The organism is Rhodococcus sp. DMU1, assembly GCF_012272955.1.
Lineage (GTDB): Bacteria > Actinomycetota > Actinomycetes > Mycobacteriales > Mycobacteriaceae > Rhodococcus > Rhodococcus aetherivorans.
Window position 1 is genome coordinate 5477548 of the sequence record NZ_CP050952.1, and the last position, 55556, is coordinate 5533103.

The window sequence follows — 55556 nt, forward strand, 5'->3', positions numbered from 1 at the left end:
CCCTGTGGGCCGAGCGAATGTATCGCTCATCTCGACAGCGGTAGCGACCGATACATTCGCTCCGAGCCACGGCGGGCAGGCGAGTACATTCCCGCTGTGTACGGAACAGTCGGGCGACCGCGGAGTGTGCGATGAGCGAGGACGACCCGGGCGGGCGACCGGCGCAGCGTGAGAACGCCGGCCGGCGTGCTCCCCGCTGGCTGCGGCCGGCGATCTTGTACGTGCTGTTCGCCGTCGCCGCCTACCAGCTCTCGGGTTGGCTGTTCCACAACCTGCGCGGGTTCCTGGGCCTGCTGTTCCTGGCGTGGTTGCTGAGCATCACCCTCGAGCCGGTCGTCGACTGGCTCGAACGCGTCGGCATGCGGCGCGGCGCCGCCACCGGCCTGGTGCTCTTCTCTCTGCTGGCCTTCGCGATCGGGTTCGTCGCGCTGTTCGGCACCCTGCTCGTCGAGCAGCTGGGCCAGCTGTTGAAGGCCCTGCCGGACGCCCTCACCGCGGTCACCGAATGGGCCAACCGCGTCTTCGACACGAATTTCGCCACCGGTCCGGAGCTCCTCCGCCTGACCCCGGAGACCGTCCGGGAACTGGTCCAGCGGTTCACCCCCGGGGTCGTGGGGGTGGTGTCGTCTGTGGTGGGAGTGGTCTTCCAGGCCATGACGATGCTGCTGTTCGTGTTCTACATGTCGGCCGAGGGACCGGCGATGCGCCGCACGATCTCGAGCTGGTTCCCGGCCCGGCAGCAGCAGGTGATCTCGACGGTGTGGGAGACCTCCGTCGAGAAGGCCGGCGGATACGTCGTCTCGCGGCTCATCCTGGGTGCGGTCAGCGCCGTGGGCACCGGCATCTTCCTGATGGCGATCGGTGTGCCGTACTGGCTGCCGCTCGCGCTGTGGACCGGGGTCGTGTCGCAGTTCGTGCCCACCCTCGGGACGTATCTCGCGATCGCGCTGCCGGCGATCATCGCCGCGGCCAACCAGCCGATCGACGGGCTGTGGGTGGTGTTGTTCGGCACTGCCTATCAGCAGGTCGAGAACTACGTGCTGCACCCGCGGATCACGTCGAAGACCGTGTCGATCCACCCGGCCGTCGCATTCGGTTCGGTGATCGTCGGCGCGTCGCTGTTCGGTGCGATCGGGGCGCTGGTGTCGGTCCCCGTCGTCGCCGTGCTGCAGGCGTTGGTCGAAACATACGGACGCCGCTACGAACTCGTCGTCGACCCCACCGGCAGGACGAAGCCCGAGCCGGAACCCCGCGACGACGAGGACGGCTGAACGTTACTGCCGCGGCACCCGGCCCATGAGATAGAACTCGGGATTGGGCATCATCCCGGTCACGCTGGCCATCTTGTTGCTCAGGCCGAAGAACGCGGTGATCGCGGCGATGTCCCAGGCGTCCTCGTCGGTGAAGCCGTGGGCGTGCAGGGCCGCGAAGTCGGCGTCGTCGACGTCGTAGGCACGCTCGTTGACCTTGGTGGCGAAGTCGAGCATCGCGCGCTGCCGCGGTTCGATGTCGGCGGTGCGGTAGTTGACCGCCACCTGGTCGGCCACCGTCGGCTTCTTCTCGTAGATCCGCAGGATCGCGCCGTGCGCCACGACGCAGTACAGGCAGTTGTTGGCGGCGGAGATCGTGGTGACGATCATCTCCCGGTCGCCCTTGGTCAGGCCGGAGTCCTCCCGCAACATGATCGCGTCGTGGTACGCGAAGAAGGCCCGCCACTCGGCGGGACGTCGCGCGAAGGTGAGGAACACGTTGGGCACGAACCCCGACTTCTCCTGCACTTCGAGGACGCGCTCTGCGATGTCCCCGGGCAGATCCTTCAGTTCCATGGCGGGAAAGCGCGTGCTCACAAGGTCTCCTGGGCCGGTCGGGACAACGGACCCTGAAGTTAACCGGAATTAACCGAGTTGTCCAGATCTCCGCGCCACGGCGGTCACCGGTCGAACCACGCCTGCGCATCGAGACGGAAGCCCTCGGCGCCGGCGACCGTGCGCAGATCGGCTTCGAGCTGCCGCAGGCGCTCGGAGCCCAACGTCCGGCCCCACCGGCCACGGAGTTCGTCGAAGATCGCCGCGGAGCGCCGGAGGCAGTCGAGGCCTCGGTCGGTGAGGACGACGGTCTTCGCGCGCGCATCGGACGGATCCGTCTCCCGCCGCACGTACCCGAGTTGCTCGAGCCGATCCACCGTCTTGCCCGCCGCCTGTTTGGACACGCCGAGACGGCGGCCGATCTCGCTGGCCGAGGCGCCGGCGGTTCCGATGGCCTGCATCGCGAAGCCGTGCGCGGGGCGCACGTCCGGATGCCCCTCCTCGGCGAGCTGCCGATGCAGAGCGTCGACCAGGGCACGGAATCCCGCGAACAGCAGGAGTGGCAGCTCGTAGCCGGGGCCTTGCGCGGATTCGACAACTTGGTTTACCGTTCCGTCAACCATGTTGTCTATCTTAACGGAGGACGGTTCGATGCCCACCACCTTCACCCGCCACAGCCCCGAGACCGCGCCGCCCGCAGCCCGGCCGATCATGTCGGCGATCGGACGAGAGTTCGGATTCGTGCCCGACCCCGTCGCGCTCATGGCCGAATCCCCCGAACTGCTGTCGGCCTTCACCCGCTCCAACGCACTGTTCGAGCGCAGCATCCTCGGCGAGATCGAACGGGAGGTGCTGGTGCTGACGATCGCCACCCGCAACGAATGCCACGTGTGTGTCGCCCTGCACAGCGCGAAGCTCACCAGGATGGGCGCACCCGGGGACCTCGTCGACGCACTGCGCACCGGCCGGGCCCTCGCCGACGAACGACTCGAGGTCCTGCGGAGGTTCACCCTGGCGGTACTCGATTCGGCCGGTGCGGTGCCCGACGACCGGTGGGCCGAGTTCACCGCGGCGGGGTTCACGGCGCGCAACGCCCTCGAGGTGGTCCTCGGCGTCGGCACCTTCACCCTCTCGACGCTCGCCAACCGCCTCACCGCCGCCGAGCTGGACCCGCCGCTCGCGCCGTTCGCGTGGCGACGCGAGGAGGTCGCCCCGTAAACGCAGACGGCCGAATGTCACACGGGTTCAGTCAGATCGAACCCGTGTGACATTCGGCCCGTCAGGGGAGGAAGGGTTAGACGATGAGCGTCGCGGCGGTCGCGGCCAGAACGTCGTCGACACTCACGCCGGGCGCGGTCTCGACGAGCTTCAGGCCCTCGTCGGTGACGTCGATGACCGCCATGTCGGTGATGATCCGCTGGACGCAGTGCTTGCCGGTGAGCGGCAGGGTGCACTCCTCGAAGATCTTGGGCTCGCCCTTCTTGGTGACGTGCTCCATCATCACGATGACGCGCTTGGCGCCGTGGACGAGGTCCATCGCGCCGCCCATGCCCTTGACCATCGCGCCGGGGATCATCCAGTTGGCGATGTCGCCCTTGGCGGAGACCTGCATCGCGCCGAGGACGGCGACGTCGATCTGTCCGCCGCGGATCATGCCGAAGGACTCCGCCGAGTCGAAGAACGAGGCCCCGGGGATGACCGTGATGGTCTCCTTGCCGGCGTTGATGAGCTCGGGGTCGAGCTCGTCCTCGGTCGGATACGGCCCGACACCGAGCACGCCGTTCTCCGAGTGCAGGATCACCTCGACGTCCGGGTCGAGGTAGTTGGGCACCAGGGTCGGCATGCCGATGCCGAGGTTGACGTACTGGCCGTCCGAGAGTTCCGCGGCCACGCGCGCGGCCATCTGCTCACGGGTGAGCTTCTGGATGGTGGTGGCTGCCTGGGTCATGAACGGACCGTCCGATTCTCGATGCCGACAGTGACGGGGCCGACGTGCACGACGCGCTGGACGTGGATGCCGGAAGTATGGATCTCGTTGGGGTCGAGCTCGCCGGGTTCGACGAGGTGCTCGACCTGCGCGATGGTGATGCGGCCCGACGTGGCGGCGGGCGGGTTGAAGTTGCGGGCGCTCGTGCGGTAGACGAGGTTGCCGTGCCGGTCGCCCTTCCAGGCGTGGACCAGGGCGTAGTCGGCGACGATTCCGCGTTCCATGACGTAGGTCTCGCCGTCGAACTCGCGGGTCTCCTTCGGCGGGGACGCGACGGCGATACCGCCCTTGCCGTCGTAGCGCAGCGGCAGGCCCCCCTCCTCGACCTGGGTGCCGACACCCGCGGGGGTGAAGAACGCGGGGATGCCGGCGCCGCCGGCGCGCAGCCGCTCCGCGAGGGTGCCCTGCGGGGTCAGCTCCACCTCGAGCTCGCCGGAGAGGTACTGCCGCGCGAACTCCTTGTTGGAGCCGACGTAGGAGGAGATGGTGCGGCGGATGCGGCCCTTCTCCAGCAGCACCCCGAGGCCGAAGCCGTCGGTGCCGCAGTTGTTGCTGACCGTCTCGAGGTCGGTGGCGCCCTGCTCGAGCAGCGCGTTGATCAGGATTTCCGGAACGCCGACCAGACCGAATCCGCCCACGGCGATGGTGACGCCGTTCGGGATGTCGGCTACGGCCTCGGCGGCGGTGGCAACGACTTTGTCCATGCCTCTACGATAGCGGCAGTTGTGCGTAATGTGAACCCCCGTCCGTGATACGAACCATTTCGAAACTGTTTCATTTTGGAATATTGATTCGGCCAGGACGACCCACTAGCCTCGTACGCATAGCGTCCTTCCGTCCATATCGCGAACACGCATCGAACACCGAGGTCCCATGCTTCACCTGCCACCCCGCTTCGCCCGCCCCGACGGCGTGCACCCGCCGCTCGACTTCCCCGACTACCGGACCACCGCGCTGCGCCGCCCGGCGCAGCCGCTCACGCTCGTCCCACAGCGGCTCGGCGAGCTCACCGGGCCGGTCTTCGACGAGGACCGCGTGCAGGAGGGGGACGCCGACCTGAGCATCGCCAACGGCGGCGAGGCCGCCGGCCAGCGCATCATCGTGCACGGCCGCGTCCTCGACGGCGACGGCAAGCCCGTGCCCCACGCGCTGCTCGAGGTGTGGCAGGCCAACGCCGCCGGCCGCTACCGGCACGTCGACGACAACTGGCCCGCCCCGCTGGACCCGTTCTTCAACGGCGTCGGCCGCTGCGTCACCGACGCGGCGGGCCGATACCGGTTCACCACCGTCAAGCCCGGGGCCTACCCGTGGCGCAACCACCACAACGCCTGGCGTCCCGCCCACATCCACTTCTCGTTGTTCGGCACGGCGTTCACGCAGCGGCTCGTCACCCAGATGTACTTCCCCGACGACCCGATGTTCTTCCAGGACCCCATCTACAACGCGGTGCCCGCCGAGGCGCGGCACCGGATGGTCAGCGTCTTCGACTACGACGCCACCGTCGACAACTGGGCCCTCGGCTTCCGCTTCGACATCGTCCTGCGCGGACGCGAGGCCACCCCCTTCGAGAACGAGGAGGACGACGATGAGTGAGTTCGCTCCTCGTTACCCCGTCACCCCGGGCGACCAGAGCACCGCCGCCTTCGGTCCCACACCGTCGCAGACCGTCGGTCCGTACTGGAAGATCGGCCTCGAGTGGGCCGACGGCGCGGACGTCGCCCCCGCCGACACCCCCGGCCGGATCACCGTGCGCATCACCGTGATCGACGGGAACCGCGAGCCGATCGCCGACGCCATGGTCGAGACCTGGCAGGCCGACGCCGAGGGCCGGTTCGGCGCCGAGGGCTTCCGCGGCTTCGCCCGCAGCGCCGCCGACGGCACCGGCACCGCCGCGATCCACACGATCAAGCCCGGCGCCCACGAGTCCGACACCGAGGCCGACGAGGCGCCGCACCTGAACGTCGGGATCTTCGCGCGCGGCATGCTCGACCGCCTCTGCACCCGCATGTACTTCCCGGAGGACCTCGCCGCGCACGCCTCCGACCCGGTGCTCACCGCACTACCGGAGTCGCAGCGGCACAAGCTGATCGCCGACAAGTCCGACGACGGCTACGCCTGGACCGTGTACGTTCAGGACCTCGATCCGAACGGTGTGGAGACGCCGTTCTTCGCGATCTAGACGGGAGCGTGCCTTGACCGTGCCGGCGCAGTCCGACAACACCCGCGGCGCCCTCTTCGACCCTGTGTTCGGGGCCGGCGACCTCGCAACGCTGCTGTCCGACCGGGCGTGGATCGCCGCCCTGCTCGACGTCGAGGTGGCGATCACGCGCGCCGCCGAGAAGCACGGTCGCGCCACCGCCGCCGACGTCACGGCCGTCGCCGCGGCGGCCGGGGAACTCACCCGCGAACTGGACCCGGCCGAACTGGGCCGGCTCTCCGCGGCCGGGGGCAATCCGGTGATCCCCCTGGTGAAGATCCTGCGGGAGCGCGCGCAGGCCCCTGCCGCCGCGGTGCACGTCGGGGCCACGAGCCAGGACGTCCTCGACACCGCGCTGATGTTGCTGGCGCACAAGGCCGGCCGGCTCGTTGTCGCCGAGTTGCGCGGCGCCGCCGAGGCGACGGCACGCCTGGCCCGCCGGCACCGTGACACCCCGATGGTCGCGCGCACCCTCGGGCAGCAGGCGCTGCCCACCACGTTCGGGGCCCTCGCCGCGACGTGGCTCGTCGCGCTCGACGACGCCACCGCCTCGCTCGACCGCGCCCTCGTCTCGCTGCCCGCCCAATACGGCGGCGCAGCAGGCACTCTCGCCGCAGTGCACCCGGACGGCCTCGCGTTCGCGGACACCCTGGCGGACCTGCTCGGGCTGGCCAGGCCCCTCGTGCCGTGGCACACCGCGCGTACCCCCGTGACCGGGCTCGCGGCCGCCCTGGGGATCGCCGCGGGCGCGGTCGCCAAGCCCGCCACCGACGTCGTCCTCATGGCCGCAACCGAACTCGGCGAGGTCAGCGAGGACGCGCCGGGCGGATCGTCGGCGATGCCGCACAAGCGCAATCCGGTCGCGGCGATCACCGCCCGGGCGGCCGCGCGGCGCGTGCCCGGCCTCGTCGCGACCGCCCTCGCGTCGACGGACCACGAGTTCGCCCGCGCCGCGGGCGCCTGGCATGCCGAGTGGGAGACGCTCACCGACCTGCTCCGGCTGACCGGCGGTGCGGCCCATCAGCTTTCGGTCAGCCTGACCGGGCTGCACGTCCACGCCGACGCGTTGACCCGCAACCTCGAACTCACCGGCGGGGCGATCCTTGCGGAGAAGGTCGCTGCGGCGCTGTCCGAGCACACCGGCTCGGCGCGCGAGATCGTCACCGCGGCGGCCCGCGCCGGCACTCCGCTCGACCGCGATCCCGGCATCGTCGAGCACCTCGGCGCCGACCGGGTCCGCGCCCTGCTCGACCCCACCCGCTACCTCGGCCACGCCGGCGACCTCGTCGACCGCGCCCTGGCCCACCACGACACCACCGCCGACCGGCCCCTTGGAGGACAGGCATGACCGTCACGCTCAACTACGAACAGCACGGCGACCCCACCGCTCCCCCGGTGGTGCTGCTCGGGTCGCTCGGCTCCGACCTGTCGATGTGGGCGCCGCAGATCACCGCGCTGTCCCCGATCGCCAACGTCGTCGCCGTCGACCACCGCGGACACGGCAAGTCCCCCGTCGTCGCCGGTCCCTACACGATGGCCGATCTCGGCGGTGACGTCGTCGCGCTGCTCGACTCGCTCGGCCTCGGCTCGGTGCACTTCGTGGGCCTGTCGCTCGGCGGCGCCGTCGGCCAGTGGCTCGCCGCGCACCACCCCGAACGCGTCCGCACCCTGACCCTGCTGTGCACGTCCGCCGCCTTCGCCCCGGCCCAGCCGTGGCTCGACCGCGCCGCCACGGTCCGCGCCGGCGGGCTGGCGTCCATCGCCGAGTCCATCGTCGGCCGCTGGTTCACCCCGGGCCTCGCCGAACGCGACCCCGACCTGGTCGCGCGGCACGTCGAGATGGTGGCGGGCACCAGCGACGAGGGCTACGCCGCGTGCTGTGAGGCGCTGGCCACGTGGGACGGGCGCCCCGACCTCGCCCGCATCGTCGCGCCGACCCTCGTCGTCGCCGGTGCCCAGGACCCGGCCACCCCGCCGGCCGTCATGCGGCAGATCGCCGACGGCATCGCCGGCGCCGCCTTCCACGTCGTCGACCCGGGCGCGCACCTGGCCAACGTCGAACAGGCGGGCCGGATCACCGCCCTGATCCGCGAGCACATCGCCCGCGCCACGCCGGCCGGGGCGCAGCGCACCGCTGCCTTCGAACAGGGCATGCGGGTCCGGCGCTCGGTGCTCGGCGACGCGCACGTCGACCGGGCGATGTCGGCGGCCACCGCGTTCACCGAGCCGTTCCAGGACTTCATCACCCGCACCGCGTGGGGCGACGTCTGGTCCCGGCCCGGACTGGACCATCACACCCGCCGGCTGCTGACACTGGCGATCCTCACCGCCGTCGGCAACGAGCACGAACTCGACATGCACATCCGGGCGGCCCTGCGCGCCGGTCTCGACCCCGACGAGCTCGTGGAAGTATTCCTGCACACCGCGATCTACGCGGGAGTGCCGAACAGCAACCGGGCGTTCGCGCTCGGCAGGCAGGCGCTCGCAGACGGCGAGGGGAGCACCACACCATGACGATCACCGACGGCGACCCGATCGCGGCGACCGCAGCGTCGCCGGACTACGTGCAGTCGCTCGCGCGCGGACTGTCCGTCATCAAGGCGTTCGACGCCGAGCACCCCCGGCGCACCCTCAGCGAGGTGGCCAGGGCCACCGACCTGACCCGGGCCACCGCGCGACGGTTCCTGCTCACGCTGGTCGAGCTCGGATACGTACGTACGGACGGCTCCCAGTTCTGGCTGACCCCGCGCGTGCTCGAGCTCGGCTACAGCTATCTGTCGAGCCTGACGCTGCCGGAGGTGGCACGCCCGCACCTCGAGGCGCTGGCGAAGAACGTCCACGAGTCGACGTCGGTGTCGGTGCTCGACGGTGGCGACGTCGTCTACGTCGCGCGGGTTCCGGTCAGCCGCATCATGACCGTCTCCATCACCATCGGCACCCGCTTTCCCGCGCACGCCACCTCGATGGGGCGCGTCCTGCTCGCCGGGCTCTCCCCCGCCGAACTCGACGCCTACCTCGCCACCGCGACGCTCGAGCCGCTCACCTCCCGCACCCTGATCACGGCCGACGGGTTGCGCGCCGAGCTCGACCGGATCCGGCGCGACGGCTACTGCATCGTCGACCAGGAACTCGAGGAAGGGCTCCGCTCGCTGGCCGCGCCCATCCGCGACGCCTCCGGCGGCGTCGTCGCCGCCGTGAACATCTCCACCCAGGCCGCCCGCTACAGCCTCGACGCCGTGCGGAGCGAACTCGTGCCCGCCGTGATCGAGACGGCAGCGGCGATCTCGGCCGATCTCGCCCGGACCCAGAAGCACTGACCCCGAATATCGACAAGGAAACTGCCATGCGCGACGTAGTGATCTGCGAACCCCTCCGTACCCCCGTCGGCCGCTTCGGTGGCGTCCTGAAGGACGTCGCACCGGAAGACCTCGCCGCCACCGTGATTCGCGAGCTCGTCGCCCGCACCGGTATCTCCGGCTCCGACGTCGACGACGTGATCCTCGGCCAGGCCTCGCCCAACGGGGAAGCTCCCGCCCTCGGCCGCGTCGCCGCCCTCAACGCCGGTCTCGGCGTGGAGGTTCCGGGCCAGCAGGTCGACCGGCGCTGCGGCTCGGGGCTGCAGGCCGTCCTGCAGGCCGTCATGCAGGTCCAGTCCGGCGGCAGCGACCTGATCCTCGCGGGTGGTGCCGAGTCCATGAGCCAGGCCGAGTTCTACGCCACCGGCATGCGCTGGGGTGTCAAGGGTGAGGCCGTGGCCCTGTCCGATCGTCTGGCCCGCGCCCGGGTCACCGCCGGCGGCCGCGACTTCCCCGTGCCGGGCGGCATGATCGAAACGGCCGAGAACCTGCGCGCCGAGTTCGCCATCAGCCGCGCCGACCAGGACGCCCTGGCGGTCCAGTCGCACCAGCGCGCCGTGGCCGCGCAGAAGGACGGCGTGTTCGCGCAGGAGATCGTCCCGGTGGCCGTGCCCCAGCGCAAGGGTGATCCGCTCGTCGTCGACACCGACGAGCATCCGCGCGCCGACACCAGCGTCGAATCCCTCGCCAAGCTGCGCCCGATCCGCGGCAGGATCGACCCGGAATCGACCGTCACCGCCGGCAACGCCAGCGGTCAGAACGACGGTGCCGCGCTGGCGATCGTCACCACCGCCGAGAAGGCCGAGCAGCTGGGCCTGCGCCCGCTGGCCCGGCTGGCGAGCTGGGCGGTGGCCGGGGTGCCGCCGCGCACCATGGGCATCGGCCCGGTCCCGGCCACGGAGAAGGCCCTCGGCCGCCTCGGCCTGAGCCTGGCGGACTTGGACGTGATCGAGCTCAACGAGGCGTTCGCCGCGCAGACCCTCGCCGTGACCCGCAGCTGGGGCCTCGAGCCCGACGATGCGCGCCTGAACCCCCACGGGTCGGGCATCTCGCTCGGCCACCCCGTCGGCGCGACCGGCGGCCGCATCCTCGCCACCCTGCTGCGCGAGCTCGACCGCCGCGAGGGCCGCTACGGCCTCGAGACGATGTGCATCGGCGGCGGCCAGGGCCTGGCCGCGGTGTTCGAGAGGGCGTAAACGCCCGTGTGTCCTTCGGGCTGTTCCAGCAGCCCGAAGGACACACCGGCCGCGTCAGCGGCCTGCGGGCACGGCCGGCGGTGCCGACTTCGAGAGGGTCTTCGGAGCGGTGATCCAGCCGAGCACCGCGATGAGGACCAGGGCGGCCAGGACCGGAACGCACGCCACCAGCACGATGGTGCCGGTCGGGACGCCGAGGCCGATGAGCGCGCCGCCCACCACCGGGCCGACGACCGAGCCGAGCCGTCCCATGGACGCGGACCAGCCGACCGCGGTCGTCGCAGTCCCCTGCGGGTACATCGACACCGACAGCGCGGTCTGACCGATCATGCCGGCCTGGATGCCGAGACCCACGCCGCCGAACACGATCAGCAAGAGCACCTTGTCGGGACCGAGGAACGCGGACACGACGAGGAAGACGATCGCCAGCGACGTGGTGACCAGGAGCACCGACGACATCCGGAACCGCAGCGCACCGATCATGAGGACCGCCGCACCGACGATGCTGCCGACCCCGAGCGCGGCCGAGCCCAACGGTGCCAGCCCAGCCGAGAACCCGTAGCTCGTCAGCAGCGTCGGCAACCACGACGAGAAGACGTAGTACACGGTGAACATCAGGAACGAGAAGCCCCACAGCAGCAGCGTGCGGCTCCGCAGCCCCGGATCGAACAGGCGCGCGACGGACGCCTCGCGCACCGCCGACGCGGTCGCGGCGGCGGCCGGCGCGGGCTCGCCGACGGCGGCGCGTCCGTCGGGGAGGCCGATCCACAGCAGCGGCAACAGGACGGCCGAGGCCGCGGCGCCGACGAGGAACACCGATTCCCAGCCGAACGCGCCGATCAGGCGCGTGCCCAGCACCCCGGCGATCAGCGCACCGAGGGAGATGCCCATGGTGACGAACACGGCGATCGACTGCCGCAGCCGGGCGGGATTGAGGGCCGTCGCGTGGGAGACGGCCGCCGGCAGGACCGCACCGAGGCCGAGGCCGGTCAGCACGCGCAGGGCGGTGAGTTCGGTGATCGTCGACGCGAACGCGGTCAGCAGCGAGCCGACGGTGAACACCACCACCGCGGCCAGCACGACGCGCCGGGCGCCGAACCGTGCGACGATCCGGCCGCAGGCGAGGTAACCGAGTGCCACGCCGACGCTGGTCAGGGACAGTGCGGGGGTGAAGTGGGACGGGGCGACGTCCCAGTCCTTCGCGAGCGCCGGGACCGACAGGCCCAGGGCGATCGTGTCGTAACCGTCGAGGACGACGGCGACGAAGGTCAGGACGAGGACGGGCCAGTTCGGCGCTGCCTCGTCGGTTCGGGAAGTGGACGATGTGGTGTTGGGTCCGCGCATGGTGGCGTCCTCGGGTCGGTCGATGCCCTGCCAGGGGCGTCGAATCAGAAGGTTACGCGTCCGCCGTCGCGGCCGCCGAGATGATTCCCTGTGCTTCGACCTCGACGCTGAGGCCGTCCTCGACCAGGGCCGACACCGCGACCAGGGTCGAGCACGGGAAATCGCCGCGGAACATCTCGGCGCGGGCCCGCCCGACGGCGGCCTTGGCTCCGATGTCCGTGACGTAGATGCGCAGCGCGAGGATGTCGTCGACCTGCGCGCCGCAGGCTTCCACCAGCGCGCGGGTGCGTCGGAACGCCTCCCGCGCCTGGCGGTAGACGTCGGCACCGCCGACGGGACCGTCGGGGGTGCCGGCGTGCATGCCGGAGACGAAGAAGTGCCGGCCGACGACGCGGGCGTTGCTGAACATGTCCGGCCGCGGCGGCTCCGGGACGGCCGGGTGTCCCACCCGGGTCATCGGAGCACCGCGCCGCGACGTTCGTCGGATTCGCGGGTCAGCCGCTCCCGCACCGGCACGAAGTCGTAAGTCGGGTAGCACTCGGTGCGGAACACGCCCCACGCGCGGCGCTCGAGTTCGACGTTGACGGCGGCCAGCCGATCGGCGGGCAGCCGCAAGGTCACGATCTGCCCGATCCCCATCGCGACCACCCACGAGACGACCTCGCACCCCTCGGGCGGGAACCCGTGCCACCAGTCCGCGTCGTCGAGCCGGCCCTGCAACTGTTCGAGGTTCCGGCTCTGATCGTGCCGCAGGACCACGGTGAGCATCATGGTCCCGCCGCTCACGCCGGCACTCCCGCGAGCACCGCCGCCTGCTGCTTCGCGTCGGCCCGGTAGATCCGGCGGATCCGGGAGACACCGAGGTCGTGCTGGTAGAGGTGTTCCTCGACGTCGGCATCCGCGGCCAGCGCCTCCAGGACGGCACGGTCCTGTTCGAGCACCTCCCAGTGCCGTTCCTCGAGCCGGGTCCGGTACAGGAAGCGCCACGCCTCCCGTTCCCAGCCCGACACCCGCCGGGTGCGCCAGTGGAAGATGGCGGAGTGGTCCCGGTCGATCGGGGTGCACATGCCGACGATGCCGAACACGCCGCCGGGACCGGCATTGGGAGCGTAGGGGATCTCGAGGTCCACGTAGTCCATCGATCCGCGCACGAACTCGACCCAGTCGAAGTTCACGCCGCGCTGGTCGGTCTTCTCGAAGAAGAACCCGCGGTCGGTCTCGCGGATCCGGAACCGCGCCGAGGTGTCGCCGCCGAACATCGAGTGCGAGTTGCGGTGCAGGAAGGCCCCGTGCATCGGGTCGAGCACGTTGTCCATGTAGAAGCGCCACGGCCCGGCCCACTCCGCGTAGTTGGGGAACCACGACACCTCCTCGTCCGCGAGCCGGTCCGGCAGGACGAACGGCGTCGGCACGGAGTCGTGGGTCAGGGGCACGAACGCGAAGATCGTGTCGGCGGCCTCGACCACCGACAGCGAGGCGGTCGCGCGTTTGCCCTCGAGCGCGCACCCGGGCATGCCGGGCACGGAGACGACGGTGCCGGTTCCGTCGACCTGCACGCCGTGGTACAGGCAGGCGACGCGGTCACCGAGATGCTGCCCCACCGACAGCGGGGCGCTGCGGTGCGGGCACCGGTCCTCGAGCATGTGGACCGCGCCCCGGGCGTCGCGGAACAGCAGCCAGTCCACACCGAGGCGGGTGACCTTGACCATCGCGCCCGGTTCGACCATGCGCGACGGAAGGATCGGGTACCAGCGGTCGCGCAGGCCGGTCGCCGCGATCTCGTCGGCGTCCATCGGCCGGCGGGTGCCGACGGCGAACCGCGGTCCGGCCGGGCGCGGGGCGCCGCTGGTGGTGGTCTGTGCAGTCTCGAAGGTGGTCATGTCATCTCCCCAGTCGTCGCATTTCGGCGCGGAAGGTGTCCTCGGTCCAGGGCCGGCCGTCGGGGCCGTGCAGGCCCAGGCCGTTGAGTCCCTCGACGACACCGGGCAGGTCGTGGGTGCCGGTCCCGAAGATCTCCATGAGTGACCCGGCGAGCTTGTCCTCGTAGGGGGTCAGCGGATCGGGATGGGTCTGTCGTGGTTCCAGGTACGGTTCTGTGAATCGTGCCGTCGCAGTGCGGTTCACGCGAGAACTCCTTCGATGTGGGGGGTGGGGGCGGCGAGCCCGGACCGGTAGCGGGCGGCGAGTCCCTCGGCGATGGCGGCGAAGGCGCTCGCCCATTCCGTGAAGGACTCGGGCCGGGTGAGGTGGACGGGCGCCGGACATCCGTCGACGACGACGAAGACTCCGTTGTCGATCTCGCCCGCGAGCCGCTGCGGTACGGACAGATCGGTGTCGTCGCCGAGAGCGGAGGCCACCACCAGCGTGGGGACGGTGATCCGGCCGAGGAGGCCGGCGACGGCGTCGACGTCGCACGCGGGATCGGCCAGGATCAGGCTGCGCAGCAGGTCGCCGTGACGATCGGCCGCGCGCAGGGCGGGTTCGGCGTCGGCGCCCGCGGCGTACAGGTGCACCGCGCGGCCGTCGCGCAGCGCGGCGGCGGCCTGCCCGTCGGTCCACCAGGCCGCCTCGGCGCGAATCCGCGGGGTCATCGGGCACCTCCCGTCGGCACGTGCACCGGTGGCACGAACGGTCCGGGCTGCGGGTCGAGGGCGGTCACGTCGACCTCGACCAGCGCGGGCCGGCGCGTCGCGATCGCCTCCCCGAACGCGGACTCGAAGACGCCGGGCCGCTGCACGAGGGTGTACGGCATGCCCATCGAGGCGGCGAGCAGATCGAACCGCGGCGTGTGCAGGTCCACCCCGGACCGACGGAATCCGTTGGCCTCCTGCATGTTCCGGAGAACGCCGTAGCCGCCGTCGTTGAACACCAGCACGACGCACCAGGCGTCGGACCCGGCGAGCGAGGCCAGCTCGCCGAGGTGCACGGCCAGACCCCCATCCCCGGCCATCACGACCGTCGGAACGTCCCGGCGGGCATGGGCCGCGCCGAGCCCCATGGCGAGGCCCTGCCCGATGCCGCCGCCGAGCGGGAAGATGTTGGTCTCGCGCTCGTAGAACGGCAGCAGGCGGTTGCCCCACTGGCTGGACGGGATCGTCACGTCGCGGGCGACCACCGACCGGCGGGGCAGCACGCGGCGCATGCCCTCGCAGATCTCGGCGTAGCCGCCGATGTATGCGGTGAGCGCGGCCCGGCTGCGCTTCCGTGCCGCCTGAACCCGGGCCGCCCACTCGTCGCGCCGGACGGTGCCGTCGAGCGCGTCGAGGATGCCGCGCAGTGCCGTGCGGGCGTCGGCGACGATTCCGACCGTGGCCGGATACACCCGGCCGATCGCGGCGGGATCGATGTCGATCTGCACCTGCGTCGCAGGCAGCGTGAGGTGGTAGCTCTTGGTCTCGTTGGACCGGAAGTGGGTTCCGACGGCGAGCAGGACGTCGGCGTCGGCGAGGAGCCCGGCGACCTCGGGGGACGCCGCGAAGTTCCCGACGACGAGGTCGTCGTCCTCGGACACGATGCCCCGTCCGGAGTTGCTGGTGAGAATCCCCGCCCCGAGCCGGTGGGCGAGGGCGCGCAGTTCGTCGCCGGCGCCGGCGGCGCCCCCACCGAGCCACAGCAGGGGCCGCTCGGCGGAGGCGAGCACCGCGGCGGCGCGCTCCAGCGCAGCAGCATTGGGGGCCGGTGGCTGTGCGATCCGGGCCTCCGCCGCTCGCTGTTCGTCCGGCGACGCCAGATACTGCAGGTCGGTGGGCCATTCGACGCTGGCGGGTCCCTGCGGTGCCGACAGGATGCGGGCGATCGCGGCCTCGAGTTCCGCCTCGGCGTCCTTGGCGTCGGTGATCGTCGCCGCGTACCGGGAGACGGCGTCGAGCATCTGCCGTTGCCGGGGAAATTCGTGGATCACGCCGCGGCTCGACGCGGCCGGTTCGGGCGTGAGGTATTCGCTTTCGATCTGGCCGGTCACGTGCAGGACGCGGCTGCCGGCGGTGAGGGCCTCGATCATCGATCCGGCGGCGTTGCCGGCGCCGGTGCCGGTGCTCGTCAGCGCCACGCCGATGCGGCCCGAGGCGCGGGCGTACCCGTCCGCGGCGTTGACCGCGGCGGCCTCGTGCCGCACCTCGACGAAGTTCAGGTCGCGGGCGACGGCCTCGACGAGGGGAAGGTTGTGGATGCTGACGACGCCGAACGCGGTGTCGATGCCGTGCCGGCGCATGACCGACACGAGGACGTCGCCGCCGGTGGCGCGCCGACCCGGCGCGGATGAGGGGGTGTCCATGTTTCCTCCGATGCAGATGACCACTGGCGGGTCAGACGTAGCGCCCGACACCGCCGCCGACGTCGACGGTCGCGCCGGTCACGTAGCTGTTGCGGGGTGAGAGCAGGGTGGTGACGGGGAAGGCGACCTCGTCCGCGATTCCGAAGCGGCCCAGTCCGATCCCGCGGTCGGCGGCGATCTCGGCGCTCCACTCGTCGAAGGCGCGGCCGTCGCCGGATTCGGCGTGGCGGCGCTGCCACTGACCGGTGTCGACGAGGCCGAGCAGCACGGAGTTGACGCGGATGCCGTCGGGTGCGAGTTCCCCGGACAGGGACTGCGCCAGGTTGAGCAGTCCGGCACGGGCCGCCGAGGTGACGGCGAGCCGCAACTCGGGTTGCCGCGCGAGGATCGCGTTGACGATCACCACGGAGGCCGCATCGGACTTCGCGAGCGCCGGCCGTGCCGCGCGGATCAGATGCAGCGCGCCGAAGATCTTGAGTTCGAACTCGTCCCGGATCTGCTCGTCGGTGGTGTCGGTGAGCGTCGACATCAGCGAGCGCCCGGCGTTGCACACCACCCCGTCGATCCCCCCGAACCGGTCGACGACCGCATCGGCGAAGGCCTGCACGGAGTTCCGGTCGGTGACGTCGCACGCGACGGTGAGGACATCGGCCGGGTCGGCCGCCAACGTGCCGGCGGCGGCGCGCAGGCGGTCGAGGTCCCGCGCGCACAGTGCCACTCGGGCGCCTTCGGCGGCGAGCATCCGGGCGGTGGCGAGGCCGACACCGGAACTCGCGCCGGTGACGATCACCGTGCGTCCGGTGAGGTGCAGGTCCATGGGATCTCCGTGGGGTTCGGGTGCTCGCCGGGCGAGCAGGTCAGTTCAGGACGAATCCGCCGTCGACGACGACGGTCTGGCCGGTGACGAAGGCGGCGTCCTCCGACAGGAGGAACCGGACGACCCCGGCGACGTCCTCGGGGGTCTGGTCACGCGGGAGGGCGCGGCCCTGCGCGTAGGTGGCATAGCGGGCGGCGGGAACGGATTCGGTGGCCTCGACCCGGACGAGCCCGGGGGCCACGGCGTTGACCCGCACCCCGTGCGGGCCGGCGTCCCGGGCCATCGAACGGGTCATCGCGACGACGGCGCCCTTGGAGGCGACGTAGTGGATCAGCCGGGGCGATCCGTAGAAGGCCACGTCGGACGCCATGTTCACGATCGCGCCCCGGTTGGCGGCGAGCAGCGGCCACAGGTGCTTGGTCACCATCCAGGTGCCGCGCACGTTGACCGAGGTGATGCGGTCGAATTCGCTCTCGGACAGTTCCCAGAACGCGTCCCCGCCGACGCCGTCGGCGATGGCCGCGTTGTTGACCAGGCCCGTCAGCGGCCCCTCGTCCGCCAGTCGCGACGCGAGAGCGCGCACGGAGCCGGCATCCGCGATGTCCGTGACCACCGCGATCGCGTCGCCGCCGCGTTCGCGCAGGGCACGGGCGGCGCCCTCGGCGGTGTCCGCGTTGCGCTCGGCGATCACCACCCGGCGTCCGTCGGCACACAACCGCTCGGCGATGCAGTAGCCGAGGCCGCGGCCGGCCCCGGTCACCACGACGGTTCCGCTCATCACGCGGCTCCTTCCCAGAATCGGACGAGTTCGCAGGCGACCGTGCGGGGCTGCTCCTGGATCGCCGCGTGACCCGCATCGGCGACGACGACGAGCCGTGCCCCGGGGATCGCGTCCGCCAGGAGCTGCGATTCGGCGACGCCGGTGACGACGTCGTGTTCGCCGACGAGGACCAGGGTGGGGACGGTCAGGGTGGGCAGGATGGGCCCGTGGTCGGTGGTCGCCATGGCTTCCGCGGCCGCCGCGTATCCGGCGAGGCGCACGGCGGCCATGTCGGCGGCGACGCGTGAGCGGACGGCGACGGGCGCTCCGGGCGCCGTGAGTTTCGGTGCCCGCTCCGCCGCGAACCGGTCGGCGCCGGCCTCGCGCAGGGCGCGGACACGGTCGCGCATGGCGGCGGCGCGTTCGGGCGACGTGCCCGAGCCCCGGGTGCTGTCGGCGAGGACGAGCGTGCGCACCCGGTCGGGCCGGCGCCGCGCGGCCTCGAGTGCGACGACTCCGCCCCACGACGTGCCCACCAGGTGCACGGGCCGGACCGGGTCGATGTCGTCGAGGACGTCCAGGACGTCCGTCGCGTGGTCGTGCCGGACGTCGACCGGGTCGGCGGAGCGGCCGTACCCCGCGGCGTCGAGCCGGTACGTCGCGTGTCCGCGGGCGGCGAGTTCCGCCGCGAGCGGTGCACACGAGTTCGCGTTGCCGCCGATGCCGTGCAGCAGGAGCACCGGCTCCCCCGTCCCGAGCCGCTCGACGTGCAGGTGCCCGGTCACCGCGGCGTCCGCGGTCACGACGGCGCTCCGGCCGCGAGGCCGGCCCCGTAGAAGTAGTCGGCGTCGCGGGCCTCGACGCGGTCGCGGTGACCCGGGTCGGGGCTGCCGGCCATGGCGGCGCGCACGGTCGTGGTGGGTGGCCCGGCCGTCCCCCACTGGTCGGACAGTTCCGGTGTGCGCTTCCACGTGCGGCACAGCCAGGCGTCCTCGTCGATCTGGGCGACCTCGGAGGTGTACTCGCACACCAGGCCCGCGGGGTCGGTGAAGTAGGAGAAGGTGTTGTCGCCGGGGCCGTGCCGGCCCGGGCCCCACTGCGGCGCGATGCCGTGCGCCCGGAGCCCGCCGATGCCGCGCATGAAGTGATCGAGGCTCTGCATCTCGTACGCCACATGGTTGAGCGAGGGCCACGACGCCCGGTTGAGCGCAATGACGTGGTGGTCGGAGTTGCAGCGGAGGAAGGACATCTGCCGTTCCGACCAGTCGGAGACCCGCATGCCGAGCACCTGCGTGTAGAAGGCGGTGGTGCGTTCGATGTCGGTCGTGTTGAGCACGACGTGGGCGATCTTGCGGGGGATGGCCCGGCGGCCGGCCGGTTCCTGCTCGGTCACCGCGTGGGTGTCGGCCGACAACTCGAGGCACCGCCCCTCCGGATCGACCAGTTGCAGGCCGTAGCCGCCCCCGGCGTCGTCGAGCGGGCCCGGCGTGCGCAGCAGCGGGATGCCGAGCCGGTCGAGGGCCAGTGCGGCGTCGTCGACCTCGCGCGGGGTGGCGAGGGCGAAGCTGATCCGTCCCAGCGCGTTGACGTCGGCCCGTTCGACCGCGAGCACGTGATGCTCGGGTCCGGTGGCGCGCAGCCAGAATCGGTCGCCGTCGGCATCGACGGTCGTCAGTCCCCAGGCCTCGTGGTAGAAGTCCCGCGACGCGGCGGGGTCCGGCACCGAGAGGGTCACCGAGCGCAGGGCGCGCAGCCGGCAGACGGGCGAGTCGCTGTAGCGCGGAAGTTGGTGGTGGTACATGCGTTCCGGTTCCCTTCTCACAGATCCAGTACGAGTTCGGCGGAGCGGCAACGGGACACGCACGGGAACATCGTCGATCCGGCGGCGTGTTCGGACTCGGTGAGCAGGAAGTCGCGGTGGTCCACGTCGCCCTTGATCACCCCGACCTCGCACGTCCCGCAGATGCCTTCGGTGCACGAGCTGGGTACGGGCACACCGGCGGCGGCGAGGGCGTCGAGCACCGACACGGTCGGCGGCACCGGGATGCGGCGGCCGGTGCTCTCGACGATCACGTCGAAGGCGGTGTCCTCCCCCTGGCGCGGCGCCGGTTCCGGGGCCGCGAACCGTTCGGTGCGCACCTGACCGGGGTCCGGGACGGTCGCGGCTACCGCGTCCATGAGGGGGGCGGGACCACAGCAGTAGACGACGGCGGTCGGCGGCAGGCCGGACAGCAGCCCGGCGAGGTCCGGCAGGCCCCCGGCCTCGTCGTCGGCGTGGACGGTCACCTGCTCGGCGGGATGGGCGGCGATCTCGTCGACGAACGCCATGGCCCGCCGGGAGCGTCCGGCGTAGAGCAGGCGCCACGGCCGTCCCGTCGCCCGCAGCTCCCGCATCATCGCGACGATCGGGGTGATGCCGATGCCGCCGGCCACGAGGACGTGGTCGGTCGCGGCGGCGTCGAGGGCGAAGGCGCTGCGCGGTCCGTCGACGTCGATCTCCGCGCCGATCTGCAGCGACTCGTGCACGTAGGCGCTGCCCCCGCGGGAGCGCTCGGCGCGCAGCACGGCGACCGTCCAGCGCGTGGTGTCCCGCGGATCCGAGCACAGCGAGTACTCGCGCACCACACCGTTCGGCAGGTGCAGGGCGAGATGCGCGCCCGGCTGCCACTGCGGCAACGGCGCACCGGTCGGATCGACGAACGTCACGCTGGTGACTCCGTCTGCCTCCCAGGTCTTCTGGTGGACGCGGAGGCGACGTCGGACGGACTGCTCCATCGGTGATCTCCCTGTCGGTGGAGGGTCTTCTCGGCGGCGTCAGCGGGTGACGCCGTACATCTCCGAGCTCGGCGGGTAGGTGGGCAGCTGCGGCTTCGCGGCGCCGATGATCACGCAGAACAGGGCGTCGGTGTCGCCCACGTTCGCGAGGCTGCGCGGCACGCCGGCGGGAACGCGGATCATGTCGCGGTAGCCGAGCCGGCGGACGGCCTTCCGGGTGCCGTCCTCGACGTCGTGGACCGCGACCTCGAGCTCACCCTCGAGCACGAAGAACACCTCTTCGACGTCGTGGTGGGTGTGCTCGGGGCCGACCGCACCGGCGGGCAGCCGCATGTTGGACAGGGTGAAGTGCTCGGCGGGCAGCGTGCGGGCGTCGCCCTCGTGGTTGCCGGTGGCACCGGAGCCGATGTAGCGGATCTGGGCACGCTTGAAGCGATCTCCGCCCTTGGCGGCCTGGAAGCCGAGGGTGTCCCAGTCCTCGTAGCGGCTGTCGCGGCTTGCGATGCAGGAGTCGATGAGGGCTTCGAGGTCGACGGTGGTCTTCTCGGGTGCGGCCATGACGGTGGGTCCTTTCGTGCGGTGGGGGTTCAGGCGCGATGCGCGACGGCTTCGATCTCGACGGTGGCGCCGTAGGGCAGGGCGGCGACCTCGACGAACGAGCGGGCGGGCCGGGGCTCGGCGAAGACCTTCTCGTAGTGGCGGTTCGCCTCGTCGCGGAGCGTCACGTCGGTCACGAAGTACGTGGTCTTGACGACGTCGGCCAGGGTCATGCCGATGGTCGCGAGGCGCTCGCCGAGGCGGGCGATCGCGGCGTCGAGGGCGGGGGTCGTACCGTCGACGGCGATTCCGTGCTCGTCGACCGACAGGGCGCCGGAGACGAACCCGAAGCCGGCGACGGCGTAGGCGGGGCTGTACGGGTGGGCGGTGCGGTCGTGGGTCGCGGTAATCGAATCGGTCACCGGGAAAAGTCCTTTCGGGTTTCTGTCGGGTCGGGGGTGGCCCAGGCGATCGGTTCGCCGGACAGGTCGAGGTAGATGCTCTTCTGATCGCAGTACTGGCGGATGCCCTCGCGTCCCTTCTCGGTGCCGAGACCGCTGTCGCCGAGACCGGTGAAGGGCGTCGAGATGCTGAACTGCTTGTAGGTGTTGATCCAGACGGTGCCCGCCTTCACCGCGCCGGCCACGCGCCACGCCCGCCGGTAGTCGGAGGTCCAGATGCCGCAGGCCAACCCGTATACCGAGTCGTTCGCCTGCGCGATCAGGTCCTCCTCGTCGTCGAAGGGCAGCACGACGGCCACCGGACCGAAGACCTCCTCGCGGCAGATCGTCGCGGCGTTGTCGGCTCCGGTGAGCACCGTGGGCGGGTAGTACGCGCCGGACGAGAGCCGTTCGTCGGCCGGGATCGCGCCCCCGCACAACGCCCGGGCCCCGGCGGCGACGGCGTCGTCGACCATCGCGGCCACCCGGTCCCGGTGCGCGAAGGTGACCATCGGAGCCACCCGGGTGCGCGGGTCCGTGCCGGGGCCGAGACGCAGGGCCGCTGCGCGCCGGACGAGTTCGCCGGTGAAGGTCTCGGCGATGCTGCGGTGGACGAAGATCCGGGATCCGGCGATGCAGCTCTGCCCGGACGAGGAGAAGACGCCGTAGAGGACGCCGGCGAGGGCCTGTTCGAGATCGGCGTCCTCGAACACGATCGTCGGGGACTTACCGCCGAGTTCGAGCGTGATCGGCATGAGCTTGTCGGCGGCGAGATGCGCGAGGTGACGGCCGGTTTCGGTGCCGCCGGTGAAGGTGACCTTGGCGACGTCCGGGTGCCGGACCAGCGCCTCGCCGACGGTGCGCCCGGATCCCGGCAGGACCGAGAGCACCCCCGCGGGCAGCCCGGCCGCCTCGCAGATGCGGGCGAGACGCAGCGTCACCCACGGCGCCCACACCGGCGGCTTGCTCACGACGGCGTTGCCGGCGGCGAGGGCCGGGGCGATCTTCTGGGCGTCGGACGCGATCGGTGAGTTCCACGGCGTGATCGCGGCGACGACGCCCATCGGCTGGTACGTCGACATGGTCAACCACGGCCCCCGGGGCGTGGTCAGTGCGGAGTCCATCGTCTCGAGTGCGGCCGCGGTGTAACGAAACGTGTTGGCGGCGCTGGCAACCAGGGCCCGGGTCTCGGTCAGTGTCTTGCCGGTGTCGAGGGTCTGGAGCCGTGCCACCCGTTCGGCCTCGTCGTCGAGGGCGTTGCCGACGCGGTGCAGGACCCGTGCACGCTCGTGCGGGAGCAGTGCCGACCACCCGCCGCGGGCGGCGCGCAGACCTTCGGTGACGGCCCGGTCGACGTCGTCGACGGTCGCGGTGTGCAGGCTCGCGAAGACCCGGCCGGTGGCGGGGTCGACGGACTCGATGCACTCACCGAGTCCACGCTGCCATCGGCCGGCGACGAGGATCTCGTCGACCGTGTCGACGGACTCGGGCTCGTGCTCGGCGGGTCCCACCTGGAGAGGGGACGCGTAAGCAATGGGCATGAGGGAGGTCCGTTCGGTCGGGACGGACGCGGACCACGCTGCTCGCGGAGCCGGAGGGTGGTGCGCGCCGAGTCGATATCTTTGCACTAAGAGATTTGTATCGTCTTAGCGCAAAGAGGTCAATAGCAGAATGCCCAGATCAGCCGCTCGTTACGCCGGATTTACGGGGCCGAAACGGAGGAGACGCAGGTCACAGCGGTGTGGCGGGCGCCATAGAGATCCCGAAATTTTTCTCGGCGGACGCCCGACTGCGGCGTCAGACCGGCCGATCGGCGTCCGAGTCCACGCCCACACCGGTGCCCGAGTCCTCGAACTCGGCCGCTCGGGCGGAGTGCTCCAGACGGGCGAGCAGGCGCGCCAGCGTCTCGCGCTCGCCGGTGTCGAGGTCGCCGAGCATCGCGCGCAACTTGGCGAAGTGCGCGTCGGCGACCGAGTCGACGAGCGCGGCACCGGCGGGTGTGAGCTCGACATACACCACCCGGGCGTCCTGACTGTCCTTCGATCGGGTCACCAGGCCCGCCTGCTCGAGCCGATTGACGCGCAGCGACAGCCCGCCGGTGGTGACCAGCGTCTGGTCGGCCAGCTCCCCCGCGGTGAGCCGATGATGCGGCACGGCGCGGCGCAGGCAGGCGAGAACGTCGAACCCCGAATCGTTGATCCCGTGCTCCTCGAACGTGGGCGCGATGCGGGACTTGTAGACGAGGAAGCTCCGGTGGAGACGACCGAACACCTTCAGCCCCGACACGTCGAGTTCGGGACGGGCCACGGCCCAATGCGCGACGATGGCGTCCACGGCGTCGCGATCCCCAGGCTCTCCCACAATGCCGGGAGTCTACCCCCGGCACGACCGGGATCCCGTCCGGCCACGCACGGCGGGCCGCGCCGTGCGTGCCGGACGGAGGGGACGCCGAACGAATCGCCGCCGTTCGCCGGCGACGTCACTTCTTCTCGCACAAGCCGATTCGACCCGCCGATCGTCCATGTCACCGAATACCCGCACGGCACGCCGGATCCTCGCCACCAGGGGAGACCTGCACCTCTTCCGCGAGCCGGATCTACCGGCAGTCCCGTTCCGGTGCCGCACCGGTGCTTTCCGGATCGCGGTAGCGGCCGGTGAGCTCCGCGCCGATCCGCGCGAGTTCCGCCCGGACGGAAGGCGGTTCGGTCACCTCGATCATCGCGCCCCAGCCGGCGAGAGTGCGAGCGATGTCCAGCGGCGTCGGTGCGGCGACGCGGACCCGGACGCGCCCGTCGCCGAGTTCGCCGGCGGCGTGGCAGTGCCGGCCGAAGTGGTCGCGCAGGATCGGCACGAACCGGGCCGCGAGCAGGACGGTCGCCCAGGTACGTGACCGCCGCTGCTCGACCTCGCCGACGACCTGCCGCCACGCGGCGTCGAGCGCGAAGCCGTCCGGGCGCGCGGCCGGTTCGTCGGTCGGTTCGGCCCGGACGATCCGATCGACGCGAAAGGTGCGCTGGCCGCGATCGGTCCCCGCGATCAGGTACCAGATGTCGTCCTTGTCGACGAGACCCCACGGGTCCACCAGCCGCTCACTACGCTCGCGCGCGCTGTCGGTGTAGACGAGGCGCACTCTCCGTCGCCGCACGACGGCGGCCTGCAGAACATCGACCGTCTCGGGCCGGTGCCGGTCTCGCGCGCCCCACCGGGTGGAATCGATCATCGTGGCGTCCGCAGCGGCCTCGGCGTCGGCCCGGAACGTCGACGGCAGCGCCCGCACCAGCTTGCGCAGGGCGGTCTTGACCTCACCGGAGACGGCCGCCGCGGGGCCGACGAGCAGGAACAGTGCCTGCGCCTCGGCGGCCGAGAGCCCGCTGAGGTCGGTGCGGGCGCCGCCGACGAGCGACCACCCACCGCCGCGTCCGGGCTGCGGATACACCGGGATCCCCGCCGCGGACAGCGCCTCGAGGTCGCGGCGAGCAGTGGCCACGGACACCTCGAGTTCGGCGGCGAGCTCGGCGGCGGTCACCCGCCCACGACTCTGCAGGAGCAGCAGGACGGCGACGAGACGGTCGGCGCGCATCCCCGAAATGTCTCACGAAAAGTGCTCGGAAGGTGAGCGCTTTCGCCCGCAGGATGGATGTCGACACCCCCCGAGGAAAGGAACGAGCCATGTTGCGAGGACTCTCCACCGTCAGCTTCTTCGCCGACGACCTGACGGCCGCCGGTGCCTGGTACACCGAACTGCTCGGCGTCGAGCCGTACTTCCGACGCTCCGTCGAGGGCAGGCTTGCATACCTCGAGTTCCGCACCGGCGACTACGGGCACGAACTCGGGATCATCGACGGGCGGTTCGTCGCCCACGAGCGCCCCGGGCAGCCCGGCCCCGCGACGACCTACTGGCACGTCGACGATCCCGCGGCCGCCCTCGAGCGGCTCGAATCGATGGGCGCGACGGTGCACGACAAGCCGGTCGAGCACGGCCCCGGATTCGTCACCGCCTCGGTGGTCGACCCGTTCGGCAACGTGCTCGGCGTGATGTACAACCAGCACTACCTGGACGTGCTGGCGGCGCGGACGGAGCCGTGACGGACGATCGTCGGAGGTCGCCGAGCGGCGCGGAGTGGGACGTCGGCGGAGTCGCCCGGCCGGCGAACGCGCGCTGCGCGATCGTTCAGCGCCACCGGCCCAGCAGCTCACCCGCCCGCTCGGCCAGGGTGGCCTGCAGCAGCGGCCCGAAGCTGATCCGGGCGACGCCGAGAGCAGCGAGCGACGCGAGATCGTTCTTCGCCGGGTGGGCGATCGCATTGACCGGCAACGGCAGCTCCGACGTCAGGCGCCGCTGGACCTCGTCGCTGTGGAAGCCCACCGGATAGAGCACATCGGCGCCGGCATCTGCGGCCAGCTTCAGGCGGTCGATCGCCCGGTCCACCCGGTCGGGCTCGTCACCGATCTTCTTGACGAACAGGTCGGTGCGGGCGTTGACCACCAGGTGCACACCGGCGGCGTCGGCGGCGGCACGCAACCCGGCCACGTACTCGGCGTGCTCGGCCGGCTCGCGCAGCCGGCCGCCCTCACTGTGCACGGTGTCCTCGACGTTCAATCCGACAGCGCCCGCCCCGAGCAGCCCCTCGACGATCCGAGCGGGGGCCTCGCCGTAACCGGCCTCCACATCCACCGAGATCGGGACGTCGACCGCTGCGGTGACCTGCCGGACCCGGGTCAGCAGCTCCTCGAACGTCATACCCTCGTTGTCCGGCTTGCCGACCGAGTCGGCCACCGGATGGCTGCCCATCGTCAACGCGGCGAAACCGGCCTGCACCGCCAGGTTCGCCGACCAGGCATCCCACACGGTCGGCAGCACCACCGGGTCACCCGGAACGTGCAGAGACTTCAGCGCTACGGCCTTCTCGGCAAGAGTCGTCATGCCGCATCCAACCACACACGTCCCCCGGCATTCCCGGCGAACGCACTCCACCCGGGTGCGGATGCGCGACGGGTGCCGCGGCAGAGGCCAGGGGCAGAGGCAGGGGCAGGGGCAGGGGCAGGGGCAGGGGCAGCGAGAAGACCGGGCCCCGTGCCGTTCGCAGTGAACGGCACGGGGCCCGGTTCTCGTCGAGTCGTCCTATCGGACGCTGACCTTCTCGGGTTCCGGCTTCTTCTCGGGAGCGCGGTCGACCCGGGCAGGTACAGCGGTGACGGTCACGTCGTCGGGGACATCGGCGTCGAGCCGGTGCTGCTCCTGCGCGTAGTGGAAGTGCGGGCGCCGGTGACCGAGGAAGGATCCGAACCACGACATCACCGCGACGTAGCGGTTGCGGAAGCCCACCATGTAGACCAGGTGCACGGCCAGCCACAGCACCCAGGCGATGAAGCCGCTCAGCTCGATCTTTCCGACGCGGGTGATCGCGCGGAAGCGGTTGATGATGGCCATGCTGCCCTTGTCCCGGTACTTGAATCGGGTGCCCACCGGCTGCTTGCCGAGGATGGTCCGCGCGACGTGGCGGCCGCCCTGCATCGCGACGGGCGACTGCCCGGGCAGGTTGTTCAGCGACGTCATGTCGCCGATGGCGTACACGTCGGCGTAGCCGCCCACGGTGAGGTCCGGGTTGACCAGCAGCCGGCCCGCACGGTCGGTGGCGCAACCGGTGCGCTCGGCGAGGACTCCGGCGAAGTCGTTGGCGCGCACGCCGGCCGACCAGATGATCGTCTCGGCGGTGATCCGGCGCTCCTCGTCGCCCGCCTTGAGCGTGGCACCGTGCTCGTCGATGTCGGTGACGAAGGTGCCGAGCACGACGTCGACACCCGACTTCTCCAGCGACTGCTTGGTGTATTCGCTGAGCTTGCCACCGAAGGCCGGGAGGGCCTCGCCCGCGCCCTCGACGAGGGTGACGGAGACGTCGTCGGCGCTGATGTCGTGGAACGACTGCTCGAAGTAGCGGCCCGCGAGTTCCTTGATCTGGCCGGCGAGCTCGACGCCCGTCGCGCCGGCACCGATGACCACGAAGCTCAGCAGGTTGCGGCGGCGCTCCGGGTCGGTGGTGGTGTGCGCCTCCTCGAAGCACCGCAGGATCTGCCGGCGCAGCCGCTCGGCGTCCTCGACGGTCTTGAGGGCGTAGGTGACCTTCTCGAACTCGTCGCGGCCGAAGTAGGCCTGGCGCGCACCCGTCGCCGCGACGAGCGAGCGGTACCCGACGGTGTGGACGACGCCGCCGGCAACGTAGTCGACCTCGTGCACGTCCGGCCGCACGTCCACGACCCGGCCGAGGCGGACGTCCGCGCTGGGGTACTTGGCGAGGATGGAGCGGATCGACGGGGCGATCTCGCCGGCCGAGAGCACGCCGGTGGCGACCTGGTACAGCAGGGGCTGGAAGAGATGTTCGGTGGTCTCCGAAATCAGGACGAACGGCGTCCCGGCCTTGGCGAGCTTCTTCGCCGTTGCCAGCGCGCCGAAGCCCGAACCGACGACGACGACCTCGGTCCGATCGGTCACTGCTGTGCTGCCCACGATTACCTCTACCTCCACCTTGAAGTCGATGTATGACAACCACCGTATGGAGACGGCAGACCGATGGCCACCAACCTGCCGTATTCGCGGAAGTCTTATCTCGATCGCTCATAAGTAGGATTGGGGGCATGGACTTCCGGCAGCTGCGTTACTTCCTCGCCGTGAGCGAGGAGCTGAGCTTCAGCAAGGCCGCGCAGAAGTGCTTCATCTCCCAGTCCGCCATCAGTCACCAGATCACCCGGCTCGAGAAGGAACTCGATACGTCGCTGTTCGAGCGGTCCACCCGGGTGGTGCGGTTGACCCCCGCCGGTTCGCGGCTGGTCCCCATCGCGCAGCAGGTGCTCAGCCTCGAAGCGCAGGCGTATGCGGTGGCGCGCGAACCGCGCAACCGCATCCGCATCGCCGCGAACATGACCTTCGCGTCCCAGAGCCTCGATGCCATCGCCCACGTCCGCGAGCAGTACCCGGCGATCGACATCGAGTTCGTCATCAAGAGCTTCGCCGACCGGATCGACGCCGTCGCCGGCGGCGACGCCGACGTCGCCCTGATCCGCGGCGGCGTCGACCGCCCGGGTCTCGAGACCGTGGAACTGGGGATCGAGGACCTGGTCATCGTCACGTCGAGCCGGCACCCGCTTTCCGCGTTCTCCACCGTCGACCTCGGCGACCTGGCGCCCTACCCGCTGCTGCTGCCGCCCCGGCCCAGCCAGGTGCTCATCCACACGGTGATCGAGGACGCCTTCCGCGCGGTGGGACGCCGGGTGCAGCTCGGGCCGTCGATCGCGAGCGACCACACCGCCACCCTCGACGTCATCACCAATCCGCGGGCGTGGACGGTCCTGTACCCGAGCACCGCCGCGGAGACCCCACGGACGGGCCTGGCCTACATGCGCGAGGCGCGCAATCGCCTCAGCGTCCCGGTGTGCGGCGTGGTCCGCAGCGACGCGCCCCGCTCGTCGGCGATGTCGAGCCTGATCCTCGCGCTGCGACGGTCGATGACCAGCGAGGCACCGCCGGGACCCGAGGACTGAACACGCAGCCGCGCGGTCGCCGCAATGCGCACCGATCCGGTGGCGTTTCGTGGAAGGATGACCCGATCCGGCGGCGGATCCACGCGGTGAGGAGCGATCATGCAGCGAACCGAGACTTCGTTCACCAGTGCCGACGGCACCCGCATCGTCTACGACGTGTGGTCGCCCGGCGGGGACCCGACCGGCGTGCTCGTGCTGTGCCACGGGTTCGGCGAACACGCACGTAGATACGACCACGTGATCGAGCGCCTCGGCGATCTCGGCCTCACGGTGTACGCGCTCGACCACCGCGGGCACGGCCGCTCCGGCGGCAGGCGCGTATATCTGCGGGAGATGGCCGAGTACACCGGCGACGTGAACCGGCTGTTCGGCATCGCCTCCTTCGACAATCCCGGCCTGCCGCGGTTCCTGCTCGGCCACTCCATGGGCGGGGCCGTCGCCCTGGCCTACGCGCTCGAACACCCCGACGAGCTCACCGCCCTCGTCCTCTCCGGCCCCGCGGTCGACGTCACCTCCGGCACGCCGCGCGTCGTCGTCGAACTCGGCAAGCTCATCGGGCGCGTGCTGCCGCAGCTACCGGTGCAAAAGCTCGACTCCGCGGGCGTCTCCCGCGACCCCGACGTCGTCGCCGCGTACGAAGCCGATCCGCTGGTGCACCACGGGCTCGTGCCCGCCGGCATCGCGCGGGCCCTCGTCGTCACCGGGGAGAGCCTCCCCGACCGGCTGCCTGCGCTGAACCTGCCGGTCCTGCTGCAGCACGGCGCCGAGGACCGGTTGACCGCCCCGGCCGGCAGCCGGCTCGTCGCCGAGCGGGTCGGGTCGCCGGACGTGACCCTGAAGTTGTACGACGGCCTCTACCACGAGGTGTTCAACGAACCGGAGAAGAAGCAGGTCCTCGACGACCTCGTGGAATGGCTCCGGCCGAGGCTCATCTGACGTGGCCGCCGAACCGTCCGCGCGCATGCCAGCCGCGTTCCTCGGGCACGGCAGTCCCCGCAACGCGCTCGACGCGAACCGCTACACCCGGGCGTGGCGGGAGTTCGGGCGCGCGGTCCCCACGCCGCGTGCGATCCTCGCGATCTCGGCGCACTGGTTCATCAACGCCACCGCCGTCACCGCCATGCCCAGCCCGCGCACGATCCACGACTTCTTCGGCTTCGAGCAGCAACTGTTCGACGTGCAGTACCCGGCGCCGGGGCTGCCCGAACTGGCCGAGGAGATCGCCGACGTCGTGCATCCGACCTGGGTCGGCGCGGACGTCGACTCGTGGGGCATCGACCACGGCACCTGGTCGGTGCTCACCCACGCCTTCCCGGCCGCGGACGTGCCGGTCGTGCAGCTGAGCTTGAACGCCTACCAGGATTTCGACTACCACCTCGAACTCGGCGCGAAGCTCGCGCCGCTACGCGAACGGGGCGTTCTCGTCGTGGCCAGCGGCAACATCGTGCACAACCTCGCCGGCATGGATCGGCGCCTCCCGGACGAGGGGTTCGACTGGGCGCACCGGTTCGACGCGGCGGCGCGGGTCATGATCATGGACCGCCCCGACGGCGTCGCGAGTCTCGACGGGCACGCCGACTTCGAGCACGCGGTCCCCACCACGGATCACTTCCTCCCGCTGTTGTACCTCGCGGGCCTGGCTGGTGTGGGCGACGATCTCGTCGAACCCCTGGTCGACGGCTTCGCGTACGGATCGCTGTCGATGAGCGCCTACACCCTCGGGGTCACGTGCACGGCCGGCGAGGACGGCCCCCCGTCCGCCGGGTTCCCCGACACCCCAAACCCGTCCGACACCAATACCTGACTGCTCGGGCACGCGGCCGAATGTCACACCGCGTCACTCAGATCGAATGGATGTGACATCGGGCCGCCACGGCGGGGTCATGCCGTGTGGCGACGCTCCTGCGCGACGACGGTGCGCCGCACGAAGTCGATGCTGTAGTGCAGCAGCGTGCGGGCCTCGGGCAGCACCTGCCCTATCACCGGGAAGGCGTGCACCTGACCGGCCCACAGGTGGGTCTCGACCGTCGCGCCCACCTCGTCGAAGGCGCCGGTCATGATCTCGACGTCGGGTCGGGTGATCTCGTACTCGGCGACGGAGAAGAACACGGGCGGGAACAGCGCCGGATCGGCACGGACGGGCGACTCCTCGCCCTCGATGTAGTCGGGACCGGCGAGCCAGCGGTCGCGTAGCTTCTCGACCTGCCGCATCGGCAGGTACGCGTCCCGCTTCATGAAGTCGGGGTCGTGCTCCTCGAGTTCGAGGTTGAGCAGCGGCGAGTAACCGATCACCGCGGCCGGCCGGATCATGCCGCGCAGCGCGGCGATCTCGGCGACCTTCATCGCCAGGTAGCCGCCGGCCGAGTCACCGGCGACGACGATGCGGGTGGGGTCCTCGACCGTCTCGAGCAGCGCGGTGTACGCAGCCATCGCGTCGATGACGGAGGTACCGATCGAGCCCACGGGAAGCTGCCGGTAGGCGACGGAGTACACCGGAACCCCCGACTCGGCGGCGAGCAGTGAGCAGACGGTGCGGTGGGTGGCGAGGCCGCAGAACACGAAGGCGCCGCCGTGGAAGTACAGGATGGTGACCCCGGCGAGCGAGTCCCGGGCGGGTCGCGGCGGTTCGATGCGCTCGCTGGGCACCCCGCCGAGGGTCAGGGGGTCGATGTCGACGCCACGCGGTCGGGGCAGCAACTTGTCGACGCGACGGTCGAGCCGGCTGAGGGTCTCGATACCCCGGTCGGTGGCAGGCCACCAGGTGAAGAGCGGCTTCACGAAGATCCGCACGAACCAGAAGACGAGGATCGCCCGCAGGCTCACCGTCCAGTGCCAGATCGTCGATCCGTGGGTGCGCATGTACGCCACGATAGGACGAGGCCGGTACCCGGTCGAGGTACTCTCCGTCACACGTATCTTCCGAACCCTCAGCCCTCAGACCTGCAGCAACGGCACCAGCAGCTCCTCCTCGGTCAGCGCACCGTGCTGGCCGGGCAGCTGCGACATGACCAATTCGCCGTCGGAGCGGATCACCGTGGACTCGCCGAGGCCGATCGCGACGACGTCACCGATGCGTCGGCACGCGGCGGGCGACGGGTCCGGGCCGAACAGGCCGCCGGCGATCACGTCGTCGCGGGTGCCGATCCACATGTCGTCGCCGAGTTCGTTGCGCCACCGCTCCAGCACTGCGTCGGGCCGGCGGGTGTGCACGTGCCGGCAACGGGGTTCGCCCGCGATCGCGTCGACGTCCTCCGAGAGGCCGGAGATGTGGTCGAAGTCGGCGCGACGGCCCCGGGAGGCGTCGACCATGCCGTGGTCGGCGGTGATCAGCAGCCGCGCCCCGGCGGGCAGGGCCGCGACGAGTTGCTCGATGAACCGGTCGACGACGGTGAGCTGCGCGGTCCAGGACGGGGACTCGGGTCCGTAGAGGTGGCCGATCGTGTCGACCTCGCCGAGGTAGCAGTAGACGAGGGTGCGGTCGCCGGCGGCGACGGCAGCGACGACGTGGGCGAGCAGGTCGCCGTAGGCGGAGACACCGACGAAGTTGCCGCCGCGCAGCACGGCCCGGGTGAGCCCGCTGCCGTCGAAGCTGCGGGGCACGACGGTGGTCACGGTGAGCCCGGCGGCGTCGGCGCGTTCGAACGCCGTCGGGTGGGGCTGCACCCATTCGGGGACGAGCCGCTCACGCTGGTCGACCGCGGTCCCGGCGAGGGTCCAGCGCAGCCAGTTGAACGGGGCGTCGATCTCCTCGACGTAGGACTGGTAACCGGTGATGGCGTGGGCGCCGGAGGCCAGGCCGGTGCCCAGCGACGCGATGCTCACCGCGGTGGTGGTGGGGAATCCGGCGCGGATCGGCCGGCCGTCGAGTCCGGTGAGAAACGGGGCGGCTGCGGCATTGCGCCGCAGCAGGTTCCACCCCATGCCGTCGACGAGCAACACGACGGTGCGGGACTGCTCGTCGAGCGCGAGACGGTTGGCCTCGCCGGGCACCCCCGCGGACGCGAGCACGGACGGCATCAGGTCCGCGAGGGTCGGTTCGGCGTAGACGTCGTGCAGCGGCAGGTCCATTACCCGAGTATGGCCTGCCGGCGGCCACTAGTCCTTGATGTCGGATCCGTGCTTGGTCAGCGGCATGATCTCGATGTTCATGTACGGGAACAGCGGCAGGTTCCACAGGATCTCGTGGAGTTCGTCGGCGGAGTCGACGTCGAAGATGCTGATGTTGCTGTACTTGCCGACGATGCGCCAGATCTCCCGCCACTTGCCCTCGCGCTGCAGTTCCTGGCTGTAGGCCTTCTCCCGCGCGACGGTCTCGGCCCGCACCTCGGGATCGAGGTCGCGGGGGATGTCGACGTCCATGCGAACGTGGAACAGTGCCATGGTGCGTACTCCTTTCGGGCCGTGCGCGGTTTCGGTAGCTGTTTCTACCGAAACCGCGCACGGGTGTGGTCAGTCGCGGGCGAGGTGCTTGACGACGTCCATGTCGAGTTCGACGCCGAGGCCGGGCCCCTGCGGGAGGTGCACCTGCCCGTCGGAGTAGTCGAGCGGGGTCTGCAGCAGCTCGACGGCGAACAGCTGCGGCCCGAACAGCTCGGTGCCGTAGTTGATCCCGGGCTCGGCGCAGGCGAAGTGGATGGACGCCGCAGTGCCGATGGGCCCCTCGATCGAGGTGGCGCCGTGGCAGCGGATTCCGGCCGCCTTGGCGACGGCCACGACCTCCTTGCTGCGTTGCAACCCACCGCACTTGGTGGTCTTGAGGGCGATGACGTCGGCGGCGCCGAGCTTGGCGATCTCGAGCGCGTCGTGCGGCGTCTGCACGGACTCGTCGGCCATGACCGGGGCGGACACCAGATGGTTGATCTCGGCGAGGACCTCGCGCTGCTCGCCGGGGGTCGGCTGTTCGATGAGTTCGACGCCGCCGTCGACGAGTTGCGGGACGTACCGCAGCGCGGTGAACCGGTCCCAGCGGGCGTTGACGTCGATGCTGACGCCGGCCTTGCCCTCGAGGGCCTGCGCGATCGTGACGACACGTTCGGTGTCGACCTTCGGGTCGAGCGCGCCCATCTTGAGCTTGAACGCGAAGTTCAGGCGTGCCGCCATCTTCTCCTCGACCTCCTCGAGGATCTCCTCGACCGGCGCGGCGCCGAGCGCCCAGCGCACGTCGACCCCGGTGCGGAAGGCGCCGCCGAGCAGGGCGTGCACGCCGACGCCGAGGGCGCGGGCCCAGGCGTCGTGCAGGGCGACGTCGACGGCGGCCTTGGCGAACCGGACGCCGGAGACGACGCGTTCGATGTCGACCATGATGCCGCTGATCTCGTCGACGCCGCGGCCGGCGATGTAGGGGGCGATGTAGCCGTCGACGATCGCCTTCATCGTCTCGACGGATTCACCACCCCACCACGGACCGCCGGGCACGACGCCCTCGCCGTAACCGGTGACGCCGCCCGCGGTGGTGATCGCCACGAGCAGGATGGGCTGCTTCTCGGCGGTGGTGGTGGCGAACTTGTGCGGACGTACCAGCGGCACGTCGATGATCGTCGTGTCGATCGAGACGATCTTCAGGTCGGGGTCGGACATCGAACAGCTCACAATCGGATATCGGCGGTGATGCGGGCAACAGTGGACCCTCGGGGACGACGAATGCCGGTGTCCTCTTGGTGGACACCGGCATTCGTCAACTCACGTGGACCCGGTCCATGGAGACGATCAGGCCTCGGGGTCGAGCACGAAGTTGTAGGTCACCTCGTCGACGCCCTCGGCGTTCGGCTGCGGGTCGAGGATGAGCTCGGGCTTGGTCGCGGTCGCGACGTCGTCCTCGACCCACTCGCCACCCTGGAAGTACAGCTGGGTGGTGATCGAGCGCTTGCCGGGGGCCTTCACCATCAGGTGCAGGTGGGCGGGGCGCCACGGGTGTCCACCGTAGGACTCGATGAACCAGCCGGTCGGGCCGTCGGCGGGGATCTTGTAGGGGGCGGGCTTGAGGGTCGTGATCTCGAAGTTGCCCTCGTCGTCGCACTCGACGGTGCCGCGCAGGTTCCACTCGGGGATGCCGGGGGCGAACTGCGAGTAGAGGCCCTCCGCGTCGGCGTGCCACAACTCGATGGTGGCGCCCTGCAGTCCGTTGCCCTCGAGGTCGGTGACCCGGCCCTTGAAGATCAGGGACTCGGCCGCCTTGTCCTGCGCACGCATCGGCATGGTGCACTTGGCCGGCAGCTTCGGGGAGTCGGCCACGTAGTACGGGCCCTCGATGCTGCCCTTGGTGCCGGTGAAGTGCTTGCGGTTGTAGTGCACCTCTTCGATCTCGTGCTCGACGAAGACGTCCAGCCACAGCGGCCACTCGCCGTACTCGCCCACGTCGATCATCCACTGCTTGAGCACGCGGTACTCGTCGTAGGTGACCTCGTGCTTGTGGATGATCTCGGCGAACGCCCCGAGCACATCCTTGTAGATGGCGGCGGCACGCTCGACCGACGTGTCCGACGAGACGCGCTCGTTCTTGAACTTGTCGGTGGCCGCATTGCCGGACGCGTGGGCGGTGGGATTCTCGGTGGTGGTCATGTGTCCTCCTCGGCGAGGCTCGAACGATGGTCACGAAAGCTGTCGTGGTGATCGCGGGGCTGGCGCTCTCGCCACTCGGGTTGTACGCTGTGCGTACTTCCGTATCGCAGTGCGTACACACACTGTGCGTCCAGTCACAGGTGATTGTCAACACCCGGGTGGCCCCGGGCGCCGAAACCGCAGGTAGGAGCCAGCAATGCCTAGCCAGGACCGGGATTTCGTCCAAAGCATCGAGCGCGGCTTTGCCGTGCTGCTCGCGTTCGACGAACAGCACCCCAACCCGTCCCTCGCCGAACTGGCAGCGAAGACCGACCTGTCCCGGCCCGCGGTCCGCCGCATCCTGCTGACCCTGCAGAAGCTCGGCTACGTGAGCAACACGGGCAGCCGATGGTCGCTGACCCCGCGCGTGCTCAGCATCGGTCAGCACTACTCCGCCTCGCACGCCCTGGTCGAGGCCGCCATGCCGCGGCTGGTCGAGATCTCCGAGTACACCGGCGAATCCGCCTCCCTCGGCGTTCTCGACGGCGCCGAGGTGGTGTACGCCGCCCGGGTCCCGGTGCGGCGCATCATGAGCATCAACGTCTCGGTGGGCACCCGGGTCCCCGCATACGCGACGTCGATGGGCCGGGCGCTGCTGGCGTGGGCCCCCACCGACACCGTCGAGCAGGTCGTCGCCGACACGAGTTTCGAGAAGCTCGCCACCGCGACCGTCGGCAACGCGGACGAACTGCGGGCAGAGCTGGCCCGGGTGCGCGCCCAGGGCTACGCGCTCACCTCCGCCGAGCTCGAGGAGGGCCTCATCTCGGCGGCGGCGCCGGTGCGCGACGCCGCCGGCACCGTGGTCGGTGTGCTCGCCTGCTCGACGTCGACGGCCCGGCACACGCCCGAGGAATTCCGCGCGCTCGCCGTGGACTGCCTGGTGAAGTCCGCGAACGACCTCAGCGCCGACCTCGGGTACCGCGGGTAGGTCTCGTCAGCCGCGCAGGGTCGCGGACGGGGTCACGCCGTACTTGCGGCGGTAGGCGGCGGCGAAGCGGCCGGTGTGCGTCATCCCCCAGCGCATGGCCACCTCCGTGACCGACGTCGCCGCCGGGTCGCCGGCCGCGAGCTCCTCGTGGATCCGCTCGAGGCGCAGGTCGAGCAGGTAGTCGCGGGGACAGACCCCCAGGTACTCGCGGAATCCCTCCTGGAGGCGGCGCACGCTCACGCCCGCCAGCTCGGCCATGTCCGCCGACGTCCACGGCTGGGCCGGATCCTCGTGGATGCGGTCGAGGACCCGCTTGACGATCCGCGGTCGCGCCGCGGTGCCGGTCCCGCCGTCGGGCATCACCGCGAGCACGAACGCCGAGGTCAGGGCGCCGGAGAGCTGCTCGGCGACCAATGGGTTGCGCCACAGCTCCTCGTCCGCGCGCAGCTGGTCGACCACCGACCGCAGCAGGGTCATCCAGCTCTGACCGGCCTCCCCGGTCAGGTCCACCTGCTCCGGCAACTGCAGGTCGGGACGTCCCAGGATCCGCGCCAGCTCACGGTCCAGGTAGTCGCGGTCGAGCTTGACGCCGACGATCTCGCAGTCGTCGGTCCAGCGGGTGATGGTGGCGGCGGTGTCCGGCCGGAACACCGACGCCTGTCCCTGCACCGAGACCACCTCGCGGCCCGCCGTCACCGATTCGATGCGCCCGGACAGGGGGATGTTGACCGCGTAGGCACCCGGATGATCCGACTGCACCGTGACCTCGGCGCCCCATCCGATTCGCGCCAGCCGCAGCGGACCGAGCTGCAGCGCGCGGACATCGACGTGCGGTTCCGTACCGGCGGCCAACGGTGCCAGGGTGTGCGGGAAGTATGCGTCGGACACCACATGCTCGGCTTCGTCCCAATCGGCCGGATCAGGCGTCGACCTCACCCCGTACCTCCGTTTCCGTCCCCGGGACCTTCGGCGCCGTTCGCCATTCGGGACCTTCGTCCCGGTATACCCGAGACCCACTGCCCAGTGTGATGGGCAACACGTCTCCGGGCAAACGAGGCCATCCGTCACGCCGACCGCGCTAACCGGATAGCGACCGCGTTCAGCGGATCGCAGCCGGCACCCATCCGCTCCTATGGTCTACATCACACCAGCACGGATCCACCCGGGAGGAGCGCCGAAATGGAACAGCGTCGGCTCCGGAACATCTTCGGACAGTTCGCAAGTGGCGTCACCGTGATCACCTGCGCCAACCACGAGGGCACACCCCACGGCGCGACGGTCACCGCGTTCACCGCCGTCTCCCTCGAGCCCCGGCTGTGCCAGGTCACCCTGACCCGCACGTCGAAGGCGTGCGGCTTCCTCTCCGGCGCACCGTTCGCGGTGAACATCCTCGCCGCGGACCAGGTCGACACCGCCCTGCACTTCGCCGGCCGGCCGCAGACCCCCGGCCCGGTGTTCGAGGACGGACCCACGGCGCCGGTGCTCGCCGGGGCCGCGGCGACCCTGTCCTGCGTCCCGTGGCGCGAGTACGACGGCGGCGACCACGTGATCTACATCGGCGAGATCGTCGATGCCCAGTGCCGCGACACCGCCCCGCTGCTGTTCTACCGGAGCACCTTCCACGAACTCGGCGCACCGAGCGCCTCCGCCGCATGGAACGGCTCGATGGACGATCCGCACAGCGGCTGGTTCGACGCCCGGACCCGGTTCACCCCGCTCCACCTCGATGCCGCGGTGAACTGACCACCGCCCGGAACCACTTACCAGTTCCCTTCACCCGCAAGGAGATATCCATGACCACTCTCGAGTCCCGTCCCGGCGAGAACACGATCGACCGCTCCACGGTGAACGTCGCCGCCGATTCCCCGGCGAACCGGCAGCAGAACTTCGCCACGCGGCCGATGACCGGGGACGAGTACATCGAATCGATCAAGGACGGCCGCGAGATCTGGCTGCACGGCGAGCGCGTCAAGGACTTCACCAACCATCCGGCGTTCCGCAACTCCATCCGCATGACGGCGCGCCTCTACGACGCGCTGCACACCGGCGAGCACGTCGACACCCTCACCTGTCCCACCGACACCGGCAACGGCGGGGTGACCATGCCGTTCTTCCGCACCCCCACCTCCGCCGACGACCTGCTCGCCGAACGCGACGCCATCGCCACCTGGGCGCGGATGACCTACGGCTGGATGGGCCGGTCCCCCGACTACAAGGCCTCCTTCCTCGGCACCCTCAACGCCAACAGCGAGCTCTACGCCCCGTTCCAGGACAACGCCAAGCGCTGGTACCGCGAATCGCAGGAGAAGGTCCTGTACTGGAACCACGCCATCATCAACCCCCCGGTGGACCGGCAACTGCCCCCGGACCAGGTCGGCGACGTGTTCATGAAGGTCGAGAAGGAGACCGACGCGGGCCTGATCGTCTCCGGCGCCAAGGTCGTCGCCACCGGCTCGGCGATCACCAACTACAACTTCATCGCCCACTACGGCCTGCCGATCAAGAAGAAGGAATTCGCCCTGATCTGCACGGTGCCGATGGACGCGCCCGGCATCAAGCTGATCTCGCGGGCCTCCTACAGCCAGAACGCCGCCGTGGTCGGCTCGCCGTTCGACTACCCGCTGTCCTCGCGCATGGACGAGAACGACGCGATCTTCATCTTCGACAAGGTGCTCGTGCCGTGGGAGAACGTGTTCATGTACGGCGATGTGGAGAAGATCAACGCGTTCTTCCCGCAGTCCGGATTCCTGCCGCGGTTCACCTTCCAGGGCTGCACCCGCCTCGCCGTCAAGCTCGACTTCATCGCGGGCCTGCTGCTCAAGGCCCTCGACGCCACCGGCGCCGGCGGTTTCCGCGGCGTGCAGACCCGCGTCGGGGAGGTCATCGGCTGGCGCAACCTGTTCTGGTCGCTCACCGAGTCGATGGCCCGCGACCCCGAGCCGTGGATCGGCGACACCGTCATCCCCAAGCTCGAGTACGGCCTGACCTACCGGATGTTCATGATCTCCGGCTACCCGCGCATCAAGGAGATCATCGAGCAGGACGTCGCGTCCGGCCTGATCTACCTGCCCTCGTCGGCGGCGGACTTCAAGAGCCCCGAGGTGCGCCCCTACCTGGACAAGTACGTCCGCGGCTCCGACGGCATCACCGCCGTGGACCGGGTCAAGGTCATGAAGGCCCTGTGGGACTCGATCGGCTCCGAGTTCGGCGGCCGCCACGAACTCTACGAGCGCAACTACTCCGGCAACCACGAGAACGTCAAGGCCGAACTGCTCTTCGCCGCCGAGAACCGCGGCATCGTCTCCGGCATGAAGGGCCTGGCCGAGCAGTTCATGAGCGAGTACGACCTCGACGGCTGGACCGTGCCCGACCTCATCGGCAACGACGACGTCAGCGCCTACTACCGCAAGTAACCCCCAGCTGCCGCGCGCGGGCGATCCCCTGCCGCCCGCGCGCGGCGTTCCACCCGCGAAGGAGCGCCCGAGATGACCACCGCCTCGAAGTCCGTCGCCCATGCCCCCGTCCCGGAGTTCGACGCCGTGGTCCTCGGGCGCTCCTTCGCCGCCCTGCGGGCGGCCGGCCGCCTGCGCGACGAACTGCGATTGGCCGTCCACGACACGGCCGGCGCGACCTCCGCCCGCTACGACGACGTCGACCACCGCTGGGACATCCTCGACGGCTCGACCGTCGTCGCGCGGGCCAAGTTCCTCGTCGACGGGGACGGCACCCTCCCGCTGTGCGGCCGCGACGGTGCGCGGTGCACGGCGAACACGTTGACGGCGAAGGGTTTTCCCAACCTCTTCCGGCCGGCCACCGCCGTCCACCCCGATCCCGTCGGATACACCGTCGCGTGCATCGAGCACATGCGCGCCTACGGCCACGACTACGTCGAGCGCCGAGCCCGGGTCCCGATCTGCGACGACGACTTCCCGGAGCTGTCGTTCGACCGGCCCACCCCGCAGTTCTGGGTCGGGTAGGCCCACGCAACGACACAGGTCCCGGACATCGACAAGCGTCTCGACGGTTGTCGACGTCCGGGACTTCTGTGTGCGTCAGCGGCCGCGCAGGACCTCCGCGGGCGTCGTCCCGTAGCGCCGCTTGAACGCCGCGGCGAACCGGCCGGGGTGGCTGAAACCCCACCGGTAGGCCACGTCGGCGACGGTGACCGCGCCCGCTCCGGCGACGAGGTCGGCGTGGGCGCGGTCGAGCCGGATGTCGAGCAGGCACGCCGACGGGCTGCGGCCGACGAAGTGGGCGAACGCCTCCTGCAGGCGGCGGACGCTGGTGCCGGCCAGTTCGGCCATGTCGGCCGAGGTCCACGCCCGGCCGGGATCGTCGTGCAGGGCGTCGAGGACGCGACGGATCATGCCCGGCCGCGGGGGTCCGGCCGGCCCGTCCTGCGGGGCGACGGCCAGGACGAACGCCGCGGTCACGGCACCGGCGAGCTGCGCCCCGACCACCGGATTGCGCACCACCTCGAGGGCACCGTCGAGCTGTTCGGACAGGGCCCGGACGAGCCCGTGCCACTCGCTCGCCGGACCGGTCAGGTCGAGCTGGTCGGGCAGCTCGAGCTTCGATCGCACCGGCGAACCGAGGATCCGGTCGGCCTCCCGCTCGAGATGCTCCCGGTCGAACTTCACCCCGAGCACGGAACACGTTGCGCCCCAATGGGTGATCACACTCGGAGTGTCGGCCCGGAAGACGGTGGCCTGACCGGGCACCGAAACGGTCTCGCCGTGGCTGCCACGGGACTCGAGCCGGCCGGTGACCGGGATGTTCACCTCGTAGGCGCCCGGATAGTCGCACGCGATGGCGATGTCGGCACCCCAGTGCAGGCGGCCGAGGGTCACCCCGCCGAGATCGACCGTCGTCAGCGACAGCTTCGGCCGGTCGGTGCCCGACAAATCGGTCAGCTCATGGGGAAAGTACGCGTCCGCCACCGCCCGGGATGCGGCATCCCAGTCTCCGATCTCGGTCGCACTCACACCACGAGCGTACGTAGCGGAGACGCCGGTCACAGAAAGTCGCGCGATGTGTCCAGGGGCCGCGCGGATCGTCTCGGCGATCGTGTGACTGCCGTCATATGTTCTGCCTCACCCGACGAACGGCCCCGCTCGAGGGGTCTACCCGCCGAAGACACATCGAGGAGCAATACCGATGACGAGCACCCTCTCCTGGATCGACGAGATCACCATGACCGAACTCGAGCGCAACCCGTACCCGGTCTACGAGCGGCTGCGGGCCGAGGCACCGGTCGCCTTCGTCCCCGTCCTCGGCGCGTTCGTCGCCTCGACCGCCGAGGCGTGCCACGCCATCGCGACGAGCGACGACTTCGAGGCCATCATCACCCCGGCCGGCGGGCGCACGTTCGGACATCCCGCGATCATCGGTGTCAACGGCGACATCCACCAGGATCTGCGCTCCATGGTCGAACCCGCGCTGCAGCCGAGCGAGGTCGACCGCTGGATCGAGGACCTGGTCCGGCCCATCGCCCGCCGTTACCTCGAGGGTTTCGAGAACGACGGCCGCGCCGATCTCGTCGCCCGGTACTGCGAACCGGTCAGCGTCCGCGCGCTCGGAGACCTGCTCGGGCTGAAGGACGTCGGCTCCGACACGCTGCGCGAGTGGTTCCACAAGCTGTCCGACTCCTTCACCAACGCCGAGGTCGACGACCACGGTGAATTCACCGACCAGGAGCGGTTCGCGGCCGGCGACGCCGCGAAGGCGGAGATCCGCTCGATCGTCGATCCCCTGATCGACCACTGGATCGAACACCCGGACGACAGTGCGATGTCGCACTGGCTGCACGACGGCATGCCCGAGGGACAGACCCGCGACCGCGAGTACATCTATCCCACGCTGTACGTGTTCCTGCTCGGGGCCATGCAGGAGCCGGGGCACGCCATGTCCTCGACGCTGGCGGGGCTGTTGAGCCGGCCCGAACAGTTCGAAGCCGTCGTCGACGAGCCGGGTCTGATTCCGCGCGCGATCGCCGAGGGCATGCGGTGGACGTCGCCGATCTGGTCGGCGACCGCCCGCATCGCGAGGCGGGACACCACGGTGTCCGGGGTCGACATCGCGGCAGGCACCGTGGTGATCCTGTCGTACGGCTCGGCCAATCACGACACCGGCAAGTACGACGCCCCCACCGAATACGACATGACCCGCCCGCCGCTGCCGCACCTGGCGTTCGGCGCCGGCAACCACGCGTGCGCCGGCATCTACTTCGCGAACCACGTGTGCCGCATCGGCCTCGAGGAACTGCTCGACACCATCCCCAACCTCGAGCGGGACACGAACGCCGAGGTCGAGTTCTGGGGCTGGGGCTTCCGCGGACCCACCGCCCTGCACGTCACCTGGGAGGTCTAGGACATGAGCGCCACCGTCACCGTCGGCGACACCACCGTCGCGTGCGCACCCGAGCAGACCGTGCTCGACGCACTGCTGCGCAGCGGGGTGTGGATGCCCAATTCGTGCAACCAGGGCACGTGCGGCACCTGCAAGATCCGGGTCCGCTCGGGCGCCGTCGACCACCGCACGTCCCCCGAGGCGACGCTGCCCGCGACGGAACGCGACGCGGGCTTCGCCCTCGCGTGCCAGGCCACGCCGTGCGGCGACACCGTCGTCGAGCGGCCACGCACCGACGACGGCCGGGACCGGGACGCCACCCACGCGCTGCGCGACCTCGTCGGCACCGTCACCGAGGTCCGCGACATCGCCCACGACACGCGGCGGATGCTGCTCACCCTGGACACGCCGCTCGAATTCTCCGCCGGGCAGTACGTCGAACTGACTGTCCCGGGCACCGGCGTCCGGCGGCAGTACTCGCTGGCGAACACCCCGGGTGAGGCGAAGCTGCTCGAGCTGCATGTCCGTCGCCGGCCGGGTGGGGTCGCGAGCGACCGGTGGGCGTTCGGCACCGTCGCGGTCGGCGACCGTGTCGACGTCACCGGACCGCTCGGGGACTTCACGTTCGACGCGGAGTCCACCGGCCCCATGGTGCTGCTCGCGGGCGGGACCGGACTGGCCCCGATGAAGAGCATCGTCCGGCAGGCGCTGTCGCTGGATCCGCGGCGCGAGATCGTCCTCTACCACGGGGTGCGCACCGCCGAGGACCTCTACGACTCCGGCTTCTTCCGCGAGCTGGAGGCGCAGCATCCCGGCTTCCGGTTCGTCGCGTGCCTGAGCCGTGAGTCCGGCGGCGACCGCGAGGGCTACGCCCCCGACGCCTTCGTCGAGGACGTGGCGTCGGCGAAGGAGTACACGGGCTACATCTGCGGCTCCGAGGCCTTCGTCGACAGCGCCGTCAAGGCGTGCAAGCGGCGCCGGATGTCGCCGCGCCGGATCCGGCGGGAGAAGTTCACCTCGGCGACGTGACCCACCCCCGGTGCGTCCTTTGGGCTGTTCCAGCAGCCCAAAGGACGCACCGGGCGTTTGGGGACTTCCTACCCTCCTGCCGAGGGTCCTAGGTAGGCCTAGGCATTTGCCTGGTGTGACTGTGGCCACATGGTGGCATGGTGGAGATAACGCGGAAACAGCCCCATTCTCCGCCGGGGCCGACCCGACACCCTTTCTGGAGGATCCCCATGACCGAGACCCTGGACCATGTGCGCGCCGCCCTCGACGGCGCTCTCGTCGAAGACGCGGCCAGCGGCCGATACCAAGTGCGCCGCAACATCTTCACCGACGAGGAGGTCTTCGAGCTGGAGATGAAGCACATCTTCGAAGGCAACTGGGTCTACCTCGCGCACGAGAGCCAGGTTCCGAACAACGGGGACTACTTCACCACCTACATCGGTCGCCAGCCCGTCGTGATCAGCCGCGACAAGGAGGGCGAGCTGCACTGCCTGATCAACGCGTGCAGCCACAGGGGCGCGATGCTGTGCCGGCGCAAGACCGACAACCGCACCACGTTCACCTGCCCGTTCCACGGCTGGACGTTCCGCAACAACGGCAAGCTGCTCAAGGTCAAGGACCCGCGCGACGCCGGCTACCCGGAGGGGTTCAACAAGGACGGCAGCCACGACCTGACCAAGGTCGCCCGGTTCGAGAGCTACCGCGGCTTCCTGTTCGGCAGCCTGAACGAGGACGTCAAGCCCCTCGAAGAGCACCTCGGCGACGCCACCAAGATCATCGACATGATCGTGGACCAGTCCCCCGAGGGTCTCGAGGTGCTGCGCGGTTCGTCCACCTACACCTACGACGGCAACTGGAAGCTGCAGGCGGAGAACGGCGCCGACGGCTACCACGTGTCGGCGACGCACTGGAACTACGCGGCCACCACCGCGCGCCGCACCGCCGGCGAGTCGACCAACGAGACCAAGGCGATGGACGCCGGCACCTGGGGCAAGCAGGGCGGCGGCTACCACTCGTTCGAGAACGGCCACCTGCTGCTGTGGATGTGGTGGGGCAACCCGCAGGACCGCCCGCTCTTCCCCCGCAAGGACGAGCTCGCCGCAGAATTCGGCGAGAAGAAGGCCGAGTTCATGGTCGGCGCGTCCCGCAACCTCTGCCTCTACCCGAACGTGTACCTGATGGACCAGTTCTCCTCGCAGATCCGGCATTTCCGGCCGATCTCCGTGGACAAGACCGAAGTCACCATCTACTGCATCGCCCCCAAGGGTGAGAGCGCCGAATCCCGCGCCAACCGCATCCGCCAGTACGAGGACTTCTTCAACGCCACCGGAATGGCCACCCCGGACGACCTCGAGGAGTTCCGGTCCTGCCAGAAGACCTATCTCGCGTCGGCCGCCCCGTGGAACGACCTCAGCCGCGGCGCCACCCACCAGCTCAACGGACCGGACCAGGTCGCGCTGGACCTCGGCATGAAGAACGTGCTGTCGAGCGGCGTGAAGACCGAGGACGAGGGCCTGTACCCGATCCAGCACGGTTTCTGGCTCGAGAGCATGCGCAAGGCCGTCGCGGCGGAAACCGCCGAGAACGCCGTCGCCGAGCCCACCACCACGAACGAGCGCTGAGGAAGACCAGGACATGACCGCCGCAACGGAATTGACGCAGACCGACATCGAGCAGTTCCTCTACCGCGAGGCCCGTCTCCTCGACGACCGCGAGTTCGAGAAGTGGCTCGAGTGCTACCACCCGCAGGCCGAGTACTGGATGCCGGCATGGGACGACAACGGTGCGCTCACCGAGGACCCGCAGCGCGAGATCTCGCTCATCTACTACCCCAACCGCGGTGGCCTCGAGGACCGGGTGTTCCGCATCCGCACCGACCGCTCCTCCGCGACGTCGCTGCCCGAACCGCGCACCGGCCACAACATCACCAACGTCGAGATCCTCGAGCGCCGCGGCACCGAGATCGACCTGCGCCACAACTGGTTCTCGCTGTACTACCGGTACAACACCACCGACACCTACTTCGGCACGAACTTCGTGACCCTCGACGTCTCGGGCCCGCACCCGGTGATCAAGAAGAAGAAGATCGTGCTCAAGAACGACTACATCCACCACATCGTGGACGTCTACGTCGTCTGATCCACCCCCGATTCACGAAAGGAGGCACATGCCGTGAGCTTTCAGGTGGCATTGAGCTTCGAGGACGGGGTGACCCGCTTCATCAAGTGCGGACCGAACGAGACGGTCGCCGACGCGTCGTACAAGGCGCGGATCAACATTCCTCTCGACTGCCGCGACGGCGCGTGCGGTACCTGCAAGGCACTGTGCGAGTCCGGCAACTACGATGGCGGCGACTACATCGAGGAGGCGCTGACCGACGACGAGGCCGAGCAGGGATTCTGCCTGCCGTGCCAGATGGTCCCGGAATCCGATCTCGTGCTGCAGATCGCGACGACCTCGGACGTCGCGAAGACCGCGGCCGCGACGTACACGGCGACGATCACGGACCTGCAGCGGTTCTCTCCCAGCACCGTGGGCTTCACCGTCGAGATCCCCAATCGGGACGACCTGGTGTTCCTGCCGGGCCAGTACGTGAACATCACCGTGCCCGGAACGGAACAGACCCGGTCGTACTCGTTCAGCACGGGACCGAACGACCCGCAGTTGTCCTTCCTGGTGAAGATCACCGAGGGCGGCCTGATGTCCGAGTACCTGAGTGATCGCGCCCAGGTGGGAGACACCCTGCAGTTCACCGGCCCGTTCGGCAGCTTCTTCCTGCGTGAGCGTAAGCGCCCCGCCCTCCTGCTCGCCGGCGGTACCGGCCTCGCGCCCCTGCTCGCCATCCTGTCGAAGATGCAGGAGGAGGGCAGCGACCTGCCGGTGCACCTGGTCTACGGCGTCAGCTTCGACCAGGACCTGGTCGAGCTGGACAAGCTCGAGGCCTACACGCGGTCGCTGCCGAACTTCACGTTCGACTACTGCGTTTCCGATCCGGAGTCGACCGCCCCCAACAAGGGGTACGTCACCGGCCTGTTCGAGCCGAAGCACCTCAACGACGGCGACGTCGACGTCTACCTGTGCGGGCCGCCGCCGATGGTCGAGGCGGTGCGCACGCACCTGTCGGACGAGGGCATCTCGGTGACGAACTTCTACTTCGAGAAGTTCAACAACTCCGCGACCCCCGGCGCCGCCGAACCGGCGCCCCGGCCCACCGAGCGGGAACTCGAAGCCGCCACCAGGGCAGCCGAGGAGACCGGCCTGCCGGTGTCCCTCGGCGCCGCCGAGCAGGTGCCGGTGGGCAACTACGAGATCGGCGAGGAGCACCCGCCCGTCACCGAATCCGACGCCCAGTTCGACGCGCGCATGGCGCTCGAACTCGGTGCGCTGGAGCTGACCATCGGCCGGCTCACCGACGCGCAGCTCGTGGAATTCCGGATTCTCGCCGAGGCGTCGACCGCGTCGATCGACCACGACCGCTTCACCGACGCGGGCGCGTTCACCGACACCAACGCCGCCTTCCACGAGTTCCTGTTCCGCTGCTGCGGCAATCCCGTGCTGCTCGAGGCGTACAACCGGCTCGAGGTGACCCAGCTGATGCGCAAGGTGCTGCGCACCGCGCAGTGGGTGGACGAGCAGATTCCGCACGACCACCTGCAGATCGTGCGGGCGTTCGAACGCAAGGATCGCGCGGCGGCCCGCGACCTCATCGTCAGCCATGCCGAGCACGCCAAGGCGACGATGCGCCGCGCCATCGAGGAGTCCGCGAAGGTGGAACTCGCGTGAGTGCCCTTCTTCCGGTCGGCACCGTGTACCCGGGCCGCTTCGACGGCAGGGTTGTCACCGTCACCGGCGCCGCGCAGGGTATCGGCCTCGTGGTCGCGTCCCGCATCGCAGCCGAGGGCGGATCCGTGATCCTCGTCGACCGCTCCGAGCTCGTGCACGAGGTGGCGAAGGAGTTGCGCGAGAAGGGTTTCCAGGCGCACTCCGTCACCGCCGACCTCGAGACTTTCGCGGGAGCGCAGTCCGCGATCGACGAGGCCCGGCAGCAGCACGGCCGCATCGACGTGCTCGTCAACAACGTCGGCGGGACGATCTGGGCGAAGCCGTACGAGCACTACACCCCCGAGCAGATCCAGGCGGAGGTGCAGCGGTCGCTGTTCCCGACGCTGTGGACATGCCGCGCGGTGCTGCCGTACCTGATCGAGCAACGCTCGGGCACGATCGTCAACGTGTCCTCCGTGGCGACGCGCGGTGTCAACCGCGTCCCCTACGCCGCCGCCAAGGGCGGGGTCAACGCGATCACCGCCGCGCTCGCCCTCGAGGCCGCCCCGTACGGGATCCGGGTCGTCGCCACCGCCCCCGGCGGCACCGACGCCCCCGCCCGCCGGGTAGCGCGCGGCCCCGCCGCGCAGAGCGAGCAGGAGAAGGGCTGGTACCAGCAGATCGTGGACCAGACCGTCGACTCCTCGCTGCTCAAGCGGTACGGCACGCTCGACGAGCAGGCCGCCGCGATCACCTTCCTGGCCTCGGAGGAGGCCTCCTACATCACCGGCACGGTTCTTCCCGTCGCCGGCGGCGACCTGGGGTAACACCCCAGCACCGCCACAGGCCTCACCGACAGGCCAGGGATCCCCTGCCGGTGAGGCCCTCTTTCTGCCCCGTTTCATTTGTGACCGCACTCACAGACCGGAGCCGACATGGCCGACAACACAACAGCCTGGGCAAGTCCCCGGCACCGCCGCACCGTCATCTGGGTCGTCGCCCTCGCCACGCTCGCGATCATCTTCGACGGCTACGACCTCGTCGTCTACGGGACGATCCTGCCCACACTGATGGCCGACCCCAGCCAGATCGGAGCGATCTCCGCGCAGCAGGGCGGCGCGCTGGGCTCGTACGCCCTCATCGGCGTCATGGTCGGCGCCCTGTTCACCGGCGCGTTCGGCGACCGGCTCGGGCGCCGGAAGATGATGCTGATCAACATCGTCTGGTTCTCCGTCGGCATGGGCGCCGCGGCGATGGCCACCAGCATCACCTCCTTCGGCATCCTGCGCTTCTTCACCGGCATCGGCGTCGGTGGTCTCGTCGCCACCGCGGGTGCCGTGGTGGCCGAGTTCGCTCCGCCCGGGAAACGGAACCTGTTCAACGCGATCGTCTACAGCGGCGTCCCCGCCGGCGGCGTCCTCGCCTCTCTGCTGGCCATCGTGCTGCGCGACACCATCGGCTGGCGCGGACTGTTCTGGATCGGCGCGCTGCCGCTGGTGATCCTGCTGCCCCTGGCCCTGGTGAAGCTCCCCGAATCCCCGATGTGGCTGCAGGCGCGCGGGCGGACGGACGAGGCGGCCGCGGTCTGTGACAAGTTCGGTCTCCCCCTGCCCACGATCGCCCCGGCCCCGGCCGAGAAGGTCGGATTCGCCGCACTGGCCACCCGCCGCTACGCGTGGGGCACCACCCTGCTCGGCCTGATGAGCTTCGCCGGGCTCCTGCTGACCTACGGCCTGAACACGTGGCTGCCGAAGATCATGGCCGACGCCGGCTACAACGCGAAGGGCTCGCTCGCATTCCTGTTGGTGCTCAACGGCGGTGCGATCATCGGCGGCCTCCTGGCCTCCCGGATCGCCGACGGCCGCGGCCCCCAGCCGGTCATCGCCACCACGTTCGGCCTCGCCGGCCTGGCACTGATCCTCCTCACCTTCGGGTTCCCGCTGCCCGTCCTGCTGACCGCGGTGGCGATCGCCGGGGTCGGCACGATCGGCACCCAGGTGCTCATCTACGGGTTCGTCTCCAACTACTACGAGACGGCAGCGCGCGGTGCCGGTGTCGCCTGGTGCGCCGGATTCGGCCGGCTCGGCGGCATCTTCGGCCCCATCATCGGCGGCCTGCTCATCGGTGCCGGGCTGAGCAACGACGTGAGCTTCTACATCTTCGCGGGCATCGCCGTGGCCGGCGCCCTGGTCACGGTGTTCGTTCCCATCCGACGGGGTGCGCAGTACGTTGCCCGAACCCCCGAAGCTGCGGCCGCGAGCCCCACTACCGTGGAAGTGTGACTCACCCCGCCATGCTGGTCGGACGTACCCGAGAGCTCTCCGAGCTCGACCGTCACCTCGGCGAGGCGCGAGCCGGTTCACCCGTGCTCGCCCTCGTCGAGGGTCCGCCGGGTATCGGCAAATCCGCCCTGGTGCAACGATTCACCGAGGTCTTGAACGGCTGGCAGGTCCGCGTGTCCGCGGGCGTCCCGTGGGAGGCGGCGCGCGCGTGGAGCACGGCCGAGCAACTGCTGCAGGCCCCCGTCACCGGACGTGATCCGGTGGAAGTGGCGCACGAACTGTTGTCCCTCGTGGACGATCCCACCGTTCTCGTCGTCGACGACGCGCACTGGTCCGATTCCGAGTCGTTGCAGGCCCTGTCGTCCGCCGTCCGCCGCGCCCACGGCAAGCAGTTGCTCGTCCTGCTGGTGACCGTGGACCCGCTGCCGGAGGCGGTCCCGGACAGCACCCGGCAGGTGCTCGACCATCACCGCGCCCTCTCCGTGCACGTGCGGCCCCTCGGTCCGCAGGACATCGCCCAGCTGGCCCTCGCCCGCATCGGCGTGGACCTGTCGCCGTGGACCGCGCGACGGCTGTTCGAGCACACTCTCGGCACACCCCGCCCGATCCTGCAGTTGCTCGACGAGATCCCCCGCAACCAGTGGCAGCACTGGCAGGCCCGGTTCCCGGCGCCCCAGGAACGGTCGGGCGCCGTGCGCCGCACGCTGGACCACTGCCCCGCCGAGACCCGGGCACTCGTGGAAGCGGCGGCCGTGCTCGGTGGCGAAAGCACCCTGACCCAGGCCGCGGCGCTGGCCGGGCTGGCGGACCCGACCGCGGCGCTCGACGCCGCGCACACCGCCGGATTGCTCCGGCGGCGCGAACAGCGCGGCGCGGTCACCCTGATCTTCCCGGACCCGATGACGCGGGCCGCCGTCGCGGACGACATCGGTCCCGCCCGCTGGCGCGACCTGCACGCCCGCGCCGCCGAACTGGTCGACGACGAGGGTGCCGCCCTCACCCACCTGGTCTCCGCCACCCCCACCGCCGATGCGGACCTCGCGGACCGCCTCGATCGGTACGGCCGGCGCCGCGCCGCCGTCGGTGCGTGGTCGGATGCTGCCGAGGCACTGATCATCGCGAGTGGCATCAGTCCCGACCGCGACCAGCGCGCGCAGCGGCTGATCCGCGGCGTCGACGCCCTCACGGGCGCGGCGGACCTGCCCCAGGCGCTGACGTTCGTGCCGGCGATGGAGGCCGCGCCCGAGGGCTCCATGCGCGACGTGGTGCTCGGCTACCTGGCGATCCAGCGCGGCCGGTCGGCCGAGGCCTCCCAGCTGCTCACGCGCGCATGGCAACTGCTCCCGGACCCGGCCCGGGACCCCGATCTGGGTGCGATGATCTGCCAGCGCATGGTGCTGCATTCGCTGGCCCAGCTCGACGGCGCGGGCCTCGTCGAGTGGGCCGACCGCGCGTCGTCCCTCGTAGCTCCCGACATGCCCGCTGCCGTCGAGTCGGCCGCGATCCGCGGCCTCGGCCTGGCCATGACCGGCCGCGTCGACGAGGCACGCGCCTCGTACGCAGAGCTGTCGGAGACCTTCCGGCTCGGCGCCCAGAGCCAGCGGATCCGCATGGCGGAGGGCTGGCTCGCCCTGGCGCTGGACGAGCCGGATCGCGCCCGCGCGGAGCTCGAGAGTGCCGAGCCGACCGTCTTCCGCGGCGGCTCGATCCGGATCTCGTTGTGGGCGCAGGCGTGGCTGGCGCGCACGGAGTTCGCGCTCGGCGCATGGGACGACGCCGTGCGCACCGTCGACCGCGCGGCCGCACAGCTCGACACGGCCGGCCTGGATCTGCTTCGGCCGCTGGTGCATTGGACGGGGGCGCAGGTGCACGCCCTGCGCGGGGACTGGTCGCTGGCCCGCGAGCACCTGCGTCGCGGACGCGCGGGCGCCACCGACTATGCCGTCATGGTGGTGCCGTCCTGCATCGCGGCCGCCCAGTGCGCAGAGGTCGCCGCCGACTACGACGGGGTGCTGCGGCACCTCGCACCGCTCACCACCCGTCGGCGGCAGGCCTTGGTGGAACCGGGTTTCTGGCCGTGGCCGGACCTGTACGCGAATGCTCTCGTGATGACCGGACGCGTCGACGAGGCCGACGAGTTCCTCCGTCCGTTCGAGGAACTGGCCGTCTCCCGTGGGCACCTGTCCGCCCGGGCGCGGCTCGGATACGTGCGCGGACGGATCCACGGGGCACGGGGTGACATCGACGCCGCCCGCAGAACATTCGAGGACGCGCTGGCGAACCTGGCGACGCTGTCGCTGCCGTACGACCGTGCCCGCGTGAACTTCGCGTACGGGCAGACGCTGCGCCGCGCCGGACGCCGGCGGGAGGCGGACGCGGTGATGCGCACGGCCCGCGAGCTGTACGTGACGCTCGGCGCGACGTCGTACGTGCAGCGCTGCGACCGCGAACTCAAGGCCGGGGGGATGAAGGCGAACGGCGACGATACCCGCCGGACACACATGGATCTGGCGGCGTTGACCCCGCAGGAGAAGGCGGTCGCCGCGCTGGTGGCCGCGGGCAATACCAACAAGGACGTGGCGGGCGAGCTGTTCCTGTCGGTGAAGACGGTGCAGTACCACCTGACACGGGTCTACGCGAAGCTCGGCATCCGTTCGCGCAGCGAGCTGGCCGCCCAGTTCCGGCAAGAGGAGTGAGGAAGAGATGACAGCAGTCGACGAGAAGACCTCTCCCCCGAACGACACCGACCTGCTCGAGCGGCCCGCTCGGCCCGTGACCCGGCCGCGCCGGGTGCTGCGGGACCTCGGCGTCGAGTACGCGGCGAACGGCGTGATCGGGCTGGTGTTCTCGTCGACGGGGCCGGTCGCGGTCGTCCTCGCGGCCGGCGCGGCCGGCGGGCTCGGCGCCGCCGAACTGGCGTCGTGGATCTTCGGGATCTTCGTCCTCAACGGCGTGCTGACGATCGCGATGAGCATCGCCTACCGGCAGCCCCTCGGCTTCGCCTGGACGATTCCGGGCACGATCCTCGTCGGCGGGTCGCTGGGGCACCTGTCCTGGCCGGAGGTGATCGGGGCGTTCCTGGTCACCGGCCTGCTGGTGCTGGTGCTGGGGGCGTCCGGGCTGGTGCGGCGGGTGATGGAGGCGCTGCCGATGCCGATCGTCATGGCGATGGTGGCCGGCGTCTTCCTGAAGTTCGGTGTGGACCTGGTGCTCGCGCTCGGTGCGGACGTCGCGATCGCCGCGCCCATGGTGCTGATGTTCCTGGCGTTGAGCGCGTTCGGCCGGATCGGCCGGTGGCTGCCGCCGATCCTCGGGGCGCTGATCGCCGGTGCGGTCGCGGTGGCGGCGTCGGGGCGTTTCTCCCCGGCCCCGGGCGGAGCGGGCATCCTCGCGTCGCCGGTCTTCACCGCCCCGGTGTTCACGTGGACGGCGTTGCTGGAGTTGGTGATCCCGCTGGCGATCACCGTGCTGGTGGTGCAGAACGGGCAGGGCGTCGCAGTGCTCACGGCGGCCGGGCACCGGCCCCCGATCAACGTCACCACGATCGCGTGCGGGGTGTGGTCGCTCGGTGCCGCCTGCGTCGGCGCGGTGTCGACGTGCCTGACCGGCCCGACGAACGCCCTGCTCACCGCGTCCGGTGAGCGGAGCCGCCAGTACACGGCGGCCGTGTGTTTCGGGCTGTATTCGATCGTGTTCGGACTGTTCGCGCCGCTGTTCGTGCGGTGGATGACCGCCGCGCCGGCGGCGTTCGTCGCGACCCTCGGGGGCCTGGCGATGCTGCGGGCGCTGCAGGGCGCGTTCGTGACGGCGTTCGCCTCGAAGTACACGATGGGGGCGCTGGTGGCATTCGTCGTCACCGCCGCGAACGTGACGTTCTGGAACATCGGGGCGGCGTTCTGGGGTCTGGTGGCCGGGGTGATCGTGTCGCGGTTGCTCGAGCGGGGGGACTGGACGACCGGCCGGTGACGGCGGGTGCGCGCGTGTGGGTGCGCGCACCCGCCGTGTCCCGAGCCGGTGGGTGTCAGCGGCCGAACAGCGAGCCGAAGATGCCGGAGCTCGTCTTGGGAGCGGAGTCCTGGTCGCAGGCGCATCGCTCGGCGGCGGGCACGGACTTCATCACGCTGTCGACGTGCTGGCCGCAGCCGCCCCAGCCGGTCTTTCCGCACTTGGGGCAGGTGACGGGGTAACACATGGGCGTCCTCCTCGGGGAAGCGGTCGGGGTCTATCGTCAATATACCCCCTGGGGTATCAGATTGCCAGTGTGCGCATCCGCACATACGGTACGACGCAGATCGGGGACCGGGCATACCGCGAAAATCCGGCGCCGGGACGGGCGAACTGACACCCTGAGGGCCGTACCGTCCCGCCGCGCAGACAGGATCAACAACCCATGGCACGTCCGGTTCGCGTCGTCGTCCTCGGTTCCGGCTCGTGGGGCACCACCGTCGCAGGGCTGTCGGCCCGGAACACCCCGACCCTGCTCTGGTCCCGCAATCCGGACACCGCCCGCGAGATCGACGAGGAGCACCGCAACACCCGGTACCTCGGCGAGCGGACCCTGCCGGCCAACCTGCGCGCCACCTCGGACCTCCTCGAGGCCGCGCACGAGGCCGACGTGCTGGTGGTCGGAGTGCCGTCCCACGCGGTCCGCGCCACCCTCGCCGAGATCTCGAACGAGGTGCGGGCCTGGGTGCCGATCCTCTCGCTCGCGAAGGGACTCGAACCGGGCACGCGCCTGCGGCCCACCGAGGTGATCGGCGAATGCCTGCCGGGGCACCCCGTGGGGCTGCTGGCCGGGCCGAACATCGCCGGCGAGGTCGCCGACGGCATGGCGGCCGCCGCGGTGGTGGCCACGGCGGACGAACGCGTCGCGGCGGCCCTGCAGCCACTGTTCGCCTCGAAGGTCTTCCGCGTGTACCGCAACACCGACGTCCTCGGCTGTGAACTCGGCGGGGTCCTGAAGAACATCGTCGCGATCGCGGCGGGCATGGCCGAGGGGCTGCGGGTCGGCGACAACACCCGGGCGATGGTGCTCACCCGGGGCCTCGCCGAGATGACCCGGCTCGGTGAGGTGATGGGGGCCAACCCGCGGACGTTCGCCGGCCTGACCGGCATGGGCGACCTGATCGCGACGTGCACGAGCCCGGCGTCCCGCAACCGCCGGATCGGCGAGGCGCTGGCGAGCGGGCTCACCCTCGAGGAGGCGGTGGCCCGGCTGGGCCAGGTGGCCGAGGGGGTGAAGACGGCCCCGACGGTGATGGAACTGGCGCGCGAGTACGAGGTGGAGATGCCCATCGCCGCCGAGGTCGAGGCCGTCGTGGCCGGCCGCCGCTCCCCCGCCGACGCGTACCGGGGGCTGCGCCGGGTCACGCCGGGCAACGAAGAGGACGTGGTCTGATCGGGAAGTATTCAGGATTCTCGACCGCGTACTAGATGGCGATATAGACCCTAATTTGCCTGGTGAAGCCGGTACTTGCACACTGTTCAAGTGATCGGAACCGAAGTACTCGTCGTCGGCGCCGGCTTCGCCGGGCTCGGTGCCGCCGCACACCTGCGGCAACGCGGCCGCGACGTGCGCGTTCTCGAACGGAGCGCCGCTCTCGGCGGC

The 55556-nt window shown here is 70.5% G+C and carries 58 protein-coding genes (1 of these 58 running past the window's edge); 27 read left to right on the forward strand and 31 right to left on the reverse strand.

Translation table 11 applies throughout. The features are described 5' to 3' along the window. Nucleotides 1-131: 131 nt before the first annotated feature. On the forward strand, nucleotides 132-1271 hold the full coding sequence (locus tag HFP48_RS24975) for an AI-2E family transporter (protein ID WP_029546477.1): 1140 nt from the start codon (nucleotides 132-134) through the stop codon (nucleotides 1269-1271). A 3-nt stretch (nucleotides 1272-1274) separates the two neighbouring features. On the opposite strand, the gene HFP48_RS24980 is transcribed toward HFP48_RS24975, so the two are convergent. Together HFP48_RS24980 and HFP48_RS24985 are read right to left on the reverse strand one after the other, a co-directional pair. Further along, entirely contained in the window at nucleotides 1275-1826 is a 552-nt protein-coding gene (locus tag HFP48_RS24980) for a peroxidase-related enzyme (RefSeq protein WP_037201207.1), read from the reverse strand. A 104-nt stretch (nucleotides 1827-1930) separates the two neighbouring features. Then, nucleotides 1931-2428 carry a MarR family transcriptional regulator gene (locus tag HFP48_RS24985; RefSeq protein ID WP_168580231.1) on the reverse strand — a complete coding sequence of 166 codons (498 nt, stop codon included), beginning with the start codon at nucleotides 2426-2428 and terminating at the stop codon, nucleotides 1931-1933. Between the two features lie 28 nt (nucleotides 2429-2456). On the opposite strand from HFP48_RS24985, the gene HFP48_RS24990 reads away from it, so the two are divergent. Next, nucleotides 2457-3023, forward strand: a complete 567-nt coding sequence (locus HFP48_RS24990) for a carboxymuconolactone decarboxylase family protein (protein WP_246872476.1) — start codon at nucleotides 2457-2459, stop codon at nucleotides 3021-3023. A gap of 76 nt (nucleotides 3024-3099) precedes the next feature. Here the strand turns inward: HFP48_RS24990 and HFP48_RS24995 are convergent, their stop codons facing one another. Next, the gene (locus HFP48_RS24995; RefSeq protein ID WP_072636474.1) at nucleotides 3100-3753 is read right to left on the reverse strand and encodes a CoA transferase subunit B; all 654 of its coding nucleotides are present in this window, start codon (nucleotides 3751-3753) and stop codon (nucleotides 3100-3102) included. Beyond that, nucleotides 3750-4496: a CoA transferase subunit A gene (locus HFP48_RS25000; protein ID WP_050036039.1), complete on the reverse strand. Its 747-nt coding sequence runs from the start codon at nucleotides 4494-4496 to the stop codon at nucleotides 3750-3752. Before HFP48_RS25000 ends, HFP48_RS24995 begins: the two co-directional genes overlap by 4 nt. A gap of 169 nt (nucleotides 4497-4665) precedes the next feature. On the opposite strand from HFP48_RS25000, the gene pcaH reads away from it, so the two are divergent. Genes pcaH through HFP48_RS25030 form a run of 6 tightly spaced genes read left to right on the forward strand, consistent with a single transcriptional unit; the run spans nucleotide 4666 to nucleotide 10541 of the window. After that, on the forward strand, nucleotides 4666-5385 hold the full coding sequence (pcaH, locus tag HFP48_RS25005) for a protocatechuate 3,4-dioxygenase subunit beta (protein WP_050036040.1): 720 nt from the start codon (nucleotides 4666-4668) through the stop codon (nucleotides 5383-5385). Further along, entirely contained in the window at nucleotides 5378-5971 is a 594-nt protein-coding gene (gene pcaG / locus HFP48_RS25010; RefSeq protein ID WP_168580232.1) for a protocatechuate 3,4-dioxygenase subunit alpha, read from the forward strand. The genes pcaH and pcaG overlap by 8 nt, the downstream gene beginning before the upstream one ends. Nucleotides 5972-5984: 13 nt before the next feature. After that, nucleotides 5985-7337: a lyase family protein gene (locus tag HFP48_RS25015; RefSeq protein WP_168580233.1), complete on the forward strand. Its 1353-nt coding sequence runs from the start codon at nucleotides 5985-5987 to the stop codon at nucleotides 7335-7337. Next, complete coding sequence (gene pcaD / locus HFP48_RS25020) at nucleotides 7334-8503, forward strand: 3-oxoadipate enol-lactonase (protein ID WP_168580234.1); 1170 nt, start codon at nucleotides 7334-7336, stop codon at nucleotides 8501-8503. The genes HFP48_RS25015 and pcaD overlap by 4 nt, the downstream gene beginning before the upstream one ends. After that, a complete protein-coding gene (locus tag HFP48_RS25025; protein ID WP_050036044.1) occupies nucleotides 8500-9306 on the forward strand; it encodes an IclR family transcriptional regulator in 807 nt (268 codons plus the stop codon). The genes pcaD and HFP48_RS25025 overlap by 4 nt, the downstream gene beginning before the upstream one ends. A gap of 26 nt (nucleotides 9307-9332) precedes the next feature. Further along, a complete protein-coding gene (locus HFP48_RS25030) occupies nucleotides 9333-10541 on the forward strand; it encodes an acetyl-CoA C-acetyltransferase (RefSeq protein ID WP_168580235.1) in 1209 nt (402 codons plus the stop codon). Between the two features lie 54 nt (nucleotides 10542-10595). On the opposite strand, the gene HFP48_RS25035 is transcribed toward HFP48_RS25030, so the two are convergent. The 17 genes from HFP48_RS25035 to HFP48_RS25115 all read right to left on the reverse strand — a co-directional run bounded on the left by HFP48_RS25035 (nucleotide 10596) and on the right by HFP48_RS25115 (nucleotide 25067). Beyond that, entirely contained in the window at nucleotides 10596-11885 is a 1290-nt protein-coding gene (locus HFP48_RS25035) for an MFS transporter (RefSeq protein ID WP_043802454.1), read from the reverse strand. A gap of 52 nt (nucleotides 11886-11937) precedes the next feature. Continuing rightward, nucleotides 11938-12342 (reverse strand): RidA family protein, encoded by a 405-nt coding sequence (locus tag HFP48_RS25040; RefSeq protein ID WP_029546490.1) that lies wholly within the window; start codon nucleotides 12340-12342, stop codon nucleotides 11938-11940. Further along, nucleotides 12339-12656 carry a hypothetical protein gene (locus HFP48_RS25045; protein WP_043802519.1) on the reverse strand — a complete coding sequence of 106 codons (318 nt, stop codon included), beginning with the start codon at nucleotides 12654-12656 and terminating at the stop codon, nucleotides 12339-12341. The genes HFP48_RS25040 and HFP48_RS25045 overlap by 4 nt, the downstream gene beginning before the upstream one ends. Nucleotides 12657-12667: 11 nt before the next feature. Beyond that, nucleotides 12668-13765 carry a Rieske 2Fe-2S domain-containing protein gene (locus HFP48_RS25050; RefSeq protein WP_029546492.1) on the reverse strand — a complete coding sequence of 366 codons (1098 nt, stop codon included), beginning with the start codon at nucleotides 13763-13765 and terminating at the stop codon, nucleotides 12668-12670. 1 nt (nucleotide 13766) lies between these two features. Beyond that, nucleotides 13767-14009 (reverse strand): recombinase-like helix-turn-helix domain-containing protein, encoded by a 243-nt coding sequence (locus tag HFP48_RS25055; RefSeq protein ID WP_029546493.1) that lies wholly within the window; start codon nucleotides 14007-14009, stop codon nucleotides 13767-13769. Then, entirely contained in the window at nucleotides 14006-14476 is a 471-nt protein-coding gene (locus HFP48_RS25060; protein WP_050036047.1) for a hypothetical protein, read from the reverse strand. Before HFP48_RS25060 ends, HFP48_RS25055 begins: the two co-directional genes overlap by 4 nt. Continuing rightward, entirely contained in the window at nucleotides 14473-16158 is a 1686-nt protein-coding gene (locus HFP48_RS25065; RefSeq protein ID WP_043802458.1) for a thiamine pyrophosphate-binding protein, read from the reverse strand. Before HFP48_RS25065 ends, HFP48_RS25060 begins: the two co-directional genes overlap by 4 nt. 31 nt (nucleotides 16159-16189) lie before the next feature. Next, the gene (locus HFP48_RS25070) at nucleotides 16190-16975 is read right to left on the reverse strand and encodes an SDR family oxidoreductase (protein ID WP_029546496.1); all 786 of its coding nucleotides are present in this window, start codon (nucleotides 16973-16975) and stop codon (nucleotides 16190-16192) included. A gap of 40 nt (nucleotides 16976-17015) precedes the next feature. Further along, nucleotides 17016-17753: an SDR family oxidoreductase gene (locus tag HFP48_RS25075; protein ID WP_029546497.1), complete on the reverse strand. Its 738-nt coding sequence runs from the start codon at nucleotides 17751-17753 to the stop codon at nucleotides 17016-17018. Then, nucleotides 17753-18538: an alpha/beta hydrolase gene (locus HFP48_RS25080; protein WP_246872477.1), complete on the reverse strand. Its 786-nt coding sequence runs from the start codon at nucleotides 18536-18538 to the stop codon at nucleotides 17753-17755. The genes HFP48_RS25075 and HFP48_RS25080 overlap by 1 nt, the downstream gene beginning before the upstream one ends. Further along, entirely contained in the window at nucleotides 18535-19536 is a 1002-nt protein-coding gene (locus HFP48_RS25085; RefSeq protein ID WP_072636482.1) for a VOC family protein, read from the reverse strand. Before HFP48_RS25085 ends, HFP48_RS25080 begins: the two co-directional genes overlap by 4 nt. 17 nt (nucleotides 19537-19553) lie before the next feature. After that, nucleotides 19554-20441: a PDR/VanB family oxidoreductase gene (locus HFP48_RS25090; RefSeq protein WP_065923362.1), complete on the reverse strand. Its 888-nt coding sequence runs from the start codon at nucleotides 20439-20441 to the stop codon at nucleotides 19554-19556. 108 nt (nucleotides 20442-20549) lie between these two features. After that, nucleotides 20550-21068: a cupin domain-containing protein gene (locus tag HFP48_RS25095; RefSeq protein WP_006938328.1), complete on the reverse strand. Its 519-nt coding sequence runs from the start codon at nucleotides 21066-21068 to the stop codon at nucleotides 20550-20552. Nucleotides 21069-21097: 29 nt separating this feature from the next. After that, entirely contained in the window at nucleotides 21098-21469 is a 372-nt protein-coding gene (locus HFP48_RS25100; protein ID WP_006938326.1) for a RidA family protein, read from the reverse strand. Beyond that, the gene (locus HFP48_RS25105; protein WP_044476066.1) at nucleotides 21466-23028 is read right to left on the reverse strand and encodes an aldehyde dehydrogenase; all 1563 of its coding nucleotides are present in this window, start codon (nucleotides 23026-23028) and stop codon (nucleotides 21466-21468) included. Before HFP48_RS25105 ends, HFP48_RS25100 begins: the two co-directional genes overlap by 4 nt. A gap of 256 nt (nucleotides 23029-23284) precedes the next feature. Next, nucleotides 23285-23821, reverse strand: a complete 537-nt coding sequence (locus tag HFP48_RS25110; RefSeq protein WP_029546502.1) for a MarR family transcriptional regulator — start codon at nucleotides 23819-23821, stop codon at nucleotides 23285-23287. Between the two features lie 262 nt (nucleotides 23822-24083). Then, nucleotides 24084-25067, reverse strand: coding sequence for a YafY family protein (locus HFP48_RS25115; protein WP_168580236.1), 984 nt, complete (start codon nucleotides 25065-25067; stop codon nucleotides 24084-24086). An 89-nt stretch (nucleotides 25068-25156) separates the two neighbouring features. Between HFP48_RS25115 and HFP48_RS25120 the strand changes: the two genes are divergently transcribed. Beyond that, complete coding sequence (locus HFP48_RS25120; protein WP_168580237.1) at nucleotides 25157-25573, forward strand: VOC family protein; 417 nt, start codon at nucleotides 25157-25159, stop codon at nucleotides 25571-25573. An 85-nt stretch (nucleotides 25574-25658) separates the two neighbouring features. Here HFP48_RS25120 and HFP48_RS25125 read toward each other — a convergent pair whose 3' ends face one another. Continuing rightward, entirely contained in the window at nucleotides 25659-26411 is a 753-nt protein-coding gene (locus HFP48_RS25125; RefSeq protein ID WP_168580238.1) for an isocitrate lyase/phosphoenolpyruvate mutase family protein, read from the reverse strand. 198 nt (nucleotides 26412-26609) lie between these two features. Beyond that, nucleotides 26610-27977: an NAD(P)/FAD-dependent oxidoreductase gene (locus HFP48_RS25130; protein ID WP_029546503.1), complete on the reverse strand. Its 1368-nt coding sequence runs from the start codon at nucleotides 27975-27977 to the stop codon at nucleotides 26610-26612. A 143-nt stretch (nucleotides 27978-28120) separates the two neighbouring features. On the opposite strand from HFP48_RS25130, the gene HFP48_RS25135 reads away from it, so the two are divergent. The 3 genes from HFP48_RS25135 (at nucleotide 28121) to ygiD (ending at nucleotide 30827) form a co-directional block, all read left to right on the forward strand. Beyond that, entirely contained in the window at nucleotides 28121-29023 is a 903-nt protein-coding gene (locus tag HFP48_RS25135) for a LysR family transcriptional regulator (protein ID WP_029546504.1), read from the forward strand. Nucleotides 29024-29122: 99 nt separating this feature from the next. Further along, complete coding sequence (locus HFP48_RS25140) at nucleotides 29123-29959, forward strand: alpha/beta hydrolase (protein WP_072636487.1); 837 nt, start codon at nucleotides 29123-29125, stop codon at nucleotides 29957-29959. A gap of 25 nt (nucleotides 29960-29984) precedes the next feature. Next, nucleotides 29985-30827: a 4,5-DOPA dioxygenase extradiol gene (gene ygiD, locus HFP48_RS25145; protein ID WP_029546506.1), complete on the forward strand. Its 843-nt coding sequence runs from the start codon at nucleotides 29985-29987 to the stop codon at nucleotides 30825-30827. A 77-nt stretch (nucleotides 30828-30904) separates the two neighbouring features. Here the strand turns inward: ygiD and HFP48_RS25150 are convergent, their stop codons facing one another. The 5 genes from HFP48_RS25150 to catA all read right to left on the reverse strand — a co-directional run bounded on the left by HFP48_RS25150 (nucleotide 30905) and on the right by catA (nucleotide 35581). Continuing rightward, nucleotides 30905-31882, reverse strand: coding sequence for an alpha/beta hydrolase (locus tag HFP48_RS25150; RefSeq protein WP_029546507.1), 978 nt, complete (start codon nucleotides 31880-31882; stop codon nucleotides 30905-30907). A 75-nt stretch (nucleotides 31883-31957) separates the two neighbouring features. Further along, nucleotides 31958-33091: a nucleotide pyrophosphatase/phosphodiesterase family protein gene (locus HFP48_RS25155; protein ID WP_168580239.1), complete on the reverse strand. Its 1134-nt coding sequence runs from the start codon at nucleotides 33089-33091 to the stop codon at nucleotides 31958-31960. Nucleotides 33092-33118: 27 nt separating this feature from the next. Then, complete coding sequence (catC, locus tag HFP48_RS25160; RefSeq protein WP_029546509.1) at nucleotides 33119-33403, reverse strand: muconolactone Delta-isomerase; 285 nt, start codon at nucleotides 33401-33403, stop codon at nucleotides 33119-33121. 69 nt (nucleotides 33404-33472) lie between these two features. Then, a complete protein-coding gene (locus HFP48_RS25165) occupies nucleotides 33473-34600 on the reverse strand; it encodes a muconate/chloromuconate family cycloisomerase (RefSeq protein ID WP_168580240.1) in 1128 nt (375 codons plus the stop codon). Nucleotides 34601-34729: 129 nt separating this feature from the next. Then, nucleotides 34730-35581, reverse strand: a complete 852-nt coding sequence (gene catA, locus HFP48_RS25170; RefSeq protein ID WP_168580241.1) for a catechol 1,2-dioxygenase — start codon at nucleotides 35579-35581, stop codon at nucleotides 34730-34732. A 196-nt stretch (nucleotides 35582-35777) separates the two neighbouring features. On the opposite strand from catA, the gene HFP48_RS25175 reads away from it, so the two are divergent. Next, nucleotides 35778-36548, forward strand: a complete 771-nt coding sequence (locus HFP48_RS25175; RefSeq protein ID WP_050036050.1) for an IclR family transcriptional regulator C-terminal domain-containing protein — start codon at nucleotides 35778-35780, stop codon at nucleotides 36546-36548. Nucleotides 36549-36554: 6 nt separating this feature from the next. Here HFP48_RS25175 and HFP48_RS25180 read toward each other — a convergent pair whose 3' ends face one another. Next, the gene (locus HFP48_RS25180) at nucleotides 36555-37484 is read right to left on the reverse strand and encodes an AraC family transcriptional regulator (RefSeq protein ID WP_043802485.1); all 930 of its coding nucleotides are present in this window, start codon (nucleotides 37482-37484) and stop codon (nucleotides 36555-36557) included. Nucleotides 37485-37727: 243 nt separating this feature from the next. On the opposite strand from HFP48_RS25180, the gene HFP48_RS25185 reads away from it, so the two are divergent. The 3 genes from HFP48_RS25185 (at nucleotide 37728) to HFP48_RS25195 (ending at nucleotide 40525) form a co-directional block, all read left to right on the forward strand. Further along, nucleotides 37728-38291, forward strand: coding sequence for a flavin reductase family protein (locus tag HFP48_RS25185; protein WP_043802490.1), 564 nt, complete (start codon nucleotides 37728-37730; stop codon nucleotides 38289-38291). Between the two features lie 50 nt (nucleotides 38292-38341). Beyond that, the gene (locus tag HFP48_RS25190; RefSeq protein WP_168580242.1) at nucleotides 38342-39961 is read left to right on the forward strand and encodes a 4-hydroxyphenylacetate 3-hydroxylase N-terminal domain-containing protein; all 1620 of its coding nucleotides are present in this window, start codon (nucleotides 38342-38344) and stop codon (nucleotides 39959-39961) included. Between the two features lie 72 nt (nucleotides 39962-40033). Beyond that, nucleotides 40034-40525 carry a hypothetical protein gene (locus tag HFP48_RS25195; RefSeq protein ID WP_072636498.1) on the forward strand — a complete coding sequence of 164 codons (492 nt, stop codon included), beginning with the start codon at nucleotides 40034-40036 and terminating at the stop codon, nucleotides 40523-40525. A 75-nt stretch (nucleotides 40526-40600) separates the two neighbouring features. On the opposite strand, the gene HFP48_RS25200 is transcribed toward HFP48_RS25195, so the two are convergent. Next, the gene (locus HFP48_RS25200) at nucleotides 40601-41566 is read right to left on the reverse strand and encodes an AraC family transcriptional regulator (RefSeq protein WP_037201213.1); all 966 of its coding nucleotides are present in this window, start codon (nucleotides 41564-41566) and stop codon (nucleotides 40601-40603) included. Nucleotides 41567-41705: 139 nt separating this feature from the next. Between HFP48_RS25200 and HFP48_RS25205 the strand changes: the two genes are divergently transcribed. From HFP48_RS25205 to HFP48_RS25245, 9 genes are all read left to right on the forward strand, one after another. Beyond that, entirely contained in the window at nucleotides 41706-42917 is a 1212-nt protein-coding gene (locus HFP48_RS25205; protein ID WP_168580243.1) for a cytochrome P450, read from the forward strand. A 3-nt stretch (nucleotides 42918-42920) separates the two neighbouring features. Further along, nucleotides 42921-43925: a 2Fe-2S iron-sulfur cluster-binding protein gene (locus tag HFP48_RS25210; RefSeq protein ID WP_006946208.1), complete on the forward strand. Its 1005-nt coding sequence runs from the start codon at nucleotides 42921-42923 to the stop codon at nucleotides 43923-43925. Between the two features lie 209 nt (nucleotides 43926-44134). Next, nucleotides 44135-45526, forward strand: coding sequence for a benzoate 1,2-dioxygenase large subunit (gene benA / locus HFP48_RS25215; protein WP_168580244.1), 1392 nt, complete (start codon nucleotides 44135-44137; stop codon nucleotides 45524-45526). Between the two features lie 13 nt (nucleotides 45527-45539). Further along, nucleotides 45540-46043, forward strand: a complete 504-nt coding sequence (benB, locus tag HFP48_RS25220) for a benzoate 1,2-dioxygenase small subunit (RefSeq protein ID WP_043801243.1) — start codon at nucleotides 45540-45542, stop codon at nucleotides 46041-46043. 33 nt (nucleotides 46044-46076) lie between these two features. Then, nucleotides 46077-47687 (forward strand): benzoate 1,2-dioxygenase electron transfer component BenC, encoded by a 1611-nt coding sequence (gene benC, locus HFP48_RS25225; RefSeq protein WP_006946215.1) that lies wholly within the window; start codon nucleotides 46077-46079, stop codon nucleotides 47685-47687. Continuing rightward, complete coding sequence (locus HFP48_RS25230) at nucleotides 47684-48493, forward strand: 1,6-dihydroxycyclohexa-2,4-diene-1-carboxylate dehydrogenase (RefSeq protein WP_006946217.1); 810 nt, start codon at nucleotides 47684-47686, stop codon at nucleotides 48491-48493. The genes benC and HFP48_RS25230 overlap by 4 nt, the downstream gene beginning before the upstream one ends. A 108-nt stretch (nucleotides 48494-48601) precedes the next feature. Beyond that, entirely contained in the window at nucleotides 48602-49948 is a 1347-nt protein-coding gene (locus HFP48_RS25235; RefSeq protein WP_006946218.1) for an aromatic acid/H+ symport family MFS transporter, read from the forward strand. An 11-nt stretch (nucleotides 49949-49959) separates the two neighbouring features. After that, a complete protein-coding gene (locus HFP48_RS25240; protein ID WP_029546519.1) occupies nucleotides 49960-52644 on the forward strand; it encodes a helix-turn-helix transcriptional regulator in 2685 nt (894 codons plus the stop codon). A 7-nt stretch (nucleotides 52645-52651) separates the two neighbouring features. Next, on the forward strand, nucleotides 52652-53914 hold the full coding sequence (locus HFP48_RS25245; protein WP_006946220.1) for a benzoate/H(+) symporter BenE family transporter: 1263 nt from the start codon (nucleotides 52652-52654) through the stop codon (nucleotides 53912-53914). A 55-nt stretch (nucleotides 53915-53969) separates the two neighbouring features. On the opposite strand, the gene HFP48_RS25250 is transcribed toward HFP48_RS25245, so the two are convergent. Next, nucleotides 53970-54140, reverse strand: coding sequence for a hypothetical protein (locus tag HFP48_RS25250; RefSeq protein WP_167666173.1), 171 nt, complete (start codon nucleotides 54138-54140; stop codon nucleotides 53970-53972). A gap of 198 nt (nucleotides 54141-54338) precedes the next feature. On the opposite strand from HFP48_RS25250, the gene HFP48_RS25255 reads away from it, so the two are divergent. Together HFP48_RS25255 and HFP48_RS25260 are read left to right on the forward strand one after the other, a co-directional pair. After that, a complete protein-coding gene (locus HFP48_RS25255) occupies nucleotides 54339-55346 on the forward strand; it encodes an NAD(P)H-dependent glycerol-3-phosphate dehydrogenase (RefSeq protein ID WP_006940963.1) in 1008 nt (335 codons plus the stop codon). A gap of 90 nt (nucleotides 55347-55436) precedes the next feature. Continuing rightward, on the forward strand, nucleotides 55437-55556 hold the 5' portion of the coding sequence (locus HFP48_RS25260) for an NAD(P)/FAD-dependent oxidoreductase (protein ID WP_168580245.1). It continues 1311 nt past the right edge of the window; the window shows 120 of its 1431 coding nt (coding positions 1-120); it begins with the start codon at nucleotides 55437-55439; its stop codon lies beyond the right edge, outside the window.

Bases quoted from the DNA above. Each gene is read 5' to 3' on its own strand.
- benA (WP_168580244.1), top strand. From the start codon at position 44,135: ATGACCGAGACCCTGGACCATGTGCGCGCCGCCCTCGACGGCGCTCTC.
- HFP48_RS25030 (WP_168580235.1), top strand. From the start codon at position 9,333: ATGCGCGACGTAGTGATCTGCGAACCCCTCCGTACCCCCGTCGGCCGC.
- pcaH (WP_050036040.1), top strand. From the start codon at position 4,666: ATGCTTCACCTGCCACCCCGCTTCGCCCGCCCCGACGGCGTGCACCCG.
- HFP48_RS25195 (WP_072636498.1), top strand. From the start codon at position 40,034: ATGACCACCGCCTCGAAGTCCGTCGCCCATGCCCCCGTCCCGGAGTTC.
- HFP48_RS25150 (WP_029546507.1), bottom strand. From the start codon at position 31,882: ATGCGCACCCACGGATCGACGATCTGGCACTGGACGGTGAGCCTGCGG.
- HFP48_RS25000 (WP_050036039.1), bottom strand. From the start codon at position 4,496: ATGGACAAAGTCGTTGCCACCGCCGCCGAGGCCGTAGCCGACATCCCG.
- catA (WP_168580241.1), bottom strand. From the start codon at position 35,581: ATGACCACCACCGAGAATCCCACCGCCCACGCGTCCGGCAATGCGGCC.
- HFP48_RS25205 (WP_168580243.1), top strand. From the start codon at position 41,706: ATGACGAGCACCCTCTCCTGGATCGACGAGATCACCATGACCGAACTC.
- HFP48_RS25175 (WP_050036050.1), top strand. From the start codon at position 35,778: ATGCCTAGCCAGGACCGGGATTTCGTCCAAAGCATCGAGCGCGGCTTT.
- HFP48_RS25135 (WP_029546504.1), top strand. From the start codon at position 28,121: ATGGACTTCCGGCAGCTGCGTTACTTCCTCGCCGTGAGCGAGGAGCTG.
- HFP48_RS25140 (WP_072636487.1), top strand. From the start codon at position 29,123: ATGCAGCGAACCGAGACTTCGTTCACCAGTGCCGACGGCACCCGCATC.
- HFP48_RS25245 (WP_006946220.1), top strand. From the start codon at position 52,652: ATGACAGCAGTCGACGAGAAGACCTCTCCCCCGAACGACACCGACCTG.
- HFP48_RS25120 (WP_168580237.1), top strand. From the start codon at position 25,157: ATGTTGCGAGGACTCTCCACCGTCAGCTTCTTCGCCGACGACCTGACG.
- HFP48_RS25075 (WP_029546497.1), bottom strand. From the start codon at position 17,753: ATGAGCGGAACCGTCGTGGTGACCGGGGCCGGCCGCGGCCTCGGCTAC.
- pcaG (WP_168580232.1), top strand. From the start codon at position 5,378: ATGAGTGAGTTCGCTCCTCGTTACCCCGTCACCCCGGGCGACCAGAGC.
- HFP48_RS25115 (WP_168580236.1), bottom strand. From the start codon at position 25,067: ATGCGCGCCGACCGTCTCGTCGCCGTCCTGCTGCTCCTGCAGAGTCGT.
- HFP48_RS25040 (WP_029546490.1), bottom strand. From the start codon at position 12,342: ATGACCCGGGTGGGACACCCGGCCGTCCCGGAGCCGCCGCGGCCGGAC.
- HFP48_RS25190 (WP_168580242.1), top strand. From the start codon at position 38,342: ATGACCACTCTCGAGTCCCGTCCCGGCGAGAACACGATCGACCGCTCC.
- HFP48_RS24995 (WP_072636474.1), bottom strand. From the start codon at position 3,753: ATGACCCAGGCAGCCACCACCATCCAGAAGCTCACCCGTGAGCAGATG.
- HFP48_RS25050 (WP_029546492.1), bottom strand. From the start codon at position 13,765: ATGACCACCTTCGAGACTGCACAGACCACCACCAGCGGCGCCCCGCGC.
- HFP48_RS25235 (WP_006946218.1), top strand. From the start codon at position 48,602: ATGGCCGACAACACAACAGCCTGGGCAAGTCCCCGGCACCGCCGCACC.
- HFP48_RS24975 (WP_029546477.1), top strand. From the start codon at position 132: ATGAGCGAGGACGACCCGGGCGGGCGACCGGCGCAGCGTGAGAACGCC.
- HFP48_RS24985 (WP_168580231.1), bottom strand. From the start codon at position 2,428: ATGGTTGACGGAACGGTAAACCAAGTTGTCGAATCCGCGCAAGGCCCC.
- HFP48_RS25210 (WP_006946208.1), top strand. From the start codon at position 42,921: ATGAGCGCCACCGTCACCGTCGGCGACACCACCGTCGCGTGCGCACCC.
- HFP48_RS24980 (WP_037201207.1), bottom strand. From the start codon at position 1,826: ATGGAACTGAAGGATCTGCCCGGGGACATCGCAGAGCGCGTCCTCGAA.
- HFP48_RS25045 (WP_043802519.1), bottom strand. From the start codon at position 12,656: ATGATGCTCACCGTGGTCCTGCGGCACGATCAGAGCCGGAACCTCGAA.
- HFP48_RS25070 (WP_029546496.1), bottom strand. From the start codon at position 16,975: ATGGACCTGCACCTCACCGGACGCACGGTGATCGTCACCGGCGCGAGT.
- HFP48_RS25125 (WP_168580238.1), bottom strand. From the start codon at position 26,411: ATGACGACTCTTGCCGAGAAGGCCGTAGCGCTGAAGTCTCTGCACGTT.
- HFP48_RS25060 (WP_050036047.1), bottom strand. From the start codon at position 14,476: ATGACCCCGCGGATTCGCGCCGAGGCGGCCTGGTGGACCGACGGGCAG.
- HFP48_RS25155 (WP_168580239.1), bottom strand. From the start codon at position 33,091: ATGGACCTGCCGCTGCACGACGTCTACGCCGAACCGACCCTCGCGGAC.
- catC (WP_029546509.1), bottom strand. From the start codon at position 33,403: ATGGCACTGTTCCACGTTCGCATGGACGTCGACATCCCCCGCGACCTC.
- HFP48_RS24990 (WP_246872476.1), top strand. From the start codon at position 2,457: ATGCCCACCACCTTCACCCGCCACAGCCCCGAGACCGCGCCGCCCGCA.
- HFP48_RS25250 (WP_167666173.1), bottom strand. From the start codon at position 54,140: ATGTGTTACCCCGTCACCTGCCCCAAGTGCGGAAAGACCGGCTGGGGC.
- HFP48_RS25035 (WP_043802454.1), bottom strand. From the start codon at position 11,885: ATGCGCGGACCCAACACCACATCGTCCACTTCCCGAACCGACGAGGCA.
- HFP48_RS25095 (WP_006938328.1), bottom strand. From the start codon at position 21,068: ATGGCCGCACCCGAGAAGACCACCGTCGACCTCGAAGCCCTCATCGAC.
- benB (WP_043801243.1), top strand. From the start codon at position 45,540: ATGACCGCCGCAACGGAATTGACGCAGACCGACATCGAGCAGTTCCTC.
- HFP48_RS25255 (WP_006940963.1), top strand. From the start codon at position 54,339: ATGGCACGTCCGGTTCGCGTCGTCGTCCTCGGTTCCGGCTCGTGGGGC.
- HFP48_RS25240 (WP_029546519.1), top strand. From the start codon at position 49,960: ATGCTGGTCGGACGTACCCGAGAGCTCTCCGAGCTCGACCGTCACCTC.
- HFP48_RS25105 (WP_044476066.1), bottom strand. From the start codon at position 23,028: ATGCCCATTGCTTACGCGTCCCCTCTCCAGGTGGGACCCGCCGAGCAC.
- HFP48_RS25085 (WP_072636482.1), bottom strand. From the start codon at position 19,536: ATGTACCACCACCAACTTCCGCGCTACAGCGACTCGCCCGTCTGCCGG.
- HFP48_RS25165 (WP_168580240.1), bottom strand. From the start codon at position 34,600: ATGTCCGACCCCGACCTGAAGATCGTCTCGATCGACACGACGATCATC.
- HFP48_RS25065 (WP_043802458.1), bottom strand. From the start codon at position 16,158: ATGGACACCCCCTCATCCGCGCCGGGTCGGCGCGCCACCGGCGGCGAC.
- ygiD (WP_029546506.1), top strand. From the start codon at position 29,985: ATGCCAGCCGCGTTCCTCGGGCACGGCAGTCCCCGCAACGCGCTCGAC.
- HFP48_RS25025 (WP_050036044.1), top strand. From the start codon at position 8,500: ATGACGATCACCGACGGCGACCCGATCGCGGCGACCGCAGCGTCGCCG.
- pcaD (WP_168580234.1), top strand. From the start codon at position 7,334: ATGACCGTCACGCTCAACTACGAACAGCACGGCGACCCCACCGCTCCC.
- HFP48_RS25185 (WP_043802490.1), top strand. From the start codon at position 37,728: ATGGAACAGCGTCGGCTCCGGAACATCTTCGGACAGTTCGCAAGTGGC.